This window comes from Neorhizobium sp. T25_13, from assembly GCF_002968675.1.
GTDB classification, from domain to species: domain Bacteria; phylum Pseudomonadota; class Alphaproteobacteria; order Rhizobiales; family Rhizobiaceae; genus Neorhizobium; species Neorhizobium tomejilense.
In genome coordinates this window covers 56,672-111,872 of record NZ_PVBI01000005.1, presented here as the reverse complement: position 1 = coordinate 111,872, position 55,201 = coordinate 56,672, and the positions used below count along the sequence as shown (strand labels likewise).

Below are 55,201 nucleotides of genomic sequence, written 5' to 3'. Positions count from 1 at the left end.
GCGGGCGAACAGCTTGTCGGATGCGGTGGTGGCTTCCGTCTTGGTGATCTTGCCGTCCTTGTCTTCATCGACCATGCGGAACATGCCCCGGCCCATCATCTGACGGCCGTGCGGGCCTTCCCACCGAGCGTCTTCGCGGCGCCCGCCGTGGCGGCCCTGACCATCATGGTTCCATGCGGAACGATCGCGGTCCCGACGGTGGTCATCACGCCGGTCGGCCATTTTATCGTCGGATTGGTCGTCCTTCGGGTCCGTGGCATTGACGACGTCGGGCTGATGGGTCTTGCGGAACTCTTCCATCTTCGCCTGACGATAGTCTAACATCTCGCCTCGGGTCAGTGAGCCATCCTTGTTGGCGTCGATCGCGGTGAAGAGCTTGTCCTGAAATGCGGTCATCTCGTCCTTGGAGATCTTGCCGTCCTTGTCGGCATCGGCATTCTTCAGCAGGCGCACGAACATCACGTCCTGCATCATCGCGCGGCCGGGACCACCATGGCGGCCGGGACCATCACGCCCTGGGGCTGCAAAGGCAGGAACGGCTGCGCCGGCGATCAGCGCTGCTCCAAGGGTCGCCAGAACGATCTTCTTCGCGGTCATTGCGGTGGTCCTTCAGGTTGTTTCGATAGCCTGAAGATAGAGCCTGCAACGGTCAAAACCACTTAAACATCCGTAATGTGGATGAACTTTTAGTAATGCCGATAAAACCTTAGCCGATATCGAGGCCGTTGAGGAAGCCTGCCAGATCGTCCGTGACGTAGTCGATATGATCGTCCTCGTCGCTGAGTTTTTCCCAACGTTCCATCAGCACGGCGTCCAGGTTGCGCGGCACGAGGAGGATGGTGCGCATGCCGAGCGCTTTCGGCACCTGCAGGTTGCGCGGCAGATCCTCAAACATCGCGGCTTTTTGCGTATCGACCCGGTGCAGGCTGGCGAACTTGTCGTACGTCGTGCCTGCCGGCTTCGGCACGTAGTCGGCGGCCACGATGTCGAATATGTCGTCGAAATTATCCAGGATGCCGAGCGCCCTGGCTGCGGCTTCCGCATGCGGCACGCTGCCGTTGGTGAAGATGAACTTGCGGCCGGGAAGCGCCTTGATCGCCTCGCCGAGTTCCGGATGCGGCAACAGCGCCGAATAGTCGATCGCATGCGCCTGTTCGAGAAACCCGTCCGGATCGACGCCGTGGTTCAGCATCAGGCCCTGCAGCGTCGTGCCATGCTCGTGGTAATAGCGCTTCTGCAGGGCTTTCGCTTCCGCCGGCTCGAGCTGCAGCAGCTCCTGCACATAGGCCGTCATGTTCTTGTCGATCTGGGCGAACAGATTGATGTGATGCGGATAAAGCGTGTTGTCGAGATCGAATACCCAGTCGCGGACATGGGCGAAATCGACGGGATCGGGCGAGGTCTGCGGCTTTTTTTCCATGGCGGCTTTATGCACCGGCTCGACGGCAAAGAAAACGAAAAAGACGAACGCTTTCGGCCTGAGCCGGCCTTGGCGATCTGTCGGAACGCGTGATACCGCCAGCATATGGAACTCTGGATCCCCATCACCATCGCCGCCGCCTTTCTGCAGAACCTGCGCTCTGCCCTCCAGAAGCATCTGCAGGGTTCGCTTGGCACGCGGGGAGCGAGCTTCGTGCGCTTCGGCTACGGTTTTCCGATCGCGATCCTCTATGTCCTCTGCCTTCACCATATCGCCGGTTATCCGTTCCCGGCACTGAACTGGACCTTCGCCTTATGGGCGGTGATCGGCGGCCTGGCGCAAATCTTTGCGACCATGATGCTGGTGCATCTCTTTTCGCTCAGGAATTTTGCGGTCGGGACGGCCTATTCCAAGACCGAGCCGGTGCAGGCCGCCATATTCGGCTTCATCCTGCTCGGCGAAAAGCTGACGCCGGGCTCAGTCGCCGCGATCATCGTCGGCGTGATCGGCGTGATGACTATCTCGATGGCGCGCATGCCGCTCTCCTGGCGCAATATGCTGGTCGCCATGACCAGCCGCACCGCCCTGATCGGCATCGCCTCAGGCGCCGTCTTCGGTATTTCGGCCGTTTCCTACCGTAGCGCTTCGCTGTCGCTTGGCGGTCCCGGACCGGTCATGGAGGCCGCGGTGACGCTCGCCTGCGTCACGACTTTCCAGACGGCCTTCATGCTGGTCTGGATGTTCTGGAAGGACAAGCGCGAGATCGTCCAGGTCGTTCTCTCGTGGCGTTCATCCTCTCTCGTCGGCCTGGCAGGCGTCGTCGGCTCGGCCGGCTGGTTCACCGCCATGACCCTGCAGCAGGTGGCCTATGTCCGCGCGCTCGGGCAGATCGAGCTCGTCTTCACCTTCATGGCGTCCTATTTCCTCTTCCATGAGCGGGTGAACCGCATGGAAGTGTTCGGCTGCCTCTTGATCGTCGGCGGCATCCTCGGGCTGCTCTTTTCCTGATCGACGCCCGATTTGCGGCGGCGTCCGTCATCGAAACCGGTTAGGATATTCCGATCAATGGGAGGATCATTCATGCCACAGAAAGACAAGGCAGCCGCGTTCGCAGCGCTTCACCGGAAGGGCAATCCGGTCATCATCTACAACATCTGGGATGCCGGCACCGCCAAAGCGGTTGCGGAAGCTGGGGCGAAGGCGCTCGGCACCGGAAGCTGGTCGGTCGCTGCAGCGCAAGGCTATGCCGACGGCGAGAACCTGCCGCTCGATGCATTGCTCGCCACGGCGAAATCGATCACCGCGGCGGTCGACCTGCCATTTTCGGTGGATTTCGAGGGCGGTTATGCGGAAGACCCGGCCGAACTGGCCGCAAATGTCGCTAAGGTCATGGACGTAGGCGCTATAGGCATCAATTTCGAGGATCAGGTGGTCGGCGGCAGCGGTATCTACCCGGTGAAGCAGCAGGCCGAGCGCATCCGTGCCATCCGGGCCTTGGCGGACACCCGTGATATGCCGTTCTTCATCAACGCCCGGACCGATCTCTTCCTGCAGGAAGGCGACCGGACGAAGCATGCAGCACTTCTCGATCAGGCGATCGAACGTGCCAAAGCCTATGCCGAGGCTGGTGGCAACGGGTTCTTCGCACCGGGACTGGCCGATGAGGGGTTGATCGAGACGCTCTGCAAGGCCTCGCCGCTTCCGGTCAACATCATGATGTTCGGCGGTGTTCCGTCGCCGAAACGCCTCGGTGAACTCGGGGTTGCCCGGGTCAGTTACGGGCCGGGGCCGTATCGCGCGATGATGGCGAAGCTGAAGGAAGACGCCGCGGCGGTTTTCACCGCCGCTGGCTGAGCCTTGAAGCCGTTCGCGATCAGGGAACGATCAGCGTGCCGGCGCCGTGCTCGGTGAAGATTTCGAGCAGGACCGAGTGGGCGGTCTTGCCGTTCAGGATGACGACGCCCTGCACGCCGGCCTTGATCGCCTCGATGCAGGTCTCGACCTTGGGAATCATGCCGCCGGAGATCGTGCCGTCCTTGATGAGGGCCTGGGCCTGGGCGACCGTCAGTTCCTTGATCAGCTGCTTGTCCTTGTCCAGGACGCCCGGAACGTCGGTGAGGAAGAGCAGGCGGGTGGCGCTGAGCGCGCCCGCGATGGCGCCCGCGAAGGTGTCGGCATTGATGTTATAGGTCGCGCCGTCGCGGCCAGGCGCGACCGGGGCGATGACCGGGATCATTTCCGATTTGGCGAGCAGGTCGAGCAAGGTGCGGTCGACTTCCACCACTTCACCGACGAAACCGAGGTCGAGGACCCGCTCGATATTGCTGTCCGGGTCGATTATGGTCTTCTTGGCCTTTTCGGCGAAGACCATGTTGCCGTCCTTGCCGCAAAGGCCGATCGCCCATTCGCCGGTCTGGTTGATCAGCGCGACGATTTCCTTGTTGATCGAGCCGGCGAGAACCATTTCGACGATCTCGACCGTCTTCTGGTCGGTGACGCGCAGGCCGGCTTCGAACTTGGACTCGATACCCATCTTCGTCAGCATGGCGCCGATCTGCGGGCCGCCGCCGTGCACGACGATCGGGTTGACGCCGGACTGCTTGAGAAGCGCGATATCCGCGGCGAACGCCTTGCCGAGTTCGGTATCGCCCATGGCGTGGCCGCCGTATTTCACGACGATCGTCTTGTTTTCGTAACGCTGCATATAGGGCAGCGCCTGTGCCAGAAGCTTGGCCTGAAGTTCGCTTTCGGAAGCCGTCATCGGATACCCCTGAATAATAAGTGGGGCCTTTTAGCGCATGTTTCTGACAGAGGAAATAATCAGTCCGCGAGATTGTCGTCCAATCGACGTGCCGGCGCCGGATAAATGGTGGTCGTATTCCGGCAAATACCCATCGCGGGAAGGCCCAGACATTGCAGCCTGCAAACGGCCCGACAGATATAGGCAAATAAAAACAGCAGCTTGAAATTTTAACGGCGGTTTCGTCGTCAGCGTTGAAACTCTTCTTCTCCGCCTTCCGTCTCTTGTGATGTCTCCGCCGATGTCGGGACGCCATGCCTTGGGAGGCGCGCATCCGCGCCGGGGCAAGTCGATTTTTTTGAGAGGAAGCCATCATGTTGAAGACCGCACTCCGCACGCTCGCCGTCGCGACCGTTCTGTCCGCTACGGCGGTGACCGCCTTCGCCGCCAATCCAAAGGTCGGCGGCGCCGCGATGTACGAAGAGAAGAACATCATCGAAAATGCCGTGAACTCTAAGGACCACACGACGCTCGTCGCGGCCGTCAAGGCTGCCGGCCTGGTGGAGACGCTCCAGGGCAAGGGTCCGTTCATGGTTTTTGCGCCGACCAACGAAGCCTTCGCCGCTCTGCCCAAGGGCACGGTCGAAACGCTGCTGAAGCCGGAAAACAAGGCTCAGCTCACCAAGGTGCTGACCTGCCATGTGGTCGCGGTCAGCGCCATGTCCAATGCCATCGAAAAGATGATCAAGGACGACAAGGGCACCCATGACGTCAAGACCGTCGGCGGCTGCATCCTGAAAGCCAAGGAAAGCATGGGCAAGATCACGCTCACCGACGAAACGGGCGGCGTGTCGAATGTCACGATCGCCGACGTCAAGCAGTCGAACGGCGTCATCCACGTGGTCAACAAGGTTCTGCTGCCGAAAATGTAAAAGTCGGTCACACCCGTTTGGGTTTTTACATCAGGTCCGGTCGCCTCTCAGGGGGCGGCCGGATTTGCCGTTTCTAGCGTCAGAGCGCCCGGCCGACGGTTTCGGCGATCGCCTGGCGCAGTTCCTCGATCCCCTTGCCTTTTTCGGACGAGGTGGAGAGCACGAACGGGAAGGCCGCCGGGTGCTTGCGGATCTTTTCCTGCGTCTCGGCCAGCAGCTTCACCACGGCCGGTTCCTTGATCTTGTCGGTCTTGGTCAGCACGATCTGGTAGGAGACAGCGGCCTTGTCGAGGAGGTCCAGGACTTCGTCGTCGTTCTTCTTGATGCCGTGGCGGCTGTCGATCAGCACATAGACGCGCTTCAGCGTCGCGCGGCCGCGCAGATAGTCGAAGACCAGCCTGGTCCAGGCATCGACGGTTTCCTTCGGAGCCTTGGCATAACCGTAGCCCGGCATGTCGACCAGCGCCATCGGCGGCAGGTCGGTACCTGCGCCCGAATAGCCATCCGGCACGAAATAGTTGAGTTCCTGAGTACGGCCGGGCGTATTGGAGGTGCGCGCCAATCCCTTCTGGCCGACGATCGCGTTGATCAGCGACGACTTGCCGACGTTTGAGCGGCCGGCAAAGGCGACTTCGAGCGGGCCTTCCGGTGGCAGGAACTTCATCGAGGGCACGCCGCGGATGAAAATCCAGGGGCGGCCGAAAAGCGGCTTGTCGTCCGTGCTCATATCTGCGGGCATCGGTTCTGGTCGTCCTGTTCTGTCGAAGGGCACGGCTTCAAGGTTTTGGCCGGCAATGTCAAGCTTTCGGGCTTTCCAGCCCCTATTCCAAAAGAAAAACCCCGGACCAGCCGGGGTTCTTCGTCGGTGTGTTGGTGGACGCTATTTTGTCGGCGCTTCTTTTCGTCGGAAGAAGCCCTTCAGGTTGTCGAAGAGTTCGATCTTGGCGCCATGACGCTTCATGATGATCGCCTGCTGCGTTACCGACAGGGTGTTGTTCCAGGCCCAGTAGATGACGAGACCGGCCGGGAAGGACGCCAGCATGAAGGTGAACACCAGCGGCATCCAGGTGAAGATCATCGCCTGGGTCGGATCCGGCGGCGTCGGGTTCATGCGCATCTGCACAAACATCGTGACGCCCATCACCAGCGGCCAGACGCCGATCATCAGCGCGCTAGGCACGTCGAAGGGCAGCAGGCCGAAGAGGTTGAAGAGCGACGTCGGGTCGGGAGCGGACAGGTCCTGGATCCAGCCGAAGAACGGCGCGTGCCGCATTTCGATGGTGACGTAGATGACCTTGTAGAGCGCGAAGAAGACCGGGATCTGCAACAGCACCGGCCAGCAGCCGGCGATCGGATTGATCTTTTCTTCCTTGTAGAGCGCCATCATTGCCTGCTGCAGGCCCATCCGGTCGTCGCCGAACTTGGCCTTCAGCTCTTCCATCTTCGGCTGCATGCGCTTCATGTTGGCCATGGAAGCGTATTGCTTGCTGGCGAGCGGGAAGAACAGCGCCTTCACGACAATGGTGGTGAGCAGGATCGCCACGCCGAAATTGCCCACATGACGGAAGAAGAAGTCCATCAGCTGGAACATCGGCTTGGTGATGAAGTAGAACCACCCCCAGTCGATCAGGCGGTTGAACTGCGGAACGCCGAACTCGGTCTCGTATCGCGAGATCAAAGGCACTTCCTTGGCGCCGGCGAAGATGAGGTTCTTGAGTTCGGTGGATTGACCCGGCTGAACCGTCAGGTCGTCGCCCTTGTAGTCCGCCTGATAGCTCGCCTGAGCACCGGCGAAATGCGAGAAGCGTGCAACATAGGGCAGCGTCTGCGGCGGCACGATGGTGGCAGCCCAGTACTTGTCGGTGATGCCCATCCAGCCAGTCGTGGATTTTTCGTTGGTGAACTGCTCTTTTTCAATATTGGAGTAGGTGTGTTCGTCGAGGCTGCCGCTCTCGCCCATCACGCCGATGAAGCCTTCGTGGATGACCCAGACGGACGGCGTCGCCGGCTTGTTGTTGCGCAGCACGCGGCCATAGGGCGTCAGCGTCACCGGGGCGGCCGTCTTGTTGTCGACCTTGTCGGCGACGGTCAGCATGTAGTGATCGTCGATCGAAATCGTGCGCGTAAAGGTCACGCCCTTCTCGTTGGTGAAGGTCAGCGTCACCGGTGTCTGCTGGGTCAGCTTGTCGCCGCTTGCGAGCGTCCATTGCGTGCCGGTGCCGGGGGCGGCGCCGATCGATTCATTGGGGATATAGCCGATTTCCGTGAAATAGCCGTCGGTCGTATCGGACGGCGAAAACAGCGTGATGATCGGGCTCTTGTCGTCGACGGTCTCGTGATATTCGCGCAGCTTCAGGTCGTCGAAGCGGGCGCCGGTCAGGTTGATGGAGCCGATCAGGGCCGGCGTCTCGATCTGCACGCGCCGCGACCGTGCGAGCGCCTGATCGCGGGAAAGCGCGGCAGCTGCCGGGTTGGCGCCGGGCAGATTGCCGAGTACGCCACCACTCTGAGCGCCGGGGCTCTCGGGGGAAACAGGCTGAGCGCTTTCGCCCTGAAGCGCACGGCTGGCTTCTTCGGCACGCTGCTGGGCTTCCATCCTCGGGTTCATATAGAGGAACTGCCAGGCAAGAACGATCAGCACCGAGAGCGCGATCGCGATGAAGTAATTGCGGTTCTTTTCCATCATGCTTTCCTGGAACGGGTCTCCTCGGACCGCTTTGGTCTCGGCTTGCTTTCGATACGCTCGATAAGCTGGGCCGTCATATCCGCAAAGGGAGCCTTAAGCACCTCCCGCCGCGCGACAATCACATAGTCGTGTCCGTTCTTCATTGCAAATCCGGCAGATTGCCTCACCGCCTCGCGGAGACGGCGGCGCATGCGGTTGCGTTCGACCGCGTTGCCATGTTTTTTGGTAACTGTGAAACCGACGCGCGGCGCTTCGTCCGGCTGGTTTCGATCAAGGACTTCCAGAAGGAAGTTTCGGCCCCGGCGGGCTTCGCCTGCCCGGACGGCAAGGAACTGCGGCCGGCTTTTAAGCCGCCCGACAGTTTTCTCGTTCTTTGTCTCAGTCGTCATCGCCCGGTCGTCTCGGGCATCTCAGGCCTTAGGCCGAGAGACGCTTGCGGCCACGGGCGCGACGTGCGGAGAGAACCAGACGACCACCTTTGGTGGCCATACGGGTACGGAATCCGTGGCGGCGCTTGCGAACAAGCTTAGACGGTTGATAGGTACGCTTCATTTATTTTAATACCGCGGTGTGCGGCCCTTCTTGGAGTTTGCCGTCATCACGACGGCAAGAGCGCTTCGGAAAAACGATCTGCGCAAGCGGCTGCATGCGTGCAAGCCCGCCGGAGCTGAACGTGGGCGGCTTATAAGAGGACTCCGCCGCAAAAGTCAATCGCTGCCGGGATTTTTGGGCCTTTAGGTCGAGAGCCGGCCGATCTTGATCAGTCCCGCCTGCTGGGCGACGTTGCAGGTGCCGCTCCACTAATATTTCCCCATGAATTTAGGGGTGAGAAATAGTAGGTGAGAGCCATATTCCCTGTCAAACGTCAAATATCTCAACCGAGGCGCGCGCGGCGAAAAACCATGCCCGCCGAGGCTGCGCAAGCACCTTTTCTCTAAGCGTTTCTTTAATTTCTAAAGGCTAATTTTAGCAATTGAATGGAAGAGAATCTGGGTTACGGGCCTGCCTTCCTCGCATGATGAGTCCCGTCTGGAAGGGAATGAAATGAAAATTCGAGGGAAAATCAACCTCCTCGTCGGCCTCATGAGCCTTGTCGCCTGCTTTATCGGCGGCATGGCTCTGTTTGCCATGGCCGAATATCGCCAGATGATGGTTCAATATGAATTGGCCGCAGACCGGGCACACAAGGGCGAACACCTGAACCGGCTCGTCACCGCCGTCGTGATGGAATCCCGCGGCGTCTATATGTCGAAGGATACCAAGGAGGCTGCAAAATTCGCCGACGGCATCCTCGTGTATCTCGATGAGATGGGCAAGCTTCTCAAGGAATGGGACAAGATCGTCCCGGCCGACGAGCGTGCCGTATTCGATAAGCTGCTTGCCCGTTCCAAGGAGTTCAACGGCTTCCGGACCGAGACCGCCCGCCTGGGTCGGGAAGTGAGCCCCGCCGACGCCAACGTGCAGGGTAACAACGACGCCAACCGCAATAACCGCAAAGCCTATCAGGTCGAGATCGATGCTATCGTCGGCACCGACAAGGCCGTCCTCGCTGCGGTCAATGAAGAGCTCAACAGCTTCACGCGGACCCTTTTTATTCTTGTCTCCGCAGTCACCCTTGCAGGCGTTGCCGCAGGTGCTGGTTTCGGCCTCTATCTGGGGCGTCGCCAGCTCAGCCATCCGATCACGGCTCTGACCAAAGCGATGAAACATATCGCCGACGGCAAATTTGATACGGTCGTCCACGGGGCCGATCGCGCCGACGAGATCGGCGACATGGCCGCGGCGATCGAGATCTTCCGCAGGAACGGCATCGAAGTCGCGCGCATGAATGCTTCCGAAGCGACCATGCGTGGCAAGAACGACGACCTGCAGGCGCGTATGGCTGCCGTCGTCGCAGCTGCCGCGGAAGGGGATTTTACCCGCCGCATCGACAAGCAATGGGGCGAGGAAAGCCTCGATCGCTTCGCTCGTGACGTCGACATGCTCGTCGGGAGCGTCGATGCCGGAGTGTCGGAAACCCGACGCGTCGTGAAAAGCCTTGCCGAAGGCGACCTTACCGACAGCATGCGGGGCAATTTCAAGGGCGCATTCGCCGAGCTGCAGCACAATGTCAACGGTACCATGGATACGCTGCGCGGCACGATGCGCAATGTCCGCACCGCCACGGGCTCCATCAATGGTAGCGCCGCCGAGCTGAGCCGGGCGACCAATGATCTGTCCCGTCGCACCGAACAGCAGGCTGCCGCTCTGGAGGAAACGTCCGCTGCGCTCGAAGAGATCACCGCCGTCGTCAAGACGTCGACCGAGCGGGCGCATGAAGCAACTGTGATGGTCGGCGAGGCCAAGCAGAGCGCGGTCCAGTCGGGCGAGGTGGTGCGGAGCGCCGTCGACGCGATGGGCCGGATAGAGCAGGCCTCCCGCGAGATCGCCCAGATCACCAATGTCATCGACGAAATCGCCTTCCAGACCAATCTTCTGGCGCTCAATGCCGGCGTCGAGGCCGCCCGTGCAGGCGAAGCCGGCAAGGGTTTTGCCGTCGTCGCTCAGGAGGTCCGCGAACTCGCCCAGCGCTCAGCAAGTGCCGCAAAGGGCATCAAGGCGTTGATCAGCAAGTCCGGCGAGGAAGTGGCCGGAGGCGTGATGCTGGTCCAGAAGACCGGCGAGGCACTGTCGGAAATCGAAAGCCGCGTGCTGCGCATCAACGACCATATCCATTCGATTGCCGTCGCTTCCCGCGAGCAGGCGACGGGGCTTGCCGAGGTCAATACCGCCGTCAACCAGATGGACCAGGTGACGCAGCAGAATGCCGCCATGGTCGAGGAGACGTCCGCGGCGACGCAGACATTGTCTTCCGAGGCCGACAGCCTGTTTGCACTTGTCTCCAATTTCGACATCGGCCAGGAGGGCGAGCGCGTCGCCGAGCCGGTCAAGACCACGCGGCCGGTTGCGGCAGCCGTGCGGCCGGTTGCGGCAGCTCCCGTCCATCGGCCGCGCGTCTCTCCGGTAAAGGCGATGACGGGTGCGCTCTCGCGGGCCTTCGGCGGAGCGGCCGTCGCAACGGCAGCGGTTGCCGGAGAATGGGAAGAATTCTGATCCAAGTTCGCACATCAGCCGAATAAGAAAGCGGAGAGGGGCAACCCTCTCCGCTTTCTCTTTTGCACTGCGGCAAAGGGGACTGGTAAAAAACCGCCGAACCTCTAAAATAAGCGATCATCCGTAGGCTCGCATCAATCCGGCGGGCCTGGTATTCGGAAATGGAGATCCGCATGGACGACGAGGTTCATACCTCGGGGCGCTCGGGGCCCTCGCCGGTAGGCGTAGGTCCGGAAACCATGCCGCGCCTTTTCCGCGGCCTTTCCGGCAGGCTTCTCTGGCTTACCGTCATTTTCGTGATGATGGCCGAAGTCCTGATCTTCGTCCCCTCCGTCGCCACCATGCGGATGAACTGGCTGCGCGATCGGCTGGATACGGCCGCCGCCGCCGGCATCGTCATCGACGGGCTGCAGCCCGCCGAGCTTCCCCGCGCCGTGCAGGACGATACGCTGCTTGCGACCGGCACCAAGGTGATCGCCCTGCGCAAGGACGGCACCTCGCGGCTGCTGGCTGCAACGGACACGCAGCCGCAGATCGACGAAGTGTTCGATCTTGCCAATGTCCCGATAGCATCGTCGATGCGTGACGCACTCGACACGCTCATCTTTGGCGGCGGCCGCGTGATGCGCGTTTATGGCCCGATCGGCGACAGCGACATGGTCATCGAGCTGGTGATGACCGATGACGCATTGCGCAAGGACATGCTGAAATATTCGAAGACGATGTTTCTCCTGTCGCTGCTGATCTCCCTGATTACCGCCGTACTGATCTTCCTCGCCATCAACCGGATGATGATCATGCCGATCCGGCGGCTCACCCATAGCATGCAGTTTTTCTCGGAGCAGCCGGACGATCCGGCCCGCGTCTTTAGCGCCGATCGTTCCCGGGGCGAACTTGCGGTCGCCGGCCGGCACCTTACGGCCATGCAGGCGCAATTGCAGCGAACGCTGAAGCAGCAGAAGAACCTGGTCGATCTTGGCCTCGCCGTTTCGAAGATCAACCACGACATGCGCAACATCCTCGCGTCGGCGCAGCTGATGTCGGACCGCCTGACGGACGTCGACGATCCGATGGTGAGGAGTTTCGCGCCGAAACTGTTGCGCACGATCGACCGGGCGGTAGGTTACACGAACGAGGTGCTGGCTTACGGTCAGGCCTCCGAGGCAGCGCCCCGCCGCCGCCGCATCCGCTTTGCAGCGCTCGCCCAGGAAGTGCGCGACATGCTGGCGATCGATCCGGAGATCGGCATCGAGTTCCTGGATCAGATCGCCGCCGATCTTGAAGTGGATTGCGACAGCGAGCAGATTTTCCGCGTCATCCACAATCTCTGCCGGAATGCCGTCCAGGCGCTGCTGAATTTCGATCCGCAGGATACGTCCATCGTTCGCCGGGTCACGGTCTCCGCGCACCGGGTGGGCAGCGTCGTCAGCATCACCATCGACGACACCGGCCCCGGCATGCCGCGAAAGGCCCGCGAGAACCTGTTCTCCGCTTTCCGCGGCTCGGCGCGGTCGGGCGGCACCGGCCTCGGCCTGGTCATTGCTCGTGAGCTAGTCCTGGCCCACGGTGGCACCATCGCACTTGTCGAGAAACCAGGCCCCGGCACGCAGTTTAGGATAGAAATTCCCGACCGTCCGGTCTCTCTGGAGGACTACCGGGTTCGGGCTTGACGCAAATAAATGTTGCTTCTCAACGGTTTGGGCGAGAAGTGACAGCAAAATGATGTCGCCTTCGGTAAAATCGCTTGCAATCGGAATGCGGACGTTTTAGAGGATCGCCACGCAAGCGGTGACGCACTGCTTGCAGACGCACCCGTAGCTCAGCTGGATAGAGCACCAGACTACGAATCTGGGGGTCAGGAGTTCGAATCTCTTCGGGTGCGCCATTTTTTCCTAGACGACGCCACTGGCGTCACTCTCCATCGTCTAGCGTGTCCTGAAGGACAATCTTCCTCGAAATGTTGAATTGGTGACCGTGTTTAGCTGCTTTCGGTTGCAGTCACGGAACCTCTCAGCCAGCGGAGCTGATCCTGCCGAGCGCCTGCCGCAGCCTCGGTGCGGCAACATCCAGAAAGCTGCGCATCTTGAGCGGCATCTGGCCACGCGCGGCGTGAACGAGATGGACGGGGGCGGGCTCCGGCTCGAAGGATTCCAGGATGATCCGGAGCGCTCCGGCTTTGATTGCTTCCGCCGCCTGGTAGTGGAGCAGCCGCGTGACACCGACATTGCTTATCGCGGCCTCCGCAGCGGCCTCGGCGGTCGAGACGGAAAGGCGCGATGCGGCCGCGGTCGCACTCGATCCTGGCGGCAGCATTTGCCGAATTGAGGATGGAGCCGGCCCTTCGAACGTCACCCACGGCATTCTTCGAAGATCCTCCGGTATCTGCGGAACACCATGAACCGCAAGCAGGGCCGGGCTGGCGCAGGTCACCATCCGCATCGATCCGACCCGCGTCGCAACCATCGTGCTGTCCGGCAGCTGGCCGATCCGGACTGCCATATCGACATGATCGTCGACGAGGTGAACGTTGCGGTCCGCCAGCTGCAAGCGGATGTTGATCTCGGGAAACAGGGCCAGGAAATCGATGACGATGGGCAGGACATGGAGCCGGCCGAACATGATCGGCGCTGTGATGACCAATTCACCCTTTGGCGTTGTGAACTCACCGGCGGCCTCCCGTTCCGCATCCTCGACCTGTTCGAGAATGCGTCGCGCCGCCGCTACATAGGTGGCGCCGACATCGGTCAGGGTGAGTTTGCGGGTCGTGCGGATCAGCAGACGCGTGCCGAGCGACGCCTCGAGCTCCGAGATTTTCCGGCTGAGCGTCGGTACGGGCACCCGGAGCGCCCGACCCGCGGCAGACAGGCTACCCTTGTCCACGACCTCCAGCAGCATCGACATGGCTTCGAAGCGATCCATCCATCTTTCCATTTTTTGACAAGATGAGTTCCAGCGATACTATATTATGCTGGATTATGGAAAAGGCTATGCATCCTCTTCAGCGGTGCCGATAGCGGCTCTGCCGGGAAGGAGCTCCTTCATGTCCTATGGCTTTCTGGACATCGCCATCACACCGAGCGTTCGGGCCGCACAGAAGGCTATGGGTGCCGATCACATCTGGCAGAATTTCGCTGGTGATCGTGACTTCGATCGCCTGACAGAAAATGAAGCGGCCTTCATCGCCGACCGGGACAGCTTCTACATGGCGACGGTCTCGGAGACGGGTTGGCCCTATGTCCAGCACCGCGGCGGCCCGCGCGGCTTCCTGAAGGTAATCGACGACCGGACATTGGCCTTCGCGGATTATCGCGGCAATCGCCAGTATATCAGCACCGGCAATGTCGCGGCGAACGACAGGGCATGCCTCTTCCTGATGGATTACGCCCGTCGTGCCCGGCTGAAGATCTATGTGCATGTGGAGGAGGTGGCGCTTGATGCGGATCCTGCCCTGGCTGCGCTTGTCATCGATCCGGACTATCGGGCGAAGCTCGAACGGATTTTCCGGCTGCGGCTCGAGAGCTTCGACTGGAACTGTCCGCAACATATCACTCCCCGCTTCACCGAGGAACAAGTCGGCGGGGCGGTCCGCCCCCTTCGGGACCGACTAGCCGAGCTCGAATCCGAAAACGCTGAATTGCGCGCCCGCCTTGCCATCCATGGAGATACCCAATGAGCAATCAACGTCCACCCCTGCCGCCGTTCACGCCGGAAACGGCGGTCGAGAAAGTCCGCCTTGCGGAGGATGGCTGGAACAGCCGAGATCCGGCGCGCGTGGCGCTCGCCTACACGGTCGATAGCTACTGGCGCAACCGGGCCGAATTCGTCGAGGGGCGCGAGGCGATCGTCGGCTTCCTCACCCGCAAATGGCAGCGCGAGCTGGACTACCGTCTCGTCAAGGAGCTGTGGAGTTTCCAGGAGAACCGCATCGCGGTCCGCTTTGCCTATGAGTGGCACGACGACGGCGGCAACTGGTTCCGCTCCTACGGCAACGAGAATTGGGAGTTTGACGAACATGGCCTGATGCGCCGACGGCTCGCCTCCATCAACGACGCGCCCATCCGCGAGGCGGAGCGGCGTTTCCATTGGCCGCTCGGACGCAGGCCGGACGATCATCCAAGCCTCAGCGCTCTCGGTTTTTGATCTGTAAGGGGATTGGCAGGAAATCCACACGCGTTCAATTTGGCGCAAGTTATCAAACGGCGGGCGCGCGGTTTCTATTGATCCGCGTCGCAGGCTGTGCCATCCGCTTCGTACGATAACTTTCTTATAAGGCGAAAATGAATCGCGAGAGCGTGGGCGCGGTGCGTTCCGAAGAGTTGATCAAACCCGGCCGGCTGACAGGGTTTCTGGCTGGCGGCCTTTGGCCCGCGGCGCTTTTTCTGGGCGCTTATTTCCTGCTGAGCATTGCTGTCCGACTGATGCTGCCCAACGCGCTGACGCTGGACGAGGCCGAGCAGGCGCTGTTTTCACAATACTGGCTTGCCGGCTACGGCCCGCAGCCGCCTTTCTACAACTGGGTTCAGAATGCCTTTGTCAGCGTGATCGGCATCTCGCTCTTTTCGCTGACCTTGCCGAAATTCCTGATGCTGCTGTTGTGCTACCTATTCTTTGGCATGGCGGCGCGAGAGATCGACGCCCGACCCGCCTTTGCGGCGATGGCGATGCTGAGCCTGCTCACCCTGCCGCAGCTTTCCTACATGCCGCAGCAGGATCTGACGCACACCGTCGCGGTGCTGATGGCGACATCGCTGTTCCTCTACGGGCTCTTCCGAACCCTTGTCCGGGCGGATTGGCAGGGCTACCTGATCGTCGGGGTCGCGATCGGCATCGGCATGATCTCGAAATACAATTTCGGGCTGCTGCCTGCCTCCGCCCTCATTGCCGTATTCTGCGACAGGGAATGGCGTGCCCGTCTTCTTGATCCGCGCATCCTGCTGACCGCGATCGTCGGTCTGATAATCGTCCTCCCGCACGCCCTCTGGCTTCGCGGCAATCTCGATCTCGCGACATCAGGCACGATCGGCAAGATGGTTGAAGTGAACGCACCGCATGGCATTGTTCGTATTGTACGCGCACTTGGTTCGCTGGTGCTTGCCTGCATCGCGTTCGGCGCACTGACGGTCGCCATCTTCGCGATAGCCCTCAAAAAGGACTTCAGGCGATCGCTGTCCGCCGGCGACCGCTGGACGCGCCTGCTGGGCCTAATGATGGCAGTGGGCCTGCTGGGTGTCGTATTGGTGATCCTTTTCACGGGCACGACCAAGATCACCGAGCGCTGGCTGGATCCCTATCTGCTGCCTCTGCCACTCTATCTCCTGCTGAAGCTGGAACGAGCGGGCATCGATACCACGCTCCATCTCAAGCGCCTCGTCCCCGTCTTCATCGTCATCATGGCTGTGACATCGGTCCCGCTGGCGGGCAAGACTTTCACGGGTGGGCTCACCGGCGCCTATACCCGGATCAACTATCCGCTCGCCTCCGTCACGGAAGCGCTGAAAGCGGAAGGCCGGCCGGCGGTGATCGTTGCAGCCGGCATGCATCTTGCCGGCAACATGCGGCTACAGTTTCCCGATGTGCCGGTCGTCAATTCCGAGCAGCCGATCGCCGGCTTCCCGGCTCCAGATGACATGAAGGGGCCGGTTCTGGCGATCTGGGCCGATGGCGGGCGTGCGGCGGGCTCGCCGCCGATCGATCTTTCCTCCGTCGCTGCGCTCGGATTAACCGCATCGCCTGCCAAATCTCTCTCGCTACCCTATTATTACGGCGACGGCAGAATGCAGCTCAACCTCGGTTATCTCTGGCTTCGCTGAAGACGGTAGGCAAACCGGCGAGGCTGATATATCTGTTCGGGGAAGCCTTCTCGAGGCGGATAAAGACCCAAGGAGATTCCGATGGCTGAGACGGAAAAGGTCGCGCTGATTACCGGCGGCGGGCGTGGTATGGGTGAGGCGATCGCCCGCGAACTGCACGCCGAGGGTTACAAGCTCGCGCTGATGTCACCCTCGGAAAGCTGCGAGAAGCTGGCAGCCGAACTCGGTGGCGTCGCCTCGCGGGGTGTCGCGGAAAAGGCCGAGGACATCGAAGCGATTTTCGACCTCACCATGAAGACCTACGGCCGCATCGACGCCGTGGTCAACCACACCGGCCATCCGCCGAAGGGCGACCTGCTCGACATCAGCGACGAGGACTGGACGCTCGGCTCGGACATGATGATCCTGTCGCTGGTGCGCATGGCGCGCCTGGTGACGCCGGTCATGCTGAAACAGGGCAAGGGCGCCTTCGTCAACATCACCACCTTCGCCGCCTACGAGCCCTCGCTCGTCTTCCCGGTTTCGTGCACCTACCGCGCAGCTGCGGGTGCCTTCACAAAGCTCTACTCGGATCGCTATGCGGCCGACAATATCCGCATGAACTGCATCCTGCCGGGGTTCATCGACAGTCTCGATCACAAGCCTGGGACGGCGGAAAAGGTACCGATGAAGCGTGTCGGTCAGGTAGGAGAAATCGCAAAGACGGCCTCTTTCCTCTTGTCGGATGGCGCCGGCTACATCACCGGCCAGAACATCCGCGTCGATGGCGGCGCCACCCGTCACGTCTGATCGGAGTATTCGAGATGAGATGGAAGCGCACGATCCAGCTGCTGGACGTTCATTGCGAGGGTGAGATCGGCAAGGTCGCGATCGGCGGCGTGCCGAAGATTCCGGGGGAGACGGTTGCCGCCCAGCTTCACTGGCTGAACACCGATCCGAAGGGCAACGAGCTTCGCCGCTTCCTCTGCCTCGAGCCGCGCGGAGCGCCGATCGGCTCGGTCAACCTGCTGCTGCCGCCGAAGCACCCCGATGCGGACGCCGCTTTCATCATCCTGCAGCCGGACCAGGCGCATGCGAGTTCGGGTTCGAACTCGATCTGCGTGACAACAGCGCTTCTGGAATCCGGCATCGTCGAAATGCAGGAGCCTGAAACCGTCGTTATTCTGGAAACCGCGGCCGGCCTCGTGCGCGCGACCGCCACCTGCCGCGATGGACGTTGCGAAAAGGTGAAGCTCACCATGGTGCCGTCTTTCGTGCATCAGCTTGATGTCAGGGTTCAGACCCCGTCATGGGGCGAGATCAAGCTCGACCTTTGTTATGGCGGGATCTTTTACGGACTGGTGGATGTCGGCCAGATCGGCCTGACCATCGAGAAGGGCAATGCGGCAGCCCTCGTCCAGGCCGGCATGGTGCTGAAGGACCTCATCAACAGGCAGATCGAAGTCGTCCACCCCGAAATCCCCGCGATCTCCGGCGTCGCCTATGTGATGTTCCGTGACACGGAAGCCGACGGCACGGTACGGACCTGCACGACGATGTGGCCGGGGAGGGCGGACCGTTCACCCTGCGGCACCGGCAATTCCGCCAATCTGGCAGCGCTTCATGCGCGCGGCAAGGTCAAGGTGGGGGACGTCTTCAAGTCGCGCTCGATCATCGGTTCTGAGTTCGAGGTGGGACTGGCGTCCGAAACGGAGGTCGCAGGAAAGCCGGCGATCGTTCCGACGATCACCGGCCGTGGTTTCACTTTCGGTCTGCATCAGATTGCCCTTGATCCGTTCGATCCGCTGTCGGACGGATTTGCGATGACCGACGTGTGGGGGCCATCCGCTGGGGAAGTCTGAGTTTCAGATTTTCTTGCCGTTGCCGGCCGACTGCTCCATGTCGCCCGGCTTCAGCACCAGCGAATTGACACCTTCGGTCGTCGCGGGGTCGCTCGGACCCGGGACAATGCCCAGTTCCTGCATCTGCATGAATTTATAAGCGCCGAAGACATCGCCTTTCTCGGCAGCCTTGCCGTACATTTCGGCAGCCTTGAGGGCATTGGCTTCGATGCCTTCGCCAGCCTCGTACATCAGCCCGAGATTGATCATCGCATCGGTGTTGCCGCGCTGAGCCGCAAGGTCGTACCAGGCGATCGCCGTCTGGTCGTCCTGCTCCACGAGTTGGCCTTCGTCATAGATCGCGCCGATATTGAAGGCAGCCGTGTCGTCGCCTTCCGCCGCCGCCTTTTCGAACCACGTGAGCGCCCGCTTGACATCCGGCTGGGTGCCGAGGCCATCGCGATAGGCGACGCCGAGATTGTAGGCGGCGAGCACGTTGCCGCCATTGGCGGCCTCGGTATAGAGCTGGAACTCCGACCGTTCGTCGCCGAGCCGGCCCATCAGCATGCCGAAATTCACCTTGGCGGCGGCATATCCCGCTTGGACTGCAACATCGTAGGCGTTCATCGCCTGGTCGGCCTGCTGGGTCTTGTTGAGAGCCCGGCCGAGCTGGTAGGCGAAACGCGGGTTCCCGGTCGCGTCATAGGCCATGCGGCAGGCGTTTACCGCGGTGCCGTCGATATCCGAAATGCCGACAGGCGCAAACTTTCCGTTGCGCTGCTGATCGTAGGGGCTGCCGGCGAGGCGGTCACATTCCGTCTGCACCGCAGAGGTGAGCTGCAGTTTGGCGCGTTCCTCGGCGCCCAGTGAAACCGTCAGGGCGCAGAGCGCGACGGCGGTACCTGTGGCAATTGCAAAACCCCTGTTGACTTTCGAGAGGCGGGATTTCATCTTGCGCTCCGATTTAACTGATCATTCAGATTGCTTAACGAACGCCGGAAGCAGGCACCGGTTCCGCGTGCCTTTCAGGTTTCGTGCGCGAGAAGCCTTTGCATCTCGCACATTCGCGTGAGAAGTAACCTGGATCTCGCCTGCTGGATTGCAGGTTCCTCGCATGATCGGATTGTTTTGTCCGAACCATTGATGTTATGGCGGACTGATCGACCACGTCCGGAAGTTCTCCCATGAAAACGCTCACGCTCCGCCGCCCTGACGACTGGCACCTGCACCTTCGCGACGGCGACGTCCTGCAAGCGGTGATCGGCGATACGAGCCGGCATTTCGCACGCGCAATCATCATGCCCAACCTGGTGCCGCCGGTGGTAACGACCTCGGATGCCAAGGCTTATCGCGAGCGCATTCTCGCCGCCCTTCCGGCTGGCGATCGCTTCGAACCGCTGATGACGCTCTACCTGACGGAGAATACCGATCCGGATGACGTGGAAGAGGGCAAGAGGAGCGGCCTGATCTCGGCCGTGAAGCTTTATCCCGCCGGGGCCACGACCAATTCCCACGGCGGCGTGCGCGATTTCAACAAGGCGATGCCGGTTCTGGAGCGCATGGCGAAGATCGGCCTGCCGCTCTGCGTGCATGGCGAGGTGACCACCCCGGAAGTGGACATCTTCGATCGCGAAGCCGTCTTCATCGAAACGGTGCTCGATCCGCTGCGCCAGCGCCTGCCGGAACTGAAAATCACGATGGAGCACGTGACGACCGCCGACGGCATCGACTACATCAAGTCGTCGAAGGGTAATCTCGCCGGCTCGATCACTACCCACCACCTGATCATCAATCGCAACGCCATCCTGGTCGGCGGCATCCGCCCCCATTATTACTGCCTGCCGGTCGCCAAGCGCGAGAACCATCGCTTGGCGCTCAGGGCTGCGGCGACATCCGGTGATGCGCGCTTCTTCCTTGGCACCGATTCCGCACCCCATGTCGATCCGCTAAAGGAATGCGGCTGCGGTTGCGCCGGCATCTATACGTCGGTCAACACCATGAGCTGCCTTGCGCATGTGTTCGAGGACGACAATGCACTCGACAAGCTGGAGGCTTTCACCTCGCTGAACGGCCCTGCCTGGTATGGGCTGAAGCCGAACCAAGAAACGATCACGCTTGAAAAGCGTGACGAGCCGGTGAAGTTTCCAGCCAAGCGCGACAGCGGCGCCGGACCGATCACGGTCTTCGATCCGATGTTCCCGCTTCATTGGCAAGTGATTGATTAGTAAATTCTAATGATCGCAGATTGATGGAGCTTGGATCGATCCGGTAACCTTTTGGATAGAATCCGGGCTTAGCTTGGCGCCCAAGATTTTCCGGCGGGGATGTACCCGAAGAGAAAGCTAGGCATGATGCTCGACTACCAATCTCTTCTGCTCGCGCTGGGCGTCTCAGCGGCGTGCCTGATGGTGACGCTGTTCGGCACATGGTATTCGCGTCGCACAGATTCCTTCCTTCTCACCCTCGTCATCGCGCTCTGCCTCACGGTTTCGGGCATTTTCGCCTATAGTTCCTATACCGTCGAGGCCGACGTCATGGGTGCCTCGATCGCCTATACGTTCCTGATGGCGGGGTTCGGCACGATCTATGCGGCATCGGTGCAGTTCCGCAGCGGGACGCGGCCCTGGGTCATGGCCGGTGCCATTACTGCCGCTTCCGTGACTTTCGGCCTGCCGTTGATGATCGCCGGCCTCGACGGCCTAGGTTTCGTCGTCATGAACCTTGCCACGGCCGGGCTGCTCCTCGAAACCGCCAGGCAATACTGGTGTGCACGCCGGGAGGCGCCGGGACCGCTCATCGGAATGGCGGTGCTCTACGCCGCCACCGCGGTGTCTTTCGCCCTATGTGCTGTCGTCCTGATCGACGGGCAACAATGGGTGCTGGGCCATGCACCCGACAACTGGGCCGAAAACCTCAATATCGCTGTCTGCATCGCCGGCATGACCGGCATCGGTGCACTGTCGCTGGCGCTGCATCAGTGGCGCATGGCAGCCCACCACCGCCACGAGGCGATCACCGATGCGCTGACGGGGCTTCTCAACCGCCGCGCTCTCTTCGAGCAGTATGGCCATCGCACTCTCGGTCCGTCGACTGCCGTCGTCGTTTTCGATATCGATCGGTTCAAGGCCATCAACGACCAGCACGGCCATGCCGCCGGCGACGAAGTGCTGAGGCTTTTCGCCGACGATCTCAGAAGCGGCACTAAAATTCGCAACACCGTGGCTCGGCTTGGCGGCGAGGAGTTCGTGATGATCCTCGTCAACGCCCTTCCCGGACGGGCCGAGCGGATCGCCAATGACATCTCCCGCCGTTTCGCCGCTCGCGAGATCATCATCGGCGACGCGGTGCTCAAGTGCACGGTCAGCGCCGGTGTCGCGGTCGGTGCCCCGACCGGCCAGCCTTTCGAAACCGTGCTGGGCCTGGCCGATAACGCGCTCTACGAAGCAAAGCGGGCCGGCCGCGACCGCGTGCATGTCGCGGGTTATCTCCGCCCGGTGGACTTGAACGAAACGCGTACCACCGCCTGACTCCCTCCTTATTTTTCGCATCGTCTGGCATACTCTGCCGCATGCTGCTATTGCGGCGCGTGGTTTTGACAAAAGGAGCGGGCGCATGATTCAAACCACATTTCCGGACCGCGGCGTAATGGCCGAACTGATGGCGAAGATGCTCTGGGAGATCGGAGCGGTCCATTTCAGCGCCGACAAGCCCTATAAATTTGCCTCCGGCCTGATGAGCCCGGTCTATATCGACTGCCGCAAGCTGATTTCCTATCCGCGCATCCGCTCGGCGATCATGGATTTCGCGGCCGCGACCGTCATGCGCGACGCCGGTTTCGAGAAATTCGACTGCATTGCCGGCGGCGAGACCGCAGGTATTCCCTTCGCGGCTTTCCTCGCCGAGCGCTTGGGCCTGCCGATGATCTATGTCCGCAAGGCGCCGAAGGGCCACGGGCGCAATGCGCAGATCGAGGGCCATCTGCCAGAGGGCGCGCGCGTGCTGGTCATCGAGGACCTGACGACTGCCGGCGGCAGCATGTTCAAGTTCATCGATGCGATCCGGGCCGCCGGCGCTACCGTCGATCACGGCATCGCGCTCTTCTTCTACGATATCTTTCCGGAGGCCTACGAGCGTTTCTCGAACGGCCAGGTGAAGCTTCATCACATCGCCACCTGGCGTAACGTCCTGGCGGCAGCCAGGGAAGGCAAGCTTTTCGATGACAACACGCTCTCGGAAGTCGAGGCCTTTCTCGACGCGCCGCTGGCCTGGTCGGGACGCAATGGCGGCGTCAGCGAGATCGCGCTCTGAATTTTTGCTCTGGCCTTTTGGCAAAAGCTCGCTTAATCGATTGAAAAACTGCTGAGAAAGCGCGCGGGAGGATTTTTATGATTTTGTGCTGCGGCGAAGTCCTGATCGATATGCTTCCGCGTGACACCACACTCGGTGAAAAAGGCTTTGCGCCTTACGCCGGCGGTGCGATCTTCAACACCGCGATTGCGCTTGGCCGGCTCGGGCAACCGACCGCGTTTTTCACCGGCATTTCCGATGATCTGATGGGTGACGTCCTGCGGGACACGCTGGCAAAGAGCGGCGTGGACTACAGCCTTGCGGCTGTTTCTTCCCGCCCGACCACGATTGCCTTCGTGAAACTCGTCAACGGCCAGGCGACCTATGCTTTCTACGACGAAGGCACCGCCGGCCGGATGATCACCGAGGCCGACCTGCCGGCGCTCGGCGATGACTGCGAGGCCATGCATTTCGGCGCGATCAGCCTGATACCCGAACCCTGCGGCGCGACCTACGAGGCGCTGATGGCCCGTGAGCACCAGAAGCGGGTGATCTCCTTCGATCCGAATATCCGCCCGGGCTTCATCAAGGACAAACCAAAACACATGGACCGCGTCCGCCGGATGGCCGCCATGTCCGACATCATCAAGTTTTCCGATGAAGACCTCGACTGGTTCGGCATGCAGGGCGACCATGACACGCTGGCTGCGTACTGGCTGGACCAGGGCGCCAAGCTGGTGGTCCTCACTCGCGGAGCGGATGGGGCGACCGGCTATACCAAAGACTTCAAGGTTTCTGTACCGAGCGAGCGCGTCACGGTGGTCGACACCGTCGGCGCCGGCGATACGTTCGATGCGGGCATTCTGGCCTCGCTGAAGATGCAGGACCTGCTGACCAAGGAAAAGGTCGCGGGCCTGGCCGAGGACGCCGTGAGCAAGGCTCTGGCTCTGGGCGCAAAGGCCGCTGCCGTCACCGTATCGCGAGCCGGTGCCAATCCGCCTTTCGCCCATGAGATCGGCCTCTAAGTCTTTGATCCCGGAACTGCCGTCGGTTCAGGCCGGCGGTGTCTGGCGTGCAAACAGGATGTGCGGACCTGCATCACCCTTGCCCGATTGCGGTGCGGCGCCGAAATAACGTGCCGCCATGCCTGCAGGGCCGAGATCCTCGATATATTGGAAGCCTATCGTCGTCAGTGCGGTCGCAAGCTCGTCCGGATCGAGCAAAGTGATCCAGGGTTCTCCGGTCGCTGCGACCTTCGCCTTCATGGCCTCTGCGCGGGCACGCCGTTCCGGCGAATAGTTTTCGAGCGGCTCGGAATAGTCGAAGACGATGCCCGTTCCGGCGCCACTCGCCACGAAACGCAGCAACGAGAAAACGGTGTGGCGCTCCAGATAGGGCACGACGCCGAGCCAGATATAAAGAGCAGGCTGGTCGAGGCGAAAGCCCTCCGCCGCCAGCCGTTCGCCAAGATCCTCGCGCTCGAAATCGACCGGCACGAAGACGAGGTCGGCAGCAAAGCCCGCGGCAGCCAACCGCTCCCGTTTCCAGGACTGGGTGGCAGGATAGTCGACCTCGAAGACCGCGAGGCCCAGATCGCGATAGGGGTTGCGCAGCCCGAGCGTATCAAGCCCGGCGCCGAGCACGACGACTTGTCTCAGACCGCGTTCGACTTCTGCGGCGAGACAATCATCCGCGAAACGGCTGCGCGCTGCAACGAACAGCCGGAACGTCCGCTCGGACGGATTGAGTGCTCGTGCGTCGGCTTCCGCCAACGCCTCTTCGTCCAGGATCACCCGAGCATAAGGGTCCCTGAAAACGGAGCCATGATCGGCAATCTGGTGGGCGGCGCGATGGCCTGCGACTGCGCGGGCCGTACGGCTGGGTTCTTTGCCTTCCATGAAACCCTCTCTCTGCGCAAAGGAAATATCTCGGCCCCCAAGGAGGGTCGAGGCATCATTTCCGGGCAGCGAGCAAGGCCTTCACCAGCCCCTGCGTCGAGGCGTCGTGGCCGGCAGCACTTTCCTTACCTTCCACGACGGGCAGCAGGCCGGTCGCCAGTTCCTTGCCGAGCTCGACGCCCCACTGGTCGAACGAGTTGATGCGGAACAGCACGCCTTCGACGAACACCCGATGTTCGTAGAGCGCGATCAGCCGGCCGAGCGCAAACGGTGTCAGCTTGTCGTGGACGAAGGTGATCGAGGGGCGGTTGCCGGTGAAGACGCGATGCGGCGCGATGAAATCGGCCTGTTTGTCGTCCATCCCCTTCGAGGTGAGCTGAGCCTTGGCCTCAGCAGCCGTACGGCCCTTCATCAGCGCTTCCGACTGCGCCAGGACGTTGGCGATCAGCAGCTCGTGCTGGTGGCGCAGATGCGGCTCGAAACTGTTGGCGGCGATCATGAATTCGGCCGGGATGACGGTCGTACCCTGATGGATAAGCTGGTAGAAGGCGTGCTGGCCGTTGGTGCCGGGTTCGCCCCAGACCACCGGGCCGGAATTGCCCTCGACCGGGGTGCCGTCGATCGTCACGCCCTTGCCGTTCGATTCCATGTCGAGCTGCTGCAGATAGGCCGGGAAGCGCAACAGCCGTTGGTCATAGGGCAGGATGGCGCGCGACGGATATCCGAGAACGTTGCGGTGATAGAAGCCGAGCAGGCCGAGCAGCATCGGCAGGTTCTGGCGCACCGGCGCGGTGCGGAAATGGGTGTCCATCGCATGAGCGCCGTCCAGGAACTTGCCAAAATTCTCACGCCCGACGGCGATCATCAGCGGCAGGCCGATCGCCGACCAGATAGAATAACGCCCGCCGACCCAGTCCCAGAACCCGAAGATGCGGTCGCTGTCGATGCCGAAGGCGGCGACCTTGTCGAGCGCGGTGGAGACGGCGCAGAAGTGATGCCCGACGGCTGCTTCCCCGAGCTTGTCGGCGATGAAGGCGCGCGCCGAGGCCGCATTGGTCATCGTCTCGATGGTCGTGAAAGTCTTGGAAGCGACGATGAGCAGCGTCGTTTCCGCATCGAGCAGCTTCAGCGTGTCGGCGATATGGGCGCCATCGACGTTGGAGACGAAATGCGCCCGCGGGCCGTCGTGGAACGGTGCGAGCGCCAGGGTGACCATGACCGGGCCGAGATCGGAACCGCCGATGCCGATATTGACGATATCGGTAATCTTTTTACCCGTTGCGCCCTTCAGCGCGCCCGAGCGGATGCCGTCGGCGAACTTGCCCATGGCGGCGAGCACGCCGTTGACATCCGGCATCACGTCCTTGCCGTCGACCAGAACAGGCGTATTGGAGCGGTTGCGCAGTGCCGTATGCAGCACGGCGCGGCCTTCGGTGAAGTTGATCGCAACGCCCGAGAACATCTCCTCGCGCTTGGCCGCTACACCGCCGGCATCCGCCAGCTTTTCGAGCAGTGCCATGATCTCGTCGTTCACGGCCGTCTTGGAATAGTCCATCAGAAGATCGTCGAAAACGGCGCTGAACTTGGCGAAACGGCTGGAATCGGCTGCAAAGGCTGCGCGGATATCCGTGGCATTGGTTTTCGCGACGGTGGACTTCAGGTCTTGGACGATGGCCTGCATGGGTGATTCCTCGGCACTCTGAACGGGATGATCGGGAACCTATTCCGTTTTGATGTCAAATCAAGCACGGCCGCGCCGACGATGCGTTTATTGTCCGACCGCCGTTCCCACGGCATTGCCGATCGAGTTGCCGAAGCGGTCGACCTGGTCCTTGTAGTTTCGGCGGGTGGCCGGATCGAAGATCGCGATCGGCGTGCTAACGGCAACGCTGGCGGCGCTGCCCACGGTCTGAGCCGTGCCGAGGGCCACGGCGCCGAGCGTCTCACCGAGCCCGACGTCCGAGTCGGTCACCGTCTGCCCGGCGATCAGTCGGTTGCCGATCAGCTTCACCACCTCCGGGCTTTCGGCGAATTTTCCGTGGTTCAGCCGGTCGCCGGTCTTCAGCGCGGTGAGGTCGAGAACCACGATGCCGGCTTTCTCGAATTCGCTGCGATAGGGCTCGACGGTCGGATCCACCTGGCCGAGCCGGTCGATATTGCCGGAAATCCGTCGCGACAGGCTGAGCGCCCGGTCGTCGCGGGAAACGAACAGAGTGAAATGCGGCCGCTTTTCGCCGATCTCGGCAAGCTGCTGACCGAACACGTCGACATCGAGGTCGGGGGAGGCGAGGATGACGTTCTGGATCTTCGGCGCCACGCGGCCGTCCCGAATTGCCATCTGGCGGAGCGCCTCGACGGTCAGCCACGATCCCATCGAATGGGCCATGACGGTGATTTCCCCGACATTCGGCTCTTTCGCCAGCCGGCGCAGCATCTCCTCCAGCGCATCGCGGGAATAGTTGGTGCTTTCCTTGTCGTAGTTATAGGCGAAGATGCTGCCGCGCGACGGCCAGGTGAACAGGACCGGAGCCACGTCGGCTTTAGAGTCGTGGACGATCTGGGCAAAGCGGTAGACGGCGTCCTCGTAGCGATTGTTGAAGCCGTGCACGAAGACGAACACCCGCCTGCTCTTGCCCAGGTGGCCCTTGAGCCAGGATTCAGCCGCCGGGGTGGCAAGCGGCGTCACGGAAACCGTCGCGAACTCCTTTGCAGGATTGGCAGGCAGCTTCGACGGCCACTGCACCTGCCCAATCTCTCGGGCCTTGTCCGGTGGGATGGAGACCGCAATCTCGGTAACGACGGGTTCCTTGCCGCGCTCGCCGGAAAACAGCACGCCGGGCGTCTCGGTCGGGCGTCGCGTGGTTGCCACCAGCACGTCGACCGTCGAGGTCCCGGCGGCCTGTGTCTGGGTCGGAATAAGCACGCCTTCGGGGCGCCCCGCACAGCCTGCAAGGACGCTCAGCACCGTGACGACGGCAATCACACGAAACGAAACTCCGGCGCGGCTTTCCAAGCGAACTCCAACATGCTTTGACCAGCCCCCACGGAAAGGGCTAATCAAGGACTGCCGCATCGTCCACCGCTAACGGTAGGATTCCGGCTTTACGACACACGCTTGGTCGTCATCTGTCGCAGCGTTGCAACGGTAGGTTAGCCGCGTAGCTCCCGCCGCAGGATCTTGCCGACATTGGATTTCGGCAGCTCGGTGCGGAATTCGATGAAGCGCGGGCGCTTGTAGCCGGTGAGGCTGGTCACGCAATGGGCCTTAAGGTCCGCCTCCGTCAGGTTGGGATCCTTCTTGACCACGAAGAGCTTCACGGCCTCGCCGGAATGTTCGTCCGGCACGCCGATCGCCGCACATTCCAGCACGCCGGGATGGGTCGCGACGACCTCTTCGACTTCGTTCGGATAGACGTTGAAGCCGGAGACGAGGATCATGTCCTTCTTTCGATCGACGATCTTCGTGTAGCCCTGGCGGTCCATGTAGCCCATGTCGCCGGTCCGGAAATAACCGTCCGCCGTCATGACCTTGGCGGTTTCGTCCGGGCGGTTCCAGTAACCGGCCATCACTTGCGGGCCGCGGATGCAGATCTCGCCGACATCACCGAGTTCCACCTCGGAATCGTCGTCGTTACGGATCGAGATTTCCGTGGACGAGATGGGAAGCCCGATCATGCCGCTGAATTCGGTGGCGTCGAGCCGGTTGGCGGTGGCGACCGGCGAGGTTTCCGACAGGCCGTAACCCTCGGTTATCTGGCTATGGGTCATCTTCAGCCAGCGCTCGGCGACCGGCCGCTGTACCGACATGCCGCCCCCGAACACGAGCAACAGCGAGGAGAAGTCGAGCTTCTGGAAATCCGGGTTGTTCATCAGCGCATTGAACAGCGTGTTGAGCCCGGGGAAGATGTGGATCTTGTATTTCTGCAGTTCCTTGACGAAGGCCGGAATGTCGCGCGGATTAGCGATCAGGATATTGTGGCTGCCGGTCGCAACCCCCATCAGCGAATTCACCGTCAGCGCAAAGATATGATAGAGCGGCAGGGCGCAGACGAACTGGATCTGCTCCGGGCGCGGTTTGTTGAGGAAGGCGGTTTCCAGCCACAGGGCCATCTGCTCCTTGTTGGCGAGCAGGTTGGCATGCGTGAGGATCGCGCCCTTGGAAACGCCGGTCGTGCCGCCGGTATATTGCAGGAAGGCGATATTGTGAGGCGAGACCTCGACCGGTTTCATCGTTTGCCGGGCGCCTGCGGCAATCACCTGTTTGAAGCTTCGGCTCGATGGCAGCGACCATTCCGGCACGAGCTTCTTCACCTTGCGCACGACCAGATTGACGATATGGCCCTTCAGGCCGAGCATGTCGCCCATCGTGGCGACGACCACTTGGCTGATCTCCGTCTGCGGCAAAGCCTGCTGCACGGTATGGGCAAAGTTTTCGAGAACGAAAATCATCTTGGCGCCGGCATCTTTCAGCTGGTAGGCCAGTTCGCGCGGGGTGTAGAGCGGGTTGACGTTGACGACCACCATGCCGACGCGAAGGATGCCGTATACGATCACCGGGTTCTGGAGAATGTTGGGCAGCATCACCGCCACGCGGTCGCCCTTGACGAGGCCCTGGGCCTGCAGCCAGGCGCCGATCTTGCGGCTTTCCGCTTCGAGCTGACGGTAGGTCAGCGACTTGCCCATGCTCGAAAAGGCGGGACGGTCCGCATACCGGGCGCAGCTGTCCTCGAAGAGGTCTCCAAGTGAATGATGGTGCAGCGGCGGGATCTCGGCCGGCACCGTCGGCGGATAGGAGGCGAGCCAGATCTTGGGTGGATTGGCACCGGTACGTGCGGTGACTTCGTTCATGCCGACCTCCTCTATCGTTCTTGTTGTTGTCCCGCGCTTTCCCGGCGCGTGCGGCTCAGGTCCTCCACCTTCCCGCGAACAACAGATTATGCCATGCCGCGACAGCATCAAGCCATCCGCACAGATTTAAACAGCTATCTGCCTTTGACGTAAACGTCAACGAACCCCCCGACGTTCGTATCCAGGTGTAATTGAACCGACAGCGGAACATCCCAAAGGATCGGGCGTTTTCCATCCGGTGCGAAATGCACGAGGAATCACGAAAAGGAGGTGCGCAAATGTTGCATCAAGAACCACGAGCCGGACAGGACCCCTATGTCAAGGACAGCCCATCGCTGATCGCCAGCGACAAGGTTGAAGGGACAAAGGTTTATGGCGCCGACGGCAAGCATATCGGCTCCATTGTCCGCGTGCTTCTCGAAAAGCGCGGCGGTCGCGTCGGTTATGCGGTCCTCAGCTTCGGCGGCTTTCTGGGTATCGGCGACGACTACTACCCGCTGCCCTGGGAAAAGCTTCGTTACGACGAACAGCTCGATGGCTACCGCATCGACTTGACCAAGGAGCAGATCACCGGCGCCCCGCGTTACCGCGATCTCGATGACGATACCTGGTACAACGACAAGGGCCGGACGATCTACGACTATTACGGCATTCCGCCGTACTGGATGTAAGCGTTCCGCCAATGGAACTCCGGAGGCTCCGCGTTGCGGGGCCTCTTTTCGTTTATTTAATTCCTCCTGATGCAAGGTCCTCGCGACAAGGGGACGGCGATGACGGGAAAGACGGAAGCGGGCACGGTCCGCGATTTCGAGCGCGGTGATATCGAGGCTGTAGCGCAGCTTTTCCAGGAGACGTTCCGCAAAACGAATGCGCCGTCGCCCTCATTGATCGCCTATCTGGAAGAAGCCTTTTTCGATCATCCCTGGGCGGAGCCCGATATCCGTTCGAAGGTCTTTGCCGGCACTGGTGGAAGGGTCTCCGGTTTTATCGGCGTCTTTCCGTCGCGGCTGGAACTTGAAGGCCGGCCGCTTCGGGCAGCCTTTGCCGGTTCAATGATGGTCCAGAACCCGAAGGAAAATCCACTCGCAGGCGCACGGCTGCTGCGCTCCTTCCTCGCCGGTCCGCAGGATATCTCGCTGACCGAGACCGCCAATTCCACGGCGCTCGGCATGTGGCAGAAGGCTGGCCATCCGCTTGATCCTGGCTACAGCATGAATTGGCTGCGCATCCTGCGTCCGGCGTCCGCAGCGGTCGAGGTCCTGGCCAGGCGGTTGCGTCCCGCGGCCCTCCTGCGTCCCCTCGGCCGGCTCGCCGACCGTGGCTCGGCTCTGGTCCGTATGACGCCTCTTCGGCCGGCCGAACGCAGCGCCTCGAAGATCACGTTCCGCGATGTCACCCGCGAGGAGTTCGGCACGGCGCTTCTGACGCTTGTCTCGAACTATCCTCTTCGCCCGCGCTGGGATGATCGTTCATTGGGGTGGTTCTTGGATCAGGCGGAAAACAAGCGGAATTTCGGCTATCCGGAATGGCGCGTCGGCTTTGCTCCCGACGGACGACCGGTTGCGGCCTATGTCTATTTCGCCGGTCCCGGCGAGATCGCTTGGCTGCTGCAGGCCTTGTCGGCGCCGAACGCGGCAGCGGAAATGGTCGACGACCTGTTTGCCCACGCTTACGAAATGGGATGCTCCGGCATACGCGGCGGCGGGCATCCATGGCTGATCCCGACGCTGATGAGCCGCAAGACGATTTTCTACGGCCGATCGTTCTTTGTCGCGCAGGCGCGCGACAAGAGCCTGCTGGAGCCAATCAGGTCTGGCCAGGCGCTGATCAGCGGCCTTGCCGGTGAAAGCTGGACGCGCCTGATCGGCGACCGGTTCGACTGAGCTTTCTCAGCCGAGCCCACTTAACCGAGCATAGTCACCGGTTCGGCATGCAGATATTCCGCCACCTTCCGCTTCGAGGCGATATTGCGCCAGACGGCATCGACTTCATCAGGCGCCAGCCCAGCAGCCTCGCCGACCTCTTCCCGCGCAATCCCGTTGTCGAGCCCGTAGAGGCAGAGATCCATCCGGTCATAGGGAAGCGAGAAGTAATACTCGTCCTGGCCCTGCGGCAGCGACCATGTGTCCGTCGTCGGCGGGCGCCGGCGAATGTCCGCCGGCACGCCGAGCGCTTCGGCAAGCTGGTAGACCTGGCTCTTGTAGAGATGCGCGATCGGCTTGAAGTCCGCGGCGCCATCGCCGTTCTTCACGAAGAAGCCCTGATCGTATTCGAGCCGGTTCGGCGTGCCGGCGACGGCAAAGTTCAGCCGGTCGGCATGATAATACTCGATCTGCTTGCGGGTACGCTGTTTCATGTTGGCGGCCGCGATCATGCCCAGATAGACCTCGAGCGGCATGCGATGGCGGCTTTGTTCGCCAGCCGGATTGGCGACCACCAGCCAGGAAATATTGTAGCCGCGGCCGGTCAGCGCATTCTCCAGCACCACCTTGCAGCCCCAGCCTTCGGAAAATTCCGGGACGATCTGGCGGATGAAGCCGTCGCGGCGGGTATAGCAGCCGGCTGCGGCAAGCGCCGGGCCGATATCTTCGAGCACGGTCTCCACGCCGACCGTTTCCGCCAGCGCCTTGCCGAGCTTCAGGCTGTCCGGATCGGAATCGTGCTCCGGCATGAAGATGCCCGTCACCTTGCCCGGACCGAGCGCGCGGGCGCAGAGAGCCGCGGTGACGCTGGAATCGATACCGCCGGACAAGCCGAGCACCGCGCCGCGCTTGCGCAAATCCTTCAGCACCGTCGCGCGCAGCCAGCCGCAGATGCGCTCGATCTCGGCCTCCGCATCGAGCTTCAGCGTCTCGGCCGAGAATTTTCCCGCCCTTTGGGCCTGCTTCAGGCTCTGGATCATGCGACATTCCCCCGTGTGACTGTGTTTGTTTCATCCGCGCCGAGCCGGATCTTGCCGGTCGTCGTGCGCGGCAGCGCGTCGCGGAACTCGACGCTTTTCGGCACCATGTAATCTTCGAGCAGCTGAGCGCAGTGGCGGATGATTTCCCGCTCGGTAAACGTCATGCCGTCCTCCACCACCACATAGGCGCGGACGACCTGGCCGAAGATCGGATCGTCGATGCCGCCCACTGCCGCTTCCTTGATGCCGGGCAGCGCATAGAGGGCGCGCTCGACTTCCTGCGGGCTGACCTTTTCTCCGCGTGTCTTGATGATGTCGTCGCGCCGGCTGACGAAATAGAGAAAACCGTCCGCATCCATTTGGAAGAGATCTCCGGTGTGCAGCCGCCTGCCGCCCGCAACCGGCGAAAGTGCCCTTGCCGAGGTCAGGCCGTTGCCCCAGTAACCGGACATCACATGCGGCCCCTCGACGACAAGTTCGCCGATCGTGCCCGGAGGGGCGGGCCGTCCGTCCTCGTCGATCACGAAAGCGTTGGTGCCGGGAATGGCGCGGCCGACCGAAAGCGGCCGGCGGGAGACCTCTTCAGGCGGCAGGTAGGTGGCACGCAGACATTCCGTCTGGCCGTACATCAGGAAAAGCCGGATATCCGGGAAAAGCTGCTGAAGCCGCTCGACAAGGGCCGGCGGCATGGCCGCGGCGGCGCTGGTGATGGTGCGCAGATGTGGCAGGAAACCCGGCTCCAGATCCTTCATGCCGGTAATCAGGGCGGCCATCGGCGGCACGAGCGGGAAACCCGTCGCCTTCACCTCCGCCAGCCGTTCGAGGATCTTCCGCGGAAAGGCGAAGCTCTTTTCGAGAACCAGCGTACCGCCGGCCATCACCATCGTCACCACCTGCGTGATGCCATAGCCGAAGGACAGCGGCAGGACGCTGAGCACGATGTCCTCGGACGTATTGCCGAGATAGGCAACGATCGCTTCGCAGGCGGCGCCGACATTGGCGTGGGTCAGCATGACGCCCTTCGGCTGGCCGGTGGAGCCCGAGGTGTGAAGCAGCAGCGCCAGCGCTTCGGTGTTGTCGAATTTCCCGAGTGGTACCGAAACCTCGTCGCGGACCAGATCTTCGAACCGCAATCCATGACCGAGATCGTCGCCGGTATCCGCCTGGGCGACGATCGTCAGCGGCTGCATCTTCGCCATGGCGATGGCCGAATTCATGGTTGCCCGCTGACGGGCATGGGTGATGACCGCGGAAGCCTCGGTGCTGGTGAGAATGACAGAGAGCTTTTCCGCCTTGATCGACGGATAAAGTGGGCAGGGCACGGCACCCGCCTTCCAGAGGCCAAAAAAGCTGACCACCGCCTCATGGCTGTTGTCCAGCACCATCAGCACCCGGTCACCGGGCTTGATGCCGCCGCCGGCAAGGCTTGCGGCGAGGCGATCGGACAAGGCATCGAGTTCTGCGTAGGTCAGCCGGACGTCGCCCGCGATGAGCGCGAGCTTTGTCCCGAAACGTCTGGCACTATCGCGGAGCCTGGCCTCTATGCGCACCGGCGCAGCCTCAGGCCGCTGCCAGCTTGATCGACAGGTAGCTCGTCATGTTGTCGATACTGTCGAGGTTTTCCGGAACGATTTCATCGTCGGCGACGGTGATGCCGTAGGTCTGCTCCAGGAAGGCGATCAGTTCGAGCACGCCGGTGGAATCGATCACGCCGCTTTCGAGCAGCGACTGGTTGTTGGAAACCTGCGCGTCGGCCCTGAAAAGAAAATTTTCCGCGATGAACTCGCGCACGCTGTTTTCGATTGCTTCCGCCATCGACGGCCCTCTCCACAAATGGTTTTTGCCGCGCGAATGCGGGCGCGGTCGATTGAGAGGGCATCTTCCAGACTATCCCTGAACGTTTTGCTAATTTGTAAAACGCTTTTGTCCACAAGCTTAACCGCATCCAAATGCCGCCCTCGACGTTGATGCATCCATGAAGATCGCGACCTTCAATGTGAACGGCGTCAACGGGCGCCTCGGCCTTCTCCTGGAATGGCTTGAGGAGGCGACACCGGACGTGGTCTGTCTGCAGGAGCTGAAGGCGCCGCAGGAGAAGTTTCCGACAAAGGCGATCGAGAAGGCGGGTTACGGCGCAGCCTGGCACGGCCAGAAAAGCTGGAACGGCGTCGCAATCCTTGCCCGCGGTGCCGATCCTATCGAGACGCGTCGGGGCCTGCCGGGCGATCCGGAGGACCTTCACAGCCGCTATATCGAAGCCGCGGTGCAGGGCGTACTGATCGCCTGCCTCTATGCTCCGAACGGCAATCCCGCCCCAGGGCCGAAGTTCGCCTACAAACTTGCCTGGTACGAGCGGTTTCTGGTGCATGCTCAGGCGCTGCTGGAAACAGGTGCGCCCATCGTCCTTGCCGGCGACTATAACGTCATGCCGACCGATCTCGATGTCTACAAACCGGAACGCTGGCGGGATGACGCGCTGTTCCGGCCGGAGGTACGAGAGGCTTTCTCCCGGCTGCGGGAACAGGGCTGGACCGACGCGATCCGCAAGCTGCACCCGGGCGAGCGCATCTATACGTTCTGGGATTATTTCAGGAACGCCTGGGGCCGAGACGCCGGCCTGCGGCTCGACCACCTGTTGCTCAGCCCCTCGATTGCCGACCGGTTGCAGGCAGCCGGCGTAGACCGCCACATTCGCGGCCGCGAACATGCGAGCGACCACGCGCCGGCCTGGATCGAACTCGGCGACTAGGTGAGATCGATCGCCATCTCGGACTGGGTGAGGCTACTTTTCCGCCAGCCGATCCGCCGCATGAAGCGGTCGACCAGGCCCTCCGGCACGTTTTCGATGATGAAGAGCCGGCGGCCCGGATAACGGGCGGCGAGAGCATCGGTCAGCGACCGGCCAAACCCCTGCCGGCGATGGGCGGGATCGACCGCGAGGCCGAGGAGCCGGATATCCTTGCCCAAGTCATCCAGGAGCACGGCCGCCTTGTCATCGAGCGCGAACCCTTTCAGCGGCGCGCCGGCACTCTCGAAACTCCGGGGATCCGTCTGCCAGGAGAGACCGGCATCGGCGAACTTTGCGAGCATCGCCGCGGCCGTCTTCAGGTCGCTTTCCTTGGCCGGCACCACATCCGGAGCGGCAAGCTTGCGGCTGCGGCCGAAGCCCACAAGTTTGCGGGTAATCACGAAGCCGAGCGACAGATAGAGATCGCGCGCCCGCTCATTGGTGTTGATCACCTCGAGGATGAGTTTTCGGTCGCCGCGCGCCTTCGCCGCATCGATGGCGCTGAGCATCACGCTGCGTCCGAAACCGCGGCCGCGGATCGTCGGCCCCATGCCGATCGCGCCGACCCGCGAAAGATCGCCCCGCCGGCCGATCAGCAGAATGCCAGCCGGCTTTTCGCCGTCGAAATAAACGAAGCTCTCGTCAAGATCGACATGATCGCGTTCGATGCGCAACTGCAGCGACGGGACCGTCACATTCATCGGCACCACATAGCCCGAAAAGCCGGCGGCAAAACCTTCAGCCGCCTCTTCCAGGCTGCAATCCGACAAGCGGCGATGGGAAATGGCGGATGTCATGACCTCTCTCCCGAGCGTGTTGCCTCAGAGCACGTTGGACGGCGAGCCCTTTTGGAAATTCTCGACATGGGTGATGACCTGCGCCCAGAGCGTCTGCATCGCCTCGTCGCTCGCCCAGGCCACATGCGGGGTAAGGATGAAGTTCGGCCGTTCCAGGATCGTCAGCAGCGGATTGTCCGGTGCCGGCGGCTCCTTGGTCAGCACGTCGAAACCGGCGCCGCCGATCAGGCCCTCGTCGAGCGCGGTCACCAGATCGGCCTCGTTCACCAGGCCGCCGCGGGCGGTATTGATGATCAGCGGATGCCGCTTCATCTTTCGGAACTCGGGCAGGCCGATGAGGTCGCGGGTCGCCGGCGTCAGCGGCATGTGGAAGGTGATGATGTCAGACGTTTCCAGCACCTCGTCGAAGGCGGTGTAGCCGGGCTCGACCTTTTCCGCATCTTTCCGGGCCGCGAAGATGACCTTCATGCCGAACGCCTCGGCGATCTTCGCCACCGACTTGCCGAGCGTGCCGCGGCCGAAGATGCCGAGCGTCGAACCGGCCAGATCCTTGATCGGATGGTTGAAGAAGCAGAACTGGTTGGCGCGCTGCCATTCGCCGGCGATCACGTCCTGGCGGAAACCGACGATCGAACGGCGCAGCGCGAAGATCAGGCCGAATGTATGCTCCGGCACGGTGTTGACCGCATAACCGCGCACGTTGGAGACGGTGATACCGCGCTCCTTGGCGAAGGCGAGGTCGATCACGTCGTAGCCGGTCGCGGCGACCGCAATCATCTTCAGCTTCGGCGCATTGGCGATCAATTGCTCGCGCACCGGCGCCTTGTTGGTGATGACGATATCGGCATCCGCGATACGGGAAGCTACGTCCTCCGGCGCCGTCTTGCCGTACTCTACCCATTCATGAGCGAACGCGGGCCGGGTGATCGTCACCGAAGGTCCGATCGTGTCGCGGTCCAGAAACACGACCTTCATCGCGAAAATTCCTGCATGATTTGAAACTCCTCCCAATCGAACCCACGGCGGCCGAAGCTCTGGCCGCAATGGATTTCTCGTATATCATCCCGCCCGCCGACCGGAAGGCAAAAGTGCGGAGAATGGCATGGGTGAAGTGTTGACGCTCGATTGCGTCGTCATCGGCGGCGGCGTGGTGGGGCTGGCGGTGGCCCGCGAACTGGCGATTGCCGGCCGCGAGGTCGTGCTCCTGGAAGCCGAGCCGATGACCGGCAGCATCACCTCTTCCCGCAACAGCGAAGTCATCCACGCCGGGCTCTATTACCCGACCGGCAGTCTCAAGGCCGAACTTTGCGTCGCCGGGAAGGAAAAGCTCTACGATTACTGCCGCGACCGACATATTCCGCACAAGAGATGCGGCAAGCTGGTCGTCGCCTCGAACGAGGCCGAAGTCGCCTATCTCGAAAAGCTGCTGAAGCAGGCGCAAGCCAATGGCGTCGACGATTGCCGGTTGATCGACGGCACCGAACTTGCCCGCCTCGAGCCACAGATCACGGGCTTTGCAGCACTCGTCTCCCCCTCGACCGGCATCATCGACAGCCACGGCCTGATGGAAGCCTATATCGCCGACATCGAAGCGCATGGCGGCAGCGTCGTGCTGAACTCGCCCGTCCTTGGCGGCGGGCTTCTATCCGATACGGTGCGGCTTTCGGTCGGCGGCCGCGATCCCGTAGAGATCGAGGCGAACCTGGTGGTCAACTCGGCCGGCTTAAGCGCCTGGGCGATCTCCGAAAGCATGATCGGCCTCGACAGGAGAACGATCCCCGAGCGCCACTATGCAAAAGGCTGTTACTTCTCGCTGACCGCCCGCGCGCCGGCGGAACGGCTGATCTACCCAGTGCCGGAGACCGGCGGGCTCGGCGTCCACCTGACCCTCGATCTCGCCGGCCAGGCGCGGTTCGGCCCGGATGTCGAATGGGTGGAGACGATCGATTACGACGTCGATCCCCGCCGTGCCGAAAAGTTCTATGGAGCGATCCGCCGCTACTGGCCAAATCTGCCGCACGCCGCCCTGCAGCCGGCTTATTCGGGCATGCGGCCGAAAGTAGTCGGTCCGAACGGGGGAGGGGCCGGCGACTTCATCATTCAGGGGCCTGAAACGACCGGCCACCCGGCCTATGTCGCGCTTTACGGCATAGAAAGCCCTGGCTTGACTGCCTCCATGGCGATCGCAGAGAGAGTGGCGCGCCTGACCTCGCGATGAGGGCAGGCGCTGGCCGCCTCAAAACGCCGCGCGCTTGTCGTGCTTTGCGAGCCGGGTGAGCAGATAGTCAACTTCGGCCTTGGCGGTGGCAGACAGCATCTGCGCCGGTTTGCGCTGCGCATCCGAGGTGATGACGCCGCGCCGTTTCAGCACGTGCTTGCGGATCGCCAGGCCGATGCCGGCCTGCTGCTCGTAGCGGATCAATGGCAGATGCGCATCGAACAGGTCATGCGCCTCGTCGCGTTTGCCGGCGGCAAATAGGCCGATCAGTTCCGTCAGCATGTCGGGGAAACCGTAGCCGGTCATTGCGCCGTCGGCACCGCGTTCCGGTTCGAAATCGAGGAACATGCCGCCATTGCCACAAAGGATCGAGAAGGCGCGCAGTTCGCCCGCCTTCTGCATGGCGCGCAGCCTCGACACCTTTTCAAGCCCCGGCCAGTCCTCGTGCTTCAGCATCAGGCAGGACGGGTGGTTGGTGATGATCCTGGCGATCACGCCCGGCGACATGACGACGGTGAGCGTCAGCGGATAATCCTGCAGCACCCACGGCACGTCGTCGCCGACCGCTTCGACGGCGCCGGCGAAATAGCTGACGATCTGGTCGTCGGTGCGCAACGCAGGCGTCGGGGCGATCATCACGCCGGCAGCGCCCATGTCCATCGCATTGCGTGCCAGCGACCGCATGCCCGCAAAGCCCGGCGCCGAGACGCCGACGATGATCGGAATTTTGGCGCGAGAGACGACCCGTTTGATGATGGCGCGGCTTTCGTCCGGCTCCATCTTCGGCGCCTCGCCCATGATCCCGAGAATGGTGATGCCGGTGCAGCCGCTCTCTTCATAAAAATCCGTCAGCCGATCGATCGAGGCAAAATCGATCGATCCGTCTTCGAAAAACGGCGTGGTGGCGATGGCGTAGACGCCTTTGGTCTCGATCCCGAAGGTCATTATTGGGCGTCCTTCCAGGCCTGATAGCGGGCTTTTGTTTCGGCGTTCATCGGATAGAGGCCGGGCAGCGGCACGCCCCGGTCGACCTCGGTCATGATCCAGCCTTCCATCCGTTCCTGTTCCGGCGCCTCGGCGACGACCGCGTCGAGCAGCTTGGCCGGGATCAGCACCGCGCCGTCATCATCCACGACGACGATATCATCCGGAAAAACGGCAACGCCGCCGCAGGAGATCGGCTCCTGCCAGCCGACGAAAGTGAGGCCCGCGACGGAAGGCGGAGCAGCGATACCATCGCACCAGACCTTCATGCCACTGCCGAGCACGCCTTCGGCATCACGCATCACGCCGTCGGTCACAAGCCCTGCCACGCCGCGCTTCGCCATCCGGGAGCAGAGAATATCGCCGAAAATGCCGGCGTCGGTAACGCCGAGCGCGTCAGCCACCGCCACGCAGCCTTCCGGCATGGCCTCGATCGCCGCGCGGGTGGAGATCGGCGAAGCCCAGCTTTCCGGCGTCGCGAGATCCTCGCGGGCGGGCACGAAGCGCAGTGTGAAGGCCGGCCCCACGACGCGGCCCTGGCCCGGCTTCAGCGGCTTGGTGCCGCGCATCCAGACGTTGCGCAGGCCCTTTTTCAAAAGCACCGTGGTCAGCGTGGCGGTGGAGACACCTTTCAGCGTCTCGATGATCTTGGGGTCCAGCGGCATGAATTCTCCTTGGGAATCTTGAATGCCGCCTTCGCAGGCGGCGGGCGATATTCGGTCGCGACTTCTTGTTCGTCAAGGAACTAACGCCCCCGTCGTCATTGACACGACAGCCGTCTGTCGAGGTATAACGTCTTTCAACACTGACACATGGGAGGATGAGACAGTGCTTTTTCCAACGACACTCGTAGGCAGTTATCCGCAGCCGGAATGGCTGATCGACCGCGCCAAGCTTGCGGGCCGTTTCCCGCCGCGCGTCCGCGCCAGGGAACTCTGGCGCATCCCCCAGGAATACCTCGCCGAGGCACAGAACGATGCGACGATCATGGCGATCAAGGCGCAGGAGGAAGCTGGCCTCGACATCATCACCGATGGCGAAATCCGCCGCGAGAGCTATTCCAACCGCTTCGCGACCGCGCTGGAAGGCGTCGATCTCGACAATCCGGGCTCGGCGCTTGATCGTTCCGGCCACCCAAACCCCGTTCCGCGCATTACCGGCAAGATCCGCCGCAAACACGCGGTCGAGGCCGAGGACGTGAAATTCCTGCGCAGCCACACGGACCGCAAGATCAAGATCACCGTTCCCGGCCCCTTCACCATGTCGCAGCAGGCCCAGAACGATTTCTACAAGTCGGAAGAAGAAGCCGCCTACGATTACGCCGACGCGGTGAACGCCGAGATCCGCGATCTCTTTGCCGCTGGCGCCGACGTGGTGCAGATCGACGAGCCCTATATGCAGGCCCGGCCGCAGAAGGCGGAACAGTATGGTCTCGCGGCGCTCAACCGGGCGCTCGACGGCGTTCAGGGCACGACGGCCGTGCATATCTGCTTCGGTTATGCGGCCATCATCCACGAGCGGCCGTCAGGCTATTCCTTCCTGACCCAGCTTTCGGGCTGCTCCTGCCATCAGGTGTCGCTCGAAACGGCGCAGTCGAACCTCGATTGCTCGACGCTGACCGGCCTTTCCGGCAAGACGCTGATGCTCGGCGTCATCGACCTGTCGGACATGAATATCGAGACTCCGGAAACCGTCGCCGACCGCATCCGCCGGGCGCTGCCTTACGTCGAGGCGAAGAACATCATAGTCGCGCCCGATTGCGGCATGAAATACCTGCCCCGCGAGGTCGCCTTCGGCAAGATGAAGGCGATGGTCGAGGGCGCCAAGATCATGCGCCGGGAACTCGGCGAGACTGCCTGATCTTCCAATTGAGTGCGTGGATAACAGGGGCGATTGCCACGGCAATCGCCCTTTGTTTTGCGGTCTTGGCGTCTGAGCACACGCGATTCGGAGATATGTATCCCAAATATGTAAATTTTGACCATTGCTGGCTTATAATCCGGTCTATTGTATCCCAAATAAAATCGATGTATACATTGCGGAAGAGGATTTTCGGCTTGCGGTTGGCGAACTGCCCCACACAGGCTGGTCCGATAGGAAGATCATGACGACCCTTGTTCTCATACCCGGACTTGTATCGGACGCGATCGTCTGGGCGCCCTTGGCCGAAGCGGCGTCTGGCGTCATGCCGGTTCATCACGCCGATCTCTCTGGCGGCGCATCGATCACCGGTATGGCTCGAACGCTTCTCGACGAGACGGATGGCGATATCGTTGCTGTCGGCCACTCGATGGGCGGGCGTGTCGCCCTGGAGATCGCTCGCATGGCGCCGGATCGGGTTCGCGGCCTTGTGCTGGCCAATACGGGGCATCATCCAAAGCGCGAAGGCGAGGAATTCAAGCGTCAGCAGATGATCGATCTCGGCAACCGCAGCATCGAGGACCTGGCGCAGCAATGGTTGCCGCCGATGCTCGATCCGGCCCGCGTGGGTGACAAGGACCTGATCGAACGCCTCCACGCCATGGTCCTCAGGGCAGGCTCGCAGGTTCATGAGCGCCAAATCCGCGCCCTTATCGGTCGCCCGGATGCCAGCGCCTATATCGCCGATCTTCGTTGTCCCATCCTGCTTGTCGCCGCTCGCCAGGACGGCTGGAGCCCGATCGCCCAGCACCAGGAAATCGCCGACGCGGCGCCGGATGCCGAGCTCGTCATCATCGAAAATGCCGGGCACTTCGCTCCCGTGGAGCGACCCGTGGAAACCACCGCCGCCATCACCGAATGGCTGGCGCGCAGATTTGGAGAACCTCAATGAGTGAAGCAGCAGCTACGATACCGGATACACCGCTCTTCGACCGGGCAGGCTCGATCCGCGGCTACCGGATCAACAAGATGGCGATGGCGCTTGGCCAGCCCGCCAACCGCGCAGCCTTCAAGGCTGACGAAGAGAGCTATCTCGACAGTTTCGGCCTGAGCGCCCACGAAAAGTCGGCGGTCATGGCTCGTGACTGGCACGAGATGGTCCGCCTCGGCGGCAATCTCTTTTTCATCCTGAAGATTTCCGCGGTCGATCCGACCCCGATCACCAGGATCGGTGCGGCCCAGGCCAGCATGGAACACGAAGACTTCCTGCATCTGAGACTGGGAAAAAAGCGCAATGGCTAAGATCATCGGTGGGCTTGGAACGAGCCACGTTCCCTCGATTGGTGCTGCCCTCGACAAGGGACTGCGCAACACGCCGGACTGGAAGCCGTTCTTCGACGGTTACGAAGTTGGCAAGCAGTGGATGCGGGACGCCAAGCCCGATATCGCTGTCGTCGTCTTCAACGATCACGGCAATACCTTCTTCCTCGACCGCGTGCCGACCTTCGCCGTCGGCGTTGCCGAAACCTACAACCCGGTCGATGAAGGCTGGGGACCGCGCGCCATTCCGGCATTCGAAGGGGCGGTCGATTTCTCCTGGCATTTCGTCGATAAGCTGGTCGAGCGCCATTTCGACCCGATGGTCTGCCGCGAGATAGAGGTGGATCACGGCCTGCAGGTGCCGATGGAACTGTTCTTCGGCCGGCCGGAAGCCTGGCCGGTGAAGGTCCTGCCGATCTGGGTCAATACCATCCAGTATCCGATCCCGACCCCACAGCGCTGCTGGGAAATGGGCAAGGTCCTGCGCGAAGCGATCGAGAGCTGGCCGGGCGACGAACGCGTCGTCATTCTCGGCACCGGTGGCCTGTCGCATCAGTTGCAGGGCGCCCGTGCCGGCTTCATCAACCAGGCGGCCGATCGCGCCTGGCTGGACGGCATCGCCAGCAATCCGGAACCCTATCGCGCCATGAGCCGCGAAGACTATGTGGAACAATTCGGCTCCGAAGGCGCCGAACTGATCATGTGGCTCGTCATGCGCGCCGCGATGAACAGCGACGTCAATCTCATCCACAAGCACTACCACGCCCCGGCATCGATGACCGGCGCCGGCATGGTCGTGCTGGAAAATGCGGCCTGATCCGATGTTTTTCCTGATGCGCTGCCTGCACAATGAAGGCCAGGATGCCGCCCGCGATACCCACCGCCCGTCGCACCGGGCCTGGGTCCAGTCGGGCGGTGAAGGCCTTGCCGCGGTCCTGATCGGCTCGGCCCTTGTCGACGAGGGCGGTTCGTCGCTTGGCAATTTCGGCATCCTGGAGGCCGCGAGCCTCGAAGAGGCGCAGGCTTTTGCGCAAGGCGATCCCTTCAATCGTGCCGGGATCGTTTCGGCGATCGAGCTGACGCAGCTGCCGGACACGTTCCAGGCGGCTCGGATCAGCGATCCGATGACCCCGCGAAAGAACGGCTAATCCATTTCGGCCAATAAAAAGCCCGCCATCCGGCCAGGATGGCGGGCTTTTCGTCATGTCGTTCAGTCCCCGATCGTCTCATGGGCATCCGCCTTGCCCTCGGCCCAATATCCGGCGGCCTTGATCCAGGCGAGCGGATATCCGCGCTTCTCGACCAGATAGGCTCGAACTGCACGGGCGACCGAAGCTTCGGCGGCGACCCAGACGAAGGTCTCGGGCTGAAGCGCGATCGTCTCGAGTACGGAGATCAGCCCGGAGGCGTCCGTGGCGCGGGAAAGAGGGCGGTGCACCCAGAGCGTCTCCAGCGACGCCGGCGTCTCGAAGACCTGTTCTTCTTCAGGCCCGGTGACCAGCCCGATACTCGTGATCACGGCGTCTTCGCCCGCCTCCTCGATACGCCGCCCCATCGCCGGAAGCCCGGTCTCGTCGCCGATAAGCAGCCAGCGGTTCACGCCCGAGATGACGGCTGAACCTCGCGGACCGCCGATCGACAACGTGCTGCCCGGCTCGGCATCAAGCGCCCATCGCGTGGCGGGACCGGCATCGTGGACGGCGAAATCGAGCACCAGCGACCTGGCGTTCTGATCGTACCGCCGGGGTGTATAGTCACGGCGCTCCGGTTCCCCGGCATCGGCCGGCAGGAATATCTTGACGTGGTCGTCCGGCGCAGCGCTGACGAAATCCGAAAGATCCCCGCCGCTGAGCGTGATGCGCAGCATCTGCGGCGTGATACGCTCGACGGTTTCGACCGTCAGCACGCGACGCTTGAGTTCGTGACGAATGCGCTCGATCTTGGGGGCGGAGGAAGTCTGGTCCTGGGTCGTAAGGTCGTTCATCTAAATCCTTTCACGGGATGTCGATATCGACCTGCCGGACACAGCCGCGCAGACCGAAACCGGCAATGCCCGGTCGATCAGCGCGTTGAGTGACGTTAACGCTTACGTGCGAAGCCTTGCGGCAATCGCAGTGTGAGCTTTAGGTAGGCGGGCAAAGCCCCGACGGCAAGGGTTGGCGAGCGTCAATTCCGGCAATTTTGCCAGTTGGGAAACTGCAAACAGCCGTCGTCAAGGTGATCGTCTTCGCAGCGATGGCCTCGACATCCACCTTCCCTGCACCAGATACCTCCGATCGTTCAGCCTTTGTGAAGGACTGGCGGCCAATGTGCTGCGATCCCTGGGCGATTCGCCCGACAATATGGAGATGGCATGACGCTGCTGCAATTCCCCGCCGATCGGCGCACCGCTGACGTAAAACGTTGCGCCGAAGCGCTTCTGCGGCTTCACGGCGAACAAGCGAACCGTTTCTGGAGATCGGAAATGGCCAGTTTCGCGGCAGTTCTCAGAGCCCAGGGCGTGGCAGACGAGGAAATCTCCCGCCAGGCCGGCCTGTTCATGCACGCCGTCCAGATGCAGCTCCAAAACGATTGCCTCAACGACGAAACGAGCCTTGTGGCAGGTTGACGCCCGCCGGCCTTCTGGCCGACCGATATCGGTGACGCAGGGGTACGGAAAAATTGGAAGATAACTGGTGCCGCTTGCAGGACTCGAACCTGCGACCCCATCATTACGAATGATGTGCTCTACCACCTGAGCTAAAGCGGCACGGGCAGCGGCCGGTTTTGCCGGGGCTGCGAGTGATGCGGCTGATACAGGCAATGACCTGCGATTTCAAGCCGGGTTTTGGGCTTCTCGACGATTTTCCTGAAAAGACGGTTATTATCCAGCCGTTAGTTCAGACCGTAAGGCGCTCGCGCGCCGCCCGGTATTCGCTTTCCAGCCGGTCGACGAGTTCCGCGACCGGAACCACCGCCTTGACCGCGCCGACGCCCTGGCCTGCCCCCCAGATCTCCTTCCACGCCTTCGGCCCGCTGACCGCCTGGTCGAAGTCCATCTTGGACGGATCGGCGACCGGGAGGGCGTCCGGGTCCATGCCGGTGGCGGTGATCGAACCCTTGAGGTAGTTGCCGTGGATGCCGGTGAAATAGTTGGAATAGACGACGTCGGCAGCATTCGAATCGACGATCATCTGCTTGTAGCCATCGACGGCGCGCGCCTCCTTCGTGGCGATGAAGGGCGAGCCGATATAAGCCATGTCGGCGCCCATGGCTTGGGCGGCAAGGATGCCGCCGCCGGTGGCGATCGCCCCGGCGAGCAGCAGCGGCCCGTCGAACCATTCGCGAATTTCCTGCACCAGCGCGAAAGGAGACAGCGTGCCGGCATGCCCGCCGGCGCCGGCAGCGACCGCGATCAGCCCGTCGGCGCCCTTGCGGATCGCCGAATTGGCGTGGCGGTTGTTGATAATGTCGTGCAGCACGATGCCGCCATAGGAGTGTACGGCGGCATTCACCTCCGGCACGGCTCCGAGCGAGGAGATGACGATCGGTACCTTGTATTTCACGCACATCATCAGGTCGTGCTCCAGGCGCTTGTTGGAGGTATGGACGATCTGGTTGACGGCAAAGGGAGCGGCAGGCCTCTCGGGATTGGCAGCGTTATAGGTGGCGAGATCCTCGGTGATCATGGCCAGCCACTCGTCGAGTTGGCTTTCCGGCCGCGCGTTGAGCGCCGGGAAAGCGCCGACGACGCCTGCCTTGCATTGCGCCAGTGTCAGTTCCGGATGAGAAATGATGAACAGCGGCGACGCGACCACGGGCAGGCGGAGCCTGTCCTTGAGGACTGCTGGAAGCATGGATCAAAAACCTCCCGATTGACCTTTACGCAAACGTAAATCCGTCTACCAGATCGCGGGAGGCTCGAAAAGCCGGTGGAAAGATTTTCGAAGCAGATCTCCGCAATGCCCGGCAGGGCCGCCGACATATCCTGTCCTTATTTTTCGCCATGGTGCAGTCGAAGGCGGTGCTTGCAGTTCCGCGGCGGAGGGGTTACCGAAACGTAAACTCCCGCGCGGTGGGAATGACGATGAAGAAGGACCGGCAGTGAGCGGTTTGGAAACGGCCATCAGAAACGCACTGGATCGCTCGAACCGGGCGGACCGGGAGATCAGGGCGCGTATTTATCAGTCGGCGCGCCAGGCACTGGATGCCGGCCTTCGCAAGCAAGGCGTTACCGACCGGTTGATCATCATGCAGCAGCATGAACTCCTGGAGCGGAAGATCCACGAGATCGAAATGGCGGAAGTCGAGCGCCTGGTGGAACCCGCGCCAGGACCCGCCGTGGAGCTCGAACCTGAGCTGCCATACGCCGCGGAACCCATGGCGGTGGAATCTCCGGTCATGCCGGCCAGCCCGCGGCCGGAAGCGCCGCAACGGCCGGCGGCACCTTCGCCTGTCGCGCCGTCCATCGATACCGTTTCGGGTGAGACGCGCGCTCCATCTGCTGCTGCTATGTCCTCCGGCGATCTCGGCGGCGTCAGCCCCGCGCGCGGCGAGCGGATCGAAGCCGAGCCATTCCAACCGGAACCTCCGGCGAAAGCTGCAAAGCCGGGCAAGCCGAACAAGAACGCCCGCCCGTCCTCCGATAGCGGCCTGGACGTTCCCCCGGAACGGGCCGCCAAACCGCGAAAGCGTCGGGGTTTCTTGTCGCATCTCCTGACCTGGGTCATCACCCTTGGCGTGGTCGGCGGCGCCTGCTGGTGGTTCTATCAATCCGGTCTGGTGCAGTCGATCGTCGAGGAAGCGATGAAGTCGGCCGACCGCTCGGTCGCCGGCCAGGCGGCGGGAGGCCCGGTCGCCTTCGATCCACGCCGCGGTTTTTCCGACGAGTGGGTGGAAATCTTCGTGCCCTCCAAGGCGGCGGAGATGAAAGCCGGCGGTCAGGCGAAAGTCGAGGCGGTGGCCGCATCGGAAGGGCAGGCCGTGCGCATCGCATCGGCAACGTCAGGCGACGGCGGCGATGTCTCGGTCGAAGTGCCGCCGGAAGTACTGCGCGAAATGGCAGGCAAGAGCTCGACAGTGGCCCTGACCCTGCAGTCGGGGCAGAACAGTTCCGTGCAGCTGTCGGTCCGCTGCGATTTCGGAAGCCTCGGCAACTGCAGTCGTCATCGCTTTACGGCAACGCAGGAGAAGCTGGAGGCACTCTTCCGGGTAACCTTCGAGCGGTCGCTTGCCCCCAACCGGCCCGGCCGCCTGATCTTCAACAGCGGTATCGACGGCGCGGACCGGGCGGTGCTGCTCTATTCGGTGCGCATCCTGCCCGGCCAATGACTCTTTATCTCAGGAACTTCGGACCGAAACCGAAGATCTTGTCGTCGATCTCGCCGATGGCGTCCTTGTCCTTGCCCTCATAGTCGAGCGACAGCAGGATATGGCGAATGACGTTGAGGCGGGCGCGGCGCTTGTCGTTGGCCCGCACGACGGCCCATGGCGTCTCCTTGTTGTGGGTCCTTTCGAGCATCGCGTCGCGCTTCTCGGTGTAATCGTCCCACTTGTTGAACGCGGCGATATCCATCGGCGACAGTTTCCAGATCTTGAGTGGGTCGTGCCGCCGGTCATGGAAACGCTTGAGCTGCATCTCGCGGCCGATATCCAGCCAGAACTTGAAGAAGATGATGCCTTCGTCGGAAATCGTGTCCTCGAAGCGCGGAACCGCCTTCATGAAATCCTTGTACTGTTCCGGCGTGCAGAAGCCCATCACCGGCTCGACCCCGGCCCGATTGTACCAGGAGCGGTCGAACAGCACGATCTCGCCCGAGGTCGGGAAATGCGAGATGTAGCGCTGGAAATACCACTGGCCGGCCTCGGTCTCGGTCGGTTTGTTGAGCGCCACCACGCGGGCCGAACGCGGATTGAGGTAGGCATTGATCGAAAAGATCGTGCCGCCCTTGCCGGCCGCATCACGGCCCTCGAACAGCGCCATCATCCGCTTGCCGGTCGCCTTCAGCCAGAACTGCACCTTGACGAGTTCGACCTGCAGCTTTTCGAGCTGCTTGGCGTACTTGTCCTTGTCGAGTTTGTCGTCATGGGGATATCCGCCAGAGCTAAGCGCATGCTCCTCGATCCAGGCCGGCAGTACCGGGTCGTCGATATCGAACTGCTTGAGCTTGCCGTTGATGTCGATGCTGACTGCCCGGCTTTCGGTTTTATCCGCCATGATAGTGCTTCCTCCGATCGATCCGCCGCATGGGGGCGGTAGCCGATATGTAACGCAAGTTCGAAATTCCGCTACTCTCCGGATAACGCCAATTTTCCAATATCCCAACGGAAGCGATGTATATCTGTCATGCAAGGGATATATGAGCGCGTGTTCAACCTGTGAAAGCTGCGAGTCTGTCTGTGGAGTCGGTACTGGAGAAATGGCGTCGGGGTCTGGGCACGCTCGTTGCGAGGGCCCGCCAGGAACGCGCGCTGTTGCTGCTTCTGACCCTGCTGGCGATGATCGCGTACCTGATCGGCATGGACTGGGTGGGCTTGTTGGTGGGCTGGCTGCTCCTGGTTCTGGTCGTCGTCGGCCGCAAGCCTGTCGTCCTTCCGCCGCCGGCCCCGGAGATGGTCGAGGAAGAGCGGCCGGGCTTCCAGCCGTTACCCCAGGTGGCGGCAACGCTCGGTGCCTTGGATATTCCGGCTTTCGTGCTCGGCGAGGACGTCACGGTCCTCTATCAGAACAAGGCTGCCGAAAGGGCCTTTGGAACTCTTTCTCCAGGTTCGCATCTTTCGGCCCGGCTGCGGTCCCCCGGCATTCTCGACATGGTGCGGGAAACCATCGCGACTGATGAGCCCAACCAGATCGAGCATTCCGAGCGGTTGCCTTCCGAGCGCGTCTATACCCTGCGCATCGCGCCGATCGATCTCGGCCAGGCGATCCAGCAAAGTCCCGAAGGGGCGGCGCAGAAGCTCTATCTGCTCTCCTTCAGGGATATTTCGGAATTGCGCCGCATCGATCGGATGCGTTCGGATTTTGTCGCCAATGCCAGCCATGAACTGCGCACGCCGCTTGCCTCGCTGCGAGGCTTCATCGAGACCCTGCAGGGGCCGGCGCGCTCCGACGCTGCCGCGCACGAGCGGTTCCTTGCCATCATGTTCGACCAGGCGACGCGCATGAGCCGCCTTGTCGACGATCTCATGTCGCTGTCGCGCCTGGAGCTCAAATCCCATATCGCACCGGACCAGACGATCGACCTGAAGCCGCTGATCGGTCATGTGCGGGACGCGCTGGTGCCGCTCGCCGATGATCTCGGAGTGGAAATCCGCACGCATCTGCCGGAAGGCAAGGTGGAAGTGCTGGGCGACCGTGACGAGCTCGTTCAGGTTTTTGAAAACCTGATCGAGAACGCCTGCAAATACGGCCAGGAAGGCAAGTTCGTGGACGTTTACCTCAGGAACGGCGCTTCCGATCCGGTGGAAGTGACGGTTGTCGACCAGGGTCCGGGCATCCCGGCCGAGCACGTTCCGCGGCTGACCGAGCGCTTCTACCGGGTCAGCGTGGCCGATAGCCGTTCCAAGAAAGGCACGGGCCTCGGCCTTGCAATCGTCAAGCACATCCTGACCCGCCACAGAGCCCGCCTGATCGTGAAATCGGAAGTCGGCAAGGGAAGCGAGTTCACCGTCAGGTTCTGACAAAAGGGAGTGCTATCGACGTCCCATGTCCGGCGCCTCGGGGAGGCGCTCAATTTCTCCAAACATGCAGGGTGTCATCCGCACCGTCCGCGGCGCGGATTGTTCGATGGAATCTTGAGGAGGCGGCGTCAGGCTGCCTCGGTCTGCCGTTGCCATTCCGGCAGCGGAAAGATGCGGTCATAGGCCCAGTTGAACACGAAGGCATAGACCACGTAGAAGACTGCGAACGACACGTCCATCGTCAGCGCATGGACGAGGCTGATGCCGAGATACCAGGCGATCAGCGGCAGAAGCGCGATCAGCAGACCAAGTTCGAACAGCACCGCATGCGCCACGCGTATTGCGGTGTTTTTCTGCGTGCCGCCGGTAAAGCGCTGCATCAGGTGGTCGAAGCCGAGATTGTAGAGATAGTTCCAGCCGGTGGCGATCGTCGCACTGCCGATGCCGACCACGCCGATATCGGCGGCCGGCATGCCGAAGGCGAAGGCGCCGAGCGGTGTGATGAGAGCGAGCCCGATCAGCTCGAAGCTGATGGCATGGCGGATACGGTCGCGTGTCGAGCGCATGATGACCTCCTGGGTGCTTTCCGGGTCGTCCCGGAGTTTTTGCCCGAATGGGGGAGGTCGTCCTCGCCGTCCTTCAGATAGGTGCAATGCCGATCCGGAGCAAGGCTTGGCCGGCATATCTGCCATGCGCAACAAAAAAGCGGGCCTGAGCCCGCCTTCGATTTTGTCCTCGTGTCGCGCCGCCGCTCAGACCCGAGCAGCAACCTTGCGGCGCTCGTTGACCGGCTGGTAGGCGAGCTTTGCATGATAGCTGCAATAGGGCGATGCATCCGGGGATTCACAGCCGCAGAAGTGGAAGTCGTCCTTGAGCGGATCGCCGACCGGCCACTTGCAGGTGCGCTCGGTAAGTTCGGTCAATGCAAGGCGACGGGAGATCGGCACGACCACGTTGGAGGCGGGACGATATTCCATCTCCTGATAGGGTTCGATTTCGACCTCTTCCTTGACCATCGTCGCACCGACGGCGCGGGTAACGGTCCGGGTCGTGACGCGCGACGCATAGTTCGGAGCTCGCGGCGCCGATGTCGTGCGCTTGGCCGCAGCTGAACGGCCCGTCGCTACCGTGCCGCCGGCTTTCGCCCGGCCCGGCAGGCTGAGACGGTGCACCTTGCCGATAACGGCATTTCGGCTTACGCCTCCAAGTTGCGCTGCGATCTGGCTGGCGCTGAGGCCCTCCGACCATAATCTTTTGAGCTTCTCGACACGCTCGTCTGTCCAGTTCATGCCCGTTCTCCGCCTTTGAACGTTGCTGGCATGCAGAATCCTTCCACCTTTGCTGCGAAATTCATTTCGCAGCACCCACTATATCTATGCTTGAGGTGACTAGTTCCGCCGCATGCAGTCTAGTAATTGATCTTTAACCTAGTGTGAGGCTGACTCCGTGGCAAGAGTCGGGGGAATCTGCGGGAATCGATTTCGTGGTTTTCCCCAACTTGCTGTCCGGGAGAGTCATTTTTGTCACATTGGCCGGCGCCCGCCGCTTTCCGGCCCGGGCCTGCCCAAAACGCCGAGCTTTGTTGACATTGATGGCCTAAACCCCGATAGTGCCCCCGCCGCCCAGTGGGCGGCATTTTTGATTTTTTCGGCCCGTTGCATGGGCCTTTCTGGACTGCCTAGAGGAGTGATGTCGCCATGGCTGAAGCCGCGCTTTTCGACACGTTTGCCCGGGCTCCGCTGCGCTTCGAGCGCGGCGAGGGCGTATGGCTTGTGACGGAAAGTGGAGAGCGATATCTCGATTTCGGCTCCGGCGTCGCCGTCAATTCGCTTGGTCACGGTCACCCGCACCTCGTCGGCGCGCTGAAGGCGCAGGCCGACAAGGTCTGGCACACGTCCAACATCTTCGAACAGCCGGGCCAGGAGACGCTGTCGCGTCGTCTCGCCGACAATTCCTTCGCGGATAAGGTGTTCTTCACCAATTCCGGCGCCGAGGCGCTCGAATGTGCCATCAAGACCGCGCGCCGCTATCAGTTCGTGAAGGGCCATCCGGAGCGTTTCCATATCATTACCTTTGAAGGCGCCTTCCACGGCCGTACGCTGGCGACCATCGCTGCCGGCGGCCAGGCAAAATATCTCGAAGGTTTCGGCCCGAAGGTCGAAGGCTTCGATCAGGTGCCGTTCGGCGACATGGACGCTCTGAAGGCCGCGATCACCGATGCGACGGCGGCTATTCTGATCGAGCCGATCCAGGGCGAGGGCGGTGTTCGGCCGGTTCCGAAGGAATTCCTCCAGGCGTTGCGTCAGGTCTGCGACGACAACGGCCTGCTGCTGATCTTCGACGAAGTGCAGACCGGCGTCGGCCGTTCCGGCAGGCTGTTCGCCTATGAGTGGGCGGGTGTGGCGCCGGACATCATGGCGCTTGCCAAGGGCATCGGTGGCGGCTTCCCGCTCGGCGCGTGCCTTGCCACGGCGGATGCCGCGTCCGGCATGACCGCTGGCACCCATGGCACGACCTACGGCGGCAATCCCCTCGCCACGGCGGTCGGCAATGCCGTGCTCGACGTGATCCTGAGCGACGGCTTCCTGGAAAACGTCCGCGACGTCGCCTTGGTGTTGCGGCAGGGGCTCGCGAGCCTCAAGGACCGCTTCCCCGACGTCATCGAGGACATCCGTGGTGAAGGCCTGCTGCTCGGCGTGAAGGCGAAGGTGCCCGCGGGTGATCTGGTTGCCGCCATACGCGGCGAATACATGCTGACCATTCCGGCCGGCGACAATGTGGTGCGTCTCCTGCCACCGCTCACAGTCACAGCGGAGGAAGCCCGAGAAGGGCTTGCCCGCATCGAGAGGGCGGCGGAAAAGCTTTCCGCTTCCGAGATGAAAAAATCGGCCTGAGCGGGCAAAAGGGGGGACGCCGTTGCTGGTTTCCCGCTTCACAGGGAACATCACATGGCATCTCCCAAGCATTTTCTCGATCTTTCCGCCGTTTCCCCGGCTGATCTCAGGGCTATCCTCGACGACGCGAAGGTCCGCAAGCAGGCGACCAAGGCCGGTACCGCGGAAAAGCCGCTCGCCGGCAAGATGTTGGCGATGATCTTCGAAAAGCCCTCCACGCGCACCCGCGTATCCTTCGATGTCGGCATGCGGCAACTCGGCGGCGAAACGCTGTTTCTGTCGGGTACCGAGATGCAGCTTGGCCGCGCCGAGACGATCGGCGATACGGCCAAGGTCCTGTCACGTTACGTCGATGCGATCATGATCCGCACCACGGATCACGCCCGCATGCTGGAGCTTGCCGAACACGCGACCGTGCCGGTCATCAACGCCCTGACCGACGATACGCATCCCTGCCAGATCATGGCCGATATCATGACCTTCGAGGAGCATCGCGGGCCGATCGCCGGCAAGACGGTCGCCTGGACCGGCGACGGCAACAACGTGCTGCATTCCTTCGTCGAAGGTGCTGCCCGTTTCGGCTACCGCATGAACATGGCGGTGCCGATGGGCTCGGAACCCTCCGACAAGTTCCTCAACTGGGCGCGCAACAACGGCGGCAACATCATGCTTTGCCATGATGCCGAAAAGGCGGTTGCAGGCGCCGATTGCATTGTCACCGACACCTGGGTGTCGATGAACCAGGAACACAAGGCACGAGGCCACAACGTCTTCCAGCCGTTCCAGGTCAATGCCGACCTGATGAAGCGTGCCGACAAGGATGCGCTGTTCATGCACTGCCTGCCGGCCCATCGCGGCGAGGAAGTCACCGACGAGGTGATCGACGGGCCGCAGTCGGTCGTCTTCGACGAGGCTGAAAACCGCCTGCATGCGCAGAAGTCCATTCTCGCCTGGTGCTTCGGCGCCGTCTGAGTTCAACGTCCCGGATTGAGGACGCGGAGAGCTGGCGGCGGCAATCAACCTTGATTTCCGCCTCGCAATCCCCCATTTGTCGGCTTTCAACAATACGCCGTCTTCTGGACTGGCGTTTCAACACACATCGTCGACGTCTTTTCCTCCGGCCAGCGGTTCCGCTTGGGCTGGCGCTTGTGTAAAGGTTTGGGTCGGCGCGAAGGAGTGAAGTCATGGCGGAAGCGACTGTGGAACTCAACGAACTCGACTTTGCCGGAGACGATCGGGTCGTTCCCTTCCAGGTGGAAGGTCTCGACGTGCGCGGCCGTGCGGTCCAGCTCGGGCCGCTGCTCAACTCCATTCTCAGCCGTCACGAATATCCGGGTCCGGTCGCGCGGCTGCTTGCCGAGGCGATCGTGCTGACCGCCCTGCTCGGCACCTCGCTGAAATTCGATGGCAAGTTCACGGTGCAGACCAAGGGCGACGGCCCGGTCGATCTGCTGGTCGCGGATTTCTCGACGCCCGACAGCCTTCGTGCCTATGCCCGGTATGATGAAGAAGCCCTGGCCGCTGCCGTCGAGGAAGGCAAAACTTCGCCGCCCGATCTCCTCGGGCAGGGAGTGCTTGCCTTCACCATCGACCAGGGCCGCGGCATGCAGCCGTATCAAGGCATCGTGCCGATGGACGGCTCATCGCTCGAGGAGATTGCCGGCGTCTATTTCCGTCAGTCGGAGCAGATCCCGACCAGGGTCCGCCTAGGCGTCGCCGAACTCTTCGACCGCGATGCCGATGGCAAGCCGCGTCACAATTGGCGGGCAGGCGGGCTTGTCGCGCAGTTCCTGCCGCACGCGCCTGAGCGCATGCGCCAGCCGGACCTGCATGGCGGCGATGGTGACGAGCGCGATTTCGAGTTCACCGAGGACGATTCCTGGGCCGAAGCCCGCACGCTGGTGGAAACGATCGACACCGACGAGCTGACAGATCCGCGGGTCGCAATCGAACGGCTGCTGTTTCGCCTGTTCCATGAGCGCGGCGTGCGGGTCTATGCGCCGCACCCGGTGTTCGATCGCTGCAGCTGCTCGCGCGACAAGATCAAGGGCGTTCTCTCGGGGTTCTCCGCCGAGGAGATCGAGGCCAGCGAGGAAGACGGGGAGATCGCCGTCACCTGCGAGTTCTGCTCGACCACCTATCGCTACACGGCGGATGAATTCGCCGCAGCCTGATTATCGAACGGCGGGAGTTTCCTCCCGCCGTTTTCATGTCAAGGCATCTTGCATTCGAAGTTCGCGCCATC

The 55,201-nt window shown here is 62.0% G+C and carries 55 protein-coding genes and 2 tRNA genes (2 of these 57 cut by a window edge); 30 read left to right on the top strand and 27 right to left on the bottom strand.

The window, feature by feature from the left end:
- Both C5J22_RS13260 and C5J22_RS13255 read right to left on the bottom strand, forming a co-directional pair.
- Positions 1-597 carry the 5' portion of a calcium-binding protein gene (locus C5J22_RS13260; protein WP_105438600.1) on the bottom strand. It extends 60 nt beyond the left edge of the window, so the window shows 597 of its 657 coding nt (coding positions 1-597); it begins with the start codon at positions 595-597; its stop codon lies beyond the left edge, outside the window.
- 109 nt (positions 598-706) lie between these two features.
- Positions 707-1,420 carry a pyrimidine 5'-nucleotidase gene (locus C5J22_RS13255; protein ID WP_105438869.1) on the bottom strand — a complete coding sequence of 238 codons (714 nt, stop codon included), beginning with the start codon at positions 1,418-1,420 and terminating at the stop codon, positions 707-709.
- A gap of 105 nt (positions 1,421-1,525) precedes the next feature.
- Here C5J22_RS13255 and C5J22_RS13250 point away from each other — a divergent pair, with 105 nt between their 5' ends.
- Both C5J22_RS13250 and C5J22_RS13245 read left to right on the top strand, forming a co-directional pair.
- On the top strand, positions 1,526-2,428 hold the full coding sequence (locus C5J22_RS13250) for a DMT family transporter (RefSeq protein WP_105438599.1): 903 nt from the start codon (positions 1,526-1,528) through the stop codon (positions 2,426-2,428).
- 72 nt (positions 2,429-2,500) lie between these two features.
- Positions 2,501-3,274 (top strand): isocitrate lyase/phosphoenolpyruvate mutase family protein, encoded by a 774-nt coding sequence (locus C5J22_RS13245; RefSeq protein ID WP_105438598.1) that lies wholly within the window; start codon positions 2,501-2,503, stop codon positions 3,272-3,274.
- Between the two features lie 19 nt (positions 3,275-3,293).
- On the opposite strand, the gene argB is transcribed toward C5J22_RS13245, so the two are convergent.
- Complete coding sequence (gene argB / locus C5J22_RS13240) at positions 3,294-4,181, bottom strand: acetylglutamate kinase (protein ID WP_007771514.1); 888 nt, start codon at positions 4,179-4,181, stop codon at positions 3,294-3,296.
- 353 nt (positions 4,182-4,534) lie between these two features.
- On the opposite strand from argB, the gene C5J22_RS13235 reads away from it, so the two are divergent.
- Positions 4,535-5,092 carry a fasciclin domain-containing protein gene (locus C5J22_RS13235; protein ID WP_105438597.1) on the top strand — a complete coding sequence of 186 codons (558 nt, stop codon included), beginning with the start codon at positions 4,535-4,537 and terminating at the stop codon, positions 5,090-5,092.
- Between the two features lie 79 nt (positions 5,093-5,171).
- Here the strand turns inward: C5J22_RS13235 and yihA are convergent, their stop codons facing one another.
- The 4 genes from yihA to rpmH all read right to left on the bottom strand — a co-directional run bounded on the left by yihA (position 5,172) and on the right by rpmH (position 8,330).
- On the bottom strand, positions 5,172-5,819 hold the full coding sequence (gene yihA / locus C5J22_RS13230) for a ribosome biogenesis GTP-binding protein YihA/YsxC (protein WP_046631500.1): 648 nt from the start codon (positions 5,817-5,819) through the stop codon (positions 5,172-5,174).
- A 153-nt stretch (positions 5,820-5,972) separates the two neighbouring features.
- Positions 5,973-7,775 (bottom strand): membrane protein insertase YidC, encoded by a 1,803-nt coding sequence (yidC, locus tag C5J22_RS13225; RefSeq protein WP_105438596.1) that lies wholly within the window; start codon positions 7,773-7,775, stop codon positions 5,973-5,975.
- Complete coding sequence (rnpA, locus tag C5J22_RS13220; protein WP_046664847.1) at positions 7,775-8,167, bottom strand: ribonuclease P protein component; 393 nt, start codon at positions 8,165-8,167, stop codon at positions 7,775-7,777. The genes yidC and rnpA overlap by 1 nt, the downstream gene beginning before the upstream one ends.
- Before the next feature lie 28 nt (positions 8,168-8,195).
- Positions 8,196-8,330 carry a 50S ribosomal protein L34 gene (gene rpmH, locus C5J22_RS13215; protein WP_080719113.1) on the bottom strand — a complete coding sequence of 45 codons (135 nt, stop codon included), beginning with the start codon at positions 8,328-8,330 and terminating at the stop codon, positions 8,196-8,198.
- Between the two features lie 492 nt (positions 8,331-8,822).
- Between rpmH and C5J22_RS13210 the strand changes: the two genes are divergently transcribed.
- The 3 genes from C5J22_RS13210 to C5J22_RS13200 all read left to right on the top strand — a co-directional run bounded on the left by C5J22_RS13210 (position 8,823) and on the right by C5J22_RS13200 (position 12,756).
- Positions 8,823-10,871, top strand: coding sequence for a methyl-accepting chemotaxis protein (locus C5J22_RS13210; protein WP_105438595.1), 2,049 nt, complete (start codon positions 8,823-8,825; stop codon positions 10,869-10,871).
- Positions 10,872-11,110: 239 nt separating this feature from the next.
- A complete protein-coding gene (locus tag C5J22_RS13205; protein ID WP_172724251.1) occupies positions 11,111-12,541 on the top strand; it encodes a HAMP domain-containing sensor histidine kinase in 1,431 nt (476 codons plus the stop codon).
- Positions 12,542-12,679: 138 nt separating this feature from the next.
- Positions 12,680-12,756: transfer RNA gene (locus C5J22_RS13200), tRNA-Arg, on the top strand.
- Between the two features lie 125 nt (positions 12,757-12,881).
- Here C5J22_RS13200 and C5J22_RS13195 read toward each other — a convergent pair.
- Positions 12,882-13,790 (bottom strand): LysR family transcriptional regulator, encoded by a 909-nt coding sequence (locus C5J22_RS13195; protein ID WP_105438593.1) that lies wholly within the window; start codon positions 13,788-13,790, stop codon positions 12,882-12,884.
- A gap of 121 nt (positions 13,791-13,911) precedes the next feature.
- Between C5J22_RS13195 and C5J22_RS13190 the strand changes: the two genes are divergently transcribed.
- From C5J22_RS13190 to C5J22_RS13170, 5 genes are all read left to right on the top strand, one after another.
- Positions 13,912-14,544, top strand: coding sequence for a pyridoxamine 5'-phosphate oxidase family protein (locus tag C5J22_RS13190; protein ID WP_105438592.1), 633 nt, complete (start codon positions 13,912-13,914; stop codon positions 14,542-14,544).
- Positions 14,541-15,011, top strand: a complete 471-nt coding sequence (locus tag C5J22_RS13185) for a nuclear transport factor 2 family protein (protein WP_105438591.1) — start codon at positions 14,541-14,543, stop codon at positions 15,009-15,011. The genes C5J22_RS13190 and C5J22_RS13185 overlap by 4 nt, the downstream gene beginning before the upstream one ends.
- A 137-nt stretch (positions 15,012-15,148) precedes the next feature.
- Positions 15,149-16,681: a glycosyltransferase family 39 protein gene (locus C5J22_RS13180; RefSeq protein ID WP_245440370.1), complete on the top strand. Its 1,533-nt coding sequence runs from the start codon at positions 15,149-15,151 to the stop codon at positions 16,679-16,681.
- A gap of 81 nt (positions 16,682-16,762) precedes the next feature.
- On the top strand, positions 16,763-17,470 hold the full coding sequence (locus C5J22_RS13175) for an SDR family oxidoreductase (protein WP_105438590.1): 708 nt from the start codon (positions 16,763-16,765) through the stop codon (positions 17,468-17,470).
- A 14-nt stretch (positions 17,471-17,484) separates the two neighbouring features.
- The gene (locus C5J22_RS13170) at positions 17,485-18,522 is read left to right on the top strand and encodes a 4-hydroxyproline epimerase (RefSeq protein ID WP_105438589.1); all 1,038 of its coding nucleotides are present in this window, start codon (positions 17,485-17,487) and stop codon (positions 18,520-18,522) included.
- 3 nt (positions 18,523-18,525) lie between these two features.
- Here the strand turns inward: C5J22_RS13170 and C5J22_RS13165 are convergent, their stop codons facing one another.
- Positions 18,526-19,452: a tetratricopeptide repeat protein gene (locus tag C5J22_RS13165; protein ID WP_105438588.1), complete on the bottom strand. Its 927-nt coding sequence runs from the start codon at positions 19,450-19,452 to the stop codon at positions 18,526-18,528.
- A gap of 233 nt (positions 19,453-19,685) precedes the next feature.
- Between C5J22_RS13165 and pyrC the strand changes: the two genes are divergently transcribed.
- From pyrC to C5J22_RS13145, 4 genes are all read left to right on the top strand, one after another.
- Positions 19,686-20,726, top strand: coding sequence for a dihydroorotase (gene pyrC, locus C5J22_RS13160; RefSeq protein WP_105438587.1), 1,041 nt, complete (start codon positions 19,686-19,688; stop codon positions 20,724-20,726).
- Between the two features lie 123 nt (positions 20,727-20,849).
- Positions 20,850-22,028, top strand: a complete 1,179-nt coding sequence (locus C5J22_RS13155; protein WP_105438586.1) for a GGDEF domain-containing protein — start codon at positions 20,850-20,852, stop codon at positions 22,026-22,028.
- 85 nt (positions 22,029-22,113) lie between these two features.
- A complete protein-coding gene (locus C5J22_RS13150; RefSeq protein ID WP_046664837.1) occupies positions 22,114-22,809 on the top strand; it encodes an orotate phosphoribosyltransferase in 696 nt (231 codons plus the stop codon).
- Positions 22,810-22,886: 77 nt separating this feature from the next.
- Positions 22,887-23,813, top strand: coding sequence for a carbohydrate kinase (locus C5J22_RS13145; RefSeq protein ID WP_105438585.1), 927 nt, complete (start codon positions 22,887-22,889; stop codon positions 23,811-23,813).
- A 27-nt stretch (positions 23,814-23,840) separates the two neighbouring features.
- Here the strand turns inward: C5J22_RS13145 and C5J22_RS13140 are convergent, their stop codons facing one another.
- The 4 genes from C5J22_RS13140 to C5J22_RS13125 all read right to left on the bottom strand — a co-directional run bounded on the left by C5J22_RS13140 (position 23,841) and on the right by C5J22_RS13125 (position 29,534).
- Positions 23,841-24,686 (bottom strand): class I SAM-dependent methyltransferase, encoded by an 846-nt coding sequence (locus C5J22_RS13140; protein WP_105438584.1) that lies wholly within the window; start codon positions 24,684-24,686, stop codon positions 23,841-23,843.
- Between the two features lie 55 nt (positions 24,687-24,741).
- A complete protein-coding gene (pgi, locus tag C5J22_RS13135) occupies positions 24,742-26,367 on the bottom strand; it encodes a glucose-6-phosphate isomerase (RefSeq protein ID WP_105438583.1) in 1,626 nt (541 codons plus the stop codon).
- 87 nt (positions 26,368-26,454) lie between these two features.
- On the bottom strand, positions 26,455-27,699 hold the full coding sequence (locus C5J22_RS13130; RefSeq protein ID WP_105438582.1) for an alpha/beta hydrolase: 1,245 nt from the start codon (positions 27,697-27,699) through the stop codon (positions 26,455-26,457).
- 137 nt (positions 27,700-27,836) lie between these two features.
- The gene (locus C5J22_RS13125; protein ID WP_105438581.1) at positions 27,837-29,534 is read right to left on the bottom strand and encodes a long-chain fatty acid--CoA ligase; all 1,698 of its coding nucleotides are present in this window, start codon (positions 29,532-29,534) and stop codon (positions 27,837-27,839) included.
- A 278-nt stretch (positions 29,535-29,812) separates the two neighbouring features.
- On the opposite strand from C5J22_RS13125, the gene C5J22_RS13120 reads away from it, so the two are divergent.
- Together C5J22_RS13120 and C5J22_RS13115 are read left to right on the top strand one after the other, a co-directional pair.
- Positions 29,813-30,205, top strand: coding sequence for a PRC-barrel domain-containing protein (locus C5J22_RS13120; protein ID WP_105404153.1), 393 nt, complete (start codon positions 29,813-29,815; stop codon positions 30,203-30,205).
- 99 nt (positions 30,206-30,304) lie between these two features.
- Positions 30,305-31,417, top strand: coding sequence for a hypothetical protein (locus tag C5J22_RS13115; RefSeq protein ID WP_105438580.1), 1,113 nt, complete (start codon positions 30,305-30,307; stop codon positions 31,415-31,417).
- Positions 31,418-31,437: 20 nt separating this feature from the next.
- On the opposite strand, the gene nadE is transcribed toward C5J22_RS13115, so the two are convergent.
- The 3 genes from nadE to C5J22_RS13100 are packed head-to-tail and all read right to left on the bottom strand — an operon-like array spanning position 31,438 to position 34,251.
- A complete protein-coding gene (gene nadE / locus C5J22_RS13110; protein ID WP_105438579.1) occupies positions 31,438-32,436 on the bottom strand; it encodes an NAD(+) synthase in 999 nt (332 codons plus the stop codon).
- A complete protein-coding gene (locus C5J22_RS13105) occupies positions 32,433-33,986 on the bottom strand; it encodes a class I adenylate-forming enzyme family protein (protein ID WP_105438578.1) in 1,554 nt (517 codons plus the stop codon). Before C5J22_RS13105 ends, nadE begins: the two co-directional genes overlap by 4 nt.
- Positions 33,987-33,996: 10 nt before the next feature.
- On the bottom strand, positions 33,997-34,251 hold the full coding sequence (locus tag C5J22_RS13100; protein ID WP_046610902.1) for an acyl carrier protein: 255 nt from the start codon (positions 34,249-34,251) through the stop codon (positions 33,997-33,999).
- 160 nt (positions 34,252-34,411) lie between these two features.
- Between C5J22_RS13100 and xth the strand changes: the two genes are divergently transcribed.
- Entirely contained in the window at positions 34,412-35,185 is a 774-nt protein-coding gene (gene xth / locus C5J22_RS13095) for an exodeoxyribonuclease III (RefSeq protein ID WP_105438577.1), read from the top strand.
- Here xth and C5J22_RS13090 read toward each other — a convergent pair.
- Together C5J22_RS13090 and C5J22_RS13085 are read right to left on the bottom strand one after the other, a co-directional pair.
- Positions 35,182-36,021: a GNAT family N-acetyltransferase gene (locus C5J22_RS13090; RefSeq protein WP_105438576.1), complete on the bottom strand. Its 840-nt coding sequence runs from the start codon at positions 36,019-36,021 to the stop codon at positions 35,182-35,184. The genes xth and C5J22_RS13090 overlap by 4 nt on opposite strands.
- A gap of 24 nt (positions 36,022-36,045) precedes the next feature.
- Positions 36,046-36,996 carry a D-2-hydroxyacid dehydrogenase gene (locus C5J22_RS13085; RefSeq protein WP_105438575.1) on the bottom strand — a complete coding sequence of 317 codons (951 nt, stop codon included), beginning with the start codon at positions 36,994-36,996 and terminating at the stop codon, positions 36,046-36,048.
- 127 nt (positions 36,997-37,123) lie between these two features.
- Between C5J22_RS13085 and C5J22_RS13080 the strand changes: the two genes are divergently transcribed.
- A complete protein-coding gene (locus tag C5J22_RS13080) occupies positions 37,124-38,239 on the top strand; it encodes an NAD(P)/FAD-dependent oxidoreductase (RefSeq protein ID WP_205837178.1) in 1,116 nt (371 codons plus the stop codon).
- A gap of 18 nt (positions 38,240-38,257) precedes the next feature.
- Here the strand turns inward: C5J22_RS13080 and C5J22_RS13075 are convergent, their stop codons facing one another.
- The gene (locus C5J22_RS13075; protein WP_105438574.1) at positions 38,258-39,184 is read right to left on the bottom strand and encodes a dihydrodipicolinate synthase family protein; all 927 of its coding nucleotides are present in this window, start codon (positions 39,182-39,184) and stop codon (positions 38,258-38,260) included.
- A complete protein-coding gene (locus C5J22_RS13070) occupies positions 39,184-39,888 on the bottom strand; it encodes a ribonuclease activity regulator RraA (protein ID WP_038583504.1) in 705 nt (234 codons plus the stop codon). Before C5J22_RS13070 ends, C5J22_RS13075 begins: the two co-directional genes overlap by 1 nt.
- 163 nt (positions 39,889-40,051) lie before the next feature.
- Between C5J22_RS13070 and C5J22_RS13065 the strand changes: the two genes are divergently transcribed.
- The 5 genes from C5J22_RS13065 to C5J22_RS13045 all read left to right on the top strand — a co-directional run bounded on the left by C5J22_RS13065 (position 40,052) and on the right by C5J22_RS13045 (position 43,551).
- The gene (locus C5J22_RS13065) at positions 40,052-41,083 is read left to right on the top strand and encodes a uroporphyrinogen decarboxylase family protein (RefSeq protein WP_105438573.1); all 1,032 of its coding nucleotides are present in this window, start codon (positions 40,052-40,054) and stop codon (positions 41,081-41,083) included.
- Between the two features lie 244 nt (positions 41,084-41,327).
- A complete protein-coding gene (locus tag C5J22_RS13060) occupies positions 41,328-42,035 on the top strand; it encodes an alpha/beta fold hydrolase (RefSeq protein WP_105438866.1) in 708 nt (235 codons plus the stop codon).
- A complete protein-coding gene (locus tag C5J22_RS13055) occupies positions 42,032-42,385 on the top strand; it encodes an extradiol ring-cleavage dioxygenase (RefSeq protein ID WP_105438572.1) in 354 nt (117 codons plus the stop codon). Before C5J22_RS13060 ends, C5J22_RS13055 begins: the two co-directional genes overlap by 4 nt.
- Entirely contained in the window at positions 42,378-43,220 is an 843-nt protein-coding gene (locus C5J22_RS13050) for a class III extradiol dioxygenase family protein (protein ID WP_105438571.1), read from the top strand. Before C5J22_RS13055 ends, C5J22_RS13050 begins: the two co-directional genes overlap by 8 nt.
- Positions 43,221-43,224: 4 nt before the next feature.
- On the top strand, positions 43,225-43,551 hold the full coding sequence (locus tag C5J22_RS13045; RefSeq protein ID WP_105438570.1) for a YciI family protein: 327 nt from the start codon (positions 43,225-43,227) through the stop codon (positions 43,549-43,551).
- A gap of 62 nt (positions 43,552-43,613) precedes the next feature.
- Here C5J22_RS13045 and C5J22_RS13040 read toward each other — a convergent pair whose 3' ends face one another.
- Positions 43,614-44,387, bottom strand: coding sequence for a siderophore-interacting protein (locus tag C5J22_RS13040; RefSeq protein WP_105438569.1), 774 nt, complete (start codon positions 44,385-44,387; stop codon positions 43,614-43,616).
- 369 nt (positions 44,388-44,756) lie between these two features.
- Here C5J22_RS13040 and C5J22_RS13035 point away from each other — a divergent pair, with 369 nt between their 5' ends.
- Positions 44,757-45,011 carry a DUF6074 family protein gene (locus C5J22_RS13035; protein WP_105404137.1) on the top strand — a complete coding sequence of 85 codons (255 nt, stop codon included), beginning with the start codon at positions 44,757-44,759 and terminating at the stop codon, positions 45,009-45,011.
- Between the two features lie 65 nt (positions 45,012-45,076).
- Here C5J22_RS13035 and C5J22_RS13030 read toward each other — a convergent pair.
- Positions 45,077-45,152 (bottom strand) — tRNA-Thr (locus tag C5J22_RS13030).
- A gap of 130 nt (positions 45,153-45,282) precedes the next feature.
- On the bottom strand, positions 45,283-46,239 hold the full coding sequence (locus C5J22_RS13025) for a nitronate monooxygenase family protein (RefSeq protein WP_105438568.1): 957 nt from the start codon (positions 46,237-46,239) through the stop codon (positions 45,283-45,285).
- Positions 46,240-46,486: 247 nt separating this feature from the next.
- Here C5J22_RS13025 and C5J22_RS13020 point away from each other — a divergent pair, with 247 nt between their 5' ends.
- Positions 46,487-47,713 carry a hypothetical protein gene (locus C5J22_RS13020; protein ID WP_172746615.1) on the top strand — a complete coding sequence of 409 codons (1,227 nt, stop codon included), beginning with the start codon at positions 46,487-46,489 and terminating at the stop codon, positions 47,711-47,713.
- A gap of 4 nt (positions 47,714-47,717) precedes the next feature.
- Here C5J22_RS13020 and ppk2 read toward each other — a convergent pair whose 3' ends face one another.
- Positions 47,718-48,599 carry a polyphosphate kinase 2 gene (ppk2, locus tag C5J22_RS13015; protein ID WP_105438566.1) on the bottom strand — a complete coding sequence of 294 codons (882 nt, stop codon included), beginning with the start codon at positions 48,597-48,599 and terminating at the stop codon, positions 47,718-47,720.
- Between the two features lie 281 nt (positions 48,600-48,880).
- Here ppk2 and phoR point away from each other — a divergent pair, with 281 nt between their 5' ends.
- Positions 48,881-50,062, top strand: coding sequence for a phosphate regulon sensor histidine kinase PhoR (phoR, locus tag C5J22_RS13010; RefSeq protein WP_105438865.1), 1,182 nt, complete (start codon positions 48,881-48,883; stop codon positions 50,060-50,062).
- A gap of 128 nt (positions 50,063-50,190) precedes the next feature.
- Here the strand turns inward: phoR and C5J22_RS13005 are convergent, their stop codons facing one another.
- Together C5J22_RS13005 and C5J22_RS13000 are read right to left on the bottom strand one after the other, a co-directional pair.
- Positions 50,191-50,628, bottom strand: coding sequence for a PACE efflux transporter (locus tag C5J22_RS13005; protein WP_105438565.1), 438 nt, complete (start codon positions 50,626-50,628; stop codon positions 50,191-50,193).
- A gap of 186 nt (positions 50,629-50,814) precedes the next feature.
- Positions 50,815-51,351: a GcrA family cell cycle regulator gene (locus tag C5J22_RS13000; protein WP_046630584.1), complete on the bottom strand. Its 537-nt coding sequence runs from the start codon at positions 51,349-51,351 to the stop codon at positions 50,815-50,817.
- Between the two features lie 408 nt (positions 51,352-51,759).
- Between C5J22_RS13000 and C5J22_RS12995 the strand changes: the two genes are divergently transcribed.
- From C5J22_RS12995 to C5J22_RS12985, 3 genes are all read left to right on the top strand, one after another.
- Positions 51,760-52,956, top strand: coding sequence for an aspartate aminotransferase family protein (locus tag C5J22_RS12995; RefSeq protein ID WP_105438564.1), 1,197 nt, complete (start codon positions 51,760-51,762; stop codon positions 52,954-52,956).
- A gap of 54 nt (positions 52,957-53,010) precedes the next feature.
- A complete protein-coding gene (argF, locus tag C5J22_RS12990) occupies positions 53,011-53,928 on the top strand; it encodes an ornithine carbamoyltransferase (RefSeq protein ID WP_105404046.1) in 918 nt (305 codons plus the stop codon).
- A gap of 212 nt (positions 53,929-54,140) precedes the next feature.
- Entirely contained in the window at positions 54,141-55,130 is a 990-nt protein-coding gene (locus tag C5J22_RS12985) for an Hsp33 family molecular chaperone (protein WP_046630591.1), read from the top strand.
- Positions 55,131-55,168: 38 nt separating this feature from the next.
- On the opposite strand, the gene C5J22_RS12980 is transcribed toward C5J22_RS12985, so the two are convergent.
- On the bottom strand, positions 55,169-55,201 hold the end of the coding sequence (locus C5J22_RS12980; protein WP_105438563.1) for a tannase/feruloyl esterase family alpha/beta hydrolase. Its footprint extends 1,554 nt past the window's final position; the window shows 33 of its 1,587 coding nt (coding positions 1,555-1,587); the start codon falls outside the window, past its right edge; it ends in the stop codon at positions 55,169-55,171.

Coding starts and splice junctions, on each gene's coding strand:
- C5J22_RS13175 (WP_105438590.1), top strand. CDS start 16,763: ATGGCTGAGACGGAAAAGGTCGCGCTGATTACCGGCGGCGGGCGTGGT.
- C5J22_RS13205 (WP_172724251.1), top strand. CDS start 11,111: ATGCCGCGCCTTTTCCGCGGCCTTTCCGGCAGGCTTCTCTGGCTTACC.
- C5J22_RS13185 (WP_105438591.1), top strand. CDS start 14,541: ATGAGCAATCAACGTCCACCCCTGCCGCCGTTCACGCCGGAAACGGCG.
- argF (WP_105404046.1), top strand. CDS start 53,011: ATGGCATCTCCCAAGCATTTTCTCGATCTTTCCGCCGTTTCCCCGGCT.
- C5J22_RS12985 (WP_046630591.1), top strand. CDS start 54,141: ATGGCGGAAGCGACTGTGGAACTCAACGAACTCGACTTTGCCGGAGAC.
- C5J22_RS13245 (WP_105438598.1), top strand. CDS start 2,501: ATGCCACAGAAAGACAAGGCAGCCGCGTTCGCAGCGCTTCACCGGAAG.
- C5J22_RS13025 (WP_105438568.1), bottom strand. CDS start 46,239: ATGCTTCCAGCAGTCCTCAAGGACAGGCTCCGCCTGCCCGTGGTCGCG.
- pyrC (WP_105438587.1), top strand. CDS start 19,686: ATGAAAACGCTCACGCTCCGCCGCCCTGACGACTGGCACCTGCACCTT.
- C5J22_RS13255 (WP_105438869.1), bottom strand. CDS start 1,420: ATGGAAAAAAAGCCGCAGACCTCGCCCGATCCCGTCGATTTCGCCCAT.
- nadE (WP_105438579.1), bottom strand. CDS start 32,436: ATGATCCAGAGCCTGAAGCAGGCCCAAAGGGCGGGAAAATTCTCGGCC.
- rnpA (WP_046664847.1), bottom strand. CDS start 8,167: ATGACGACTGAGACAAAGAACGAGAAAACTGTCGGGCGGCTTAAAAGC.
- C5J22_RS13100 (WP_046610902.1), bottom strand. CDS start 34,251: ATGGCGGAAGCAATCGAAAACAGCGTGCGCGAGTTCATCGCGGAAAAT.
- C5J22_RS13165 (WP_105438588.1), bottom strand. CDS start 19,452: ATGAAATCCCGCCTCTCGAAAGTCAACAGGGGTTTTGCAATTGCCACA.
- C5J22_RS13115 (WP_105438580.1), top strand. CDS start 30,305: ATGACGGGAAAGACGGAAGCGGGCACGGTCCGCGATTTCGAGCGCGGT.
- C5J22_RS13195 (WP_105438593.1), bottom strand. CDS start 13,790: ATGGATCGCTTCGAAGCCATGTCGATGCTGCTGGAGGTCGTGGACAAG.
- C5J22_RS13005 (WP_105438565.1), bottom strand. CDS start 50,628: ATGCGCTCGACACGCGACCGTATCCGCCATGCCATCAGCTTCGAGCTG.
- C5J22_RS13140 (WP_105438584.1), bottom strand. CDS start 24,686: ATGGAAGGCAAAGAACCCAGCCGTACGGCCCGCGCAGTCGCAGGCCAT.
- C5J22_RS13250 (WP_105438599.1), top strand. CDS start 1,526: ATGGAACTCTGGATCCCCATCACCATCGCCGCCGCCTTTCTGCAGAAC.
- C5J22_RS13090 (WP_105438576.1), bottom strand. CDS start 36,021: ATGACATCCGCCATTTCCCATCGCCGCTTGTCGGATTGCAGCCTGGAA.
- C5J22_RS13055 (WP_105438572.1), top strand. CDS start 42,032: ATGAGTGAAGCAGCAGCTACGATACCGGATACACCGCTCTTCGACCGG.
- C5J22_RS13035 (WP_105404137.1), top strand. CDS start 44,757: ATGACGCTGCTGCAATTCCCCGCCGATCGGCGCACCGCTGACGTAAAA.
- C5J22_RS13125 (WP_105438581.1), bottom strand. CDS start 29,534: ATGAACGAAGTCACCGCACGTACCGGTGCCAATCCACCCAAGATCTGG.
- C5J22_RS13210 (WP_105438595.1), top strand. CDS start 8,823: ATGAAAATTCGAGGGAAAATCAACCTCCTCGTCGGCCTCATGAGCCTT.
- C5J22_RS12995 (WP_105438564.1), top strand. CDS start 51,760: ATGGCTGAAGCCGCGCTTTTCGACACGTTTGCCCGGGCTCCGCTGCGC.
- C5J22_RS13155 (WP_105438586.1), top strand. CDS start 20,850: ATGATGCTCGACTACCAATCTCTTCTGCTCGCGCTGGGCGTCTCAGCG.
- C5J22_RS13170 (WP_105438589.1), top strand. CDS start 17,485: ATGAGATGGAAGCGCACGATCCAGCTGCTGGACGTTCATTGCGAGGGT.
- C5J22_RS13000 (WP_046630584.1), bottom strand. CDS start 51,351: ATGAACTGGACAGACGAGCGTGTCGAGAAGCTCAAAAGATTATGGTCG.
- C5J22_RS13040 (WP_105438569.1), bottom strand. CDS start 44,387: ATGAACGACCTTACGACCCAGGACCAGACTTCCTCCGCCCCCAAGATC.
- yidC (WP_105438596.1), bottom strand. CDS start 7,775: ATGGAAAAGAACCGCAATTACTTCATCGCGATCGCGCTCTCGGTGCTG.
- C5J22_RS13120 (WP_105404153.1), top strand. CDS start 29,813: ATGTTGCATCAAGAACCACGAGCCGGACAGGACCCCTATGTCAAGGAC.
- C5J22_RS13190 (WP_105438592.1), top strand. CDS start 13,912: ATGTCCTATGGCTTTCTGGACATCGCCATCACACCGAGCGTTCGGGCC.
- argB (WP_007771514.1), bottom strand. CDS start 4,181: ATGACGGCTTCCGAAAGCGAACTTCAGGCCAAGCTTCTGGCACAGGCG.
- C5J22_RS13150 (WP_046664837.1), top strand. CDS start 22,114: ATGATTCAAACCACATTTCCGGACCGCGGCGTAATGGCCGAACTGATG.
- C5J22_RS13145 (WP_105438585.1), top strand. CDS start 22,887: ATGATTTTGTGCTGCGGCGAAGTCCTGATCGATATGCTTCCGCGTGAC.
- C5J22_RS13235 (WP_105438597.1), top strand. CDS start 4,535: ATGTTGAAGACCGCACTCCGCACGCTCGCCGTCGCGACCGTTCTGTCC.
- C5J22_RS13075 (WP_105438574.1), bottom strand. CDS start 39,184: ATGACCTTCGGGATCGAGACCAAAGGCGTCTACGCCATCGCCACCACG.
- C5J22_RS13085 (WP_105438575.1), bottom strand. CDS start 36,996: ATGAAGGTCGTGTTTCTGGACCGCGACACGATCGGACCTTCGGTGACG.
- ppk2 (WP_105438566.1), bottom strand. CDS start 48,599: ATGGCGGATAAAACCGAAAGCCGGGCAGTCAGCATCGACATCAACGGC.
- rpmH (WP_080719113.1), bottom strand. CDS start 8,330: ATGAAGCGTACCTATCAACCGTCTAAGCTTGTTCGCAAGCGCCGCCAC.
- C5J22_RS13180 (WP_245440370.1), top strand. CDS start 15,149: ATGAATCGCGAGAGCGTGGGCGCGGTGCGTTCCGAAGAGTTGATCAAA.
- C5J22_RS13060 (WP_105438866.1), top strand. CDS start 41,328: ATGACGACCCTTGTTCTCATACCCGGACTTGTATCGGACGCGATCGTC.
- C5J22_RS13070 (WP_038583504.1), bottom strand. CDS start 39,888: ATGCCGCTGGACCCCAAGATCATCGAGACGCTGAAAGGTGTCTCCACC.
- yihA (WP_046631500.1), bottom strand. CDS start 5,819: ATGAGCACGGACGACAAGCCGCTTTTCGGCCGCCCCTGGATTTTCATC.
- phoR (WP_105438865.1), top strand. CDS start 48,881: ATGATCGCGTACCTGATCGGCATGGACTGGGTGGGCTTGTTGGTGGGC.
- xth (WP_105438577.1), top strand. CDS start 34,412: ATGAAGATCGCGACCTTCAATGTGAACGGCGTCAACGGGCGCCTCGGC.
- C5J22_RS13050 (WP_105438571.1), top strand. CDS start 42,378: ATGGCTAAGATCATCGGTGGGCTTGGAACGAGCCACGTTCCCTCGATT.
- C5J22_RS13080 (WP_205837178.1), top strand. CDS start 37,124: ATGGGTGAAGTGTTGACGCTCGATTGCGTCGTCATCGGCGGCGGCGTG.
- pgi (WP_105438583.1), bottom strand. CDS start 26,367: ATGCAGGCCATCGTCCAAGACCTGAAGTCCACCGTCGCGAAAACCAAT.
- C5J22_RS13045 (WP_105438570.1), top strand. CDS start 43,225: ATGTTTTTCCTGATGCGCTGCCTGCACAATGAAGGCCAGGATGCCGCC.